Annotated in this window: 41 protein-coding genes and 1 pseudogene (1 of these 42 running past the window's edge); 31 read left to right on the forward strand and 11 right to left on the reverse strand. The window is 69.9% G+C overall.

All coding sequences use genetic code 11. From position 1 onward, the window contains the following. Positions 1-107: 107 nt before the first annotated feature. Together ACW62_RS10430 and ACW62_RS10435 are read right to left on the reverse strand one after the other, a co-directional pair. On the reverse strand, positions 108-749 hold the full coding sequence (locus ACW62_RS10430; protein WP_053204054.1) for a histidine phosphatase family protein: 642 nt from the start codon (positions 747-749) through the stop codon (positions 108-110). A 626-nt stretch (positions 750-1375) separates the two neighbouring features. Further along, the gene (locus tag ACW62_RS10435) at positions 1376-2281 is read right to left on the reverse strand and encodes an acyltransferase domain-containing protein (protein ID WP_053204055.1); all 906 of its coding nucleotides are present in this window, start codon (positions 2279-2281) and stop codon (positions 1376-1378) included. A 147-nt stretch (positions 2282-2428) separates the two neighbouring features. Here ACW62_RS10435 and ACW62_RS10440 point away from each other — a divergent pair, with 147 nt between their 5' ends. The 7 genes from ACW62_RS10440 (at position 2429) to ACW62_RS34705 (ending at position 10660) form a co-directional block, all read left to right on the forward strand. Continuing rightward, complete coding sequence (locus ACW62_RS10440; RefSeq protein ID WP_053204056.1) at positions 2429-3802, forward strand: ABC transporter substrate-binding protein; 1374 nt, start codon at positions 2429-2431, stop codon at positions 3800-3802. 76 nt (positions 3803-3878) lie between these two features. Further along, the gene (locus ACW62_RS10445) at positions 3879-5492 is read left to right on the forward strand and encodes an alkaline phosphatase D family protein (protein ID WP_053204057.1); all 1614 of its coding nucleotides are present in this window, start codon (positions 3879-3881) and stop codon (positions 5490-5492) included. A 44-nt stretch (positions 5493-5536) separates the two neighbouring features. Continuing rightward, complete coding sequence (locus tag ACW62_RS10450; RefSeq protein ID WP_053204058.1) at positions 5537-6421, forward strand: hypothetical protein; 885 nt, start codon at positions 5537-5539, stop codon at positions 6419-6421. Positions 6422-6589: 168 nt separating this feature from the next. Further along, positions 6590-7558 (forward strand): carbohydrate ABC transporter permease, encoded by a 969-nt coding sequence (locus tag ACW62_RS10455; protein WP_053204059.1) that lies wholly within the window; start codon positions 6590-6592, stop codon positions 7556-7558. Continuing rightward, positions 7551-8408 (forward strand): carbohydrate ABC transporter permease, encoded by an 858-nt coding sequence (locus tag ACW62_RS10460; RefSeq protein ID WP_083459597.1) that lies wholly within the window; start codon positions 7551-7553, stop codon positions 8406-8408. Before ACW62_RS10455 ends, ACW62_RS10460 begins: the two co-directional genes overlap by 8 nt. Positions 8409-8447: 39 nt before the next feature. Then, positions 8448-9857: a hypothetical protein gene (locus ACW62_RS34700; RefSeq protein ID WP_053204061.1), complete on the forward strand. Its 1410-nt coding sequence runs from the start codon at positions 8448-8450 to the stop codon at positions 9855-9857. Further along, complete coding sequence (locus tag ACW62_RS34705) at positions 9854-10660, forward strand: aldose epimerase family protein (protein WP_053204062.1); 807 nt, start codon at positions 9854-9856, stop codon at positions 10658-10660. The genes ACW62_RS34700 and ACW62_RS34705 overlap by 4 nt, the downstream gene beginning before the upstream one ends. A gap of 228 nt (positions 10661-10888) precedes the next feature. On the opposite strand, the pseudogene ACW62_RS10475 reads toward ACW62_RS34705, so the two are convergent. The 4 genes and pseudogenes from ACW62_RS10475 to ACW62_RS10495 all read right to left on the reverse strand — a co-directional run bounded on the left by ACW62_RS10475 (position 10889) and on the right by ACW62_RS10495 (position 16547). Next, positions 10889-12064: pseudogene (locus ACW62_RS10475) on the reverse strand (IS3 family transposase). A 796-nt stretch (positions 12065-12860) separates the two neighbouring features. Continuing rightward, entirely contained in the window at positions 12861-14573 is a 1713-nt protein-coding gene (locus ACW62_RS10485) for a family 43 glycosylhydrolase (RefSeq protein WP_053204064.1), read from the reverse strand. Between the two features lie 794 nt (positions 14574-15367). Beyond that, on the reverse strand, positions 15368-15865 hold the full coding sequence (locus tag ACW62_RS33960; protein WP_157574659.1) for a site-specific integrase: 498 nt from the start codon (positions 15863-15865) through the stop codon (positions 15368-15370). A gap of 52 nt (positions 15866-15917) precedes the next feature. Beyond that, positions 15918-16547, reverse strand: a complete 630-nt coding sequence (locus ACW62_RS10495; RefSeq protein ID WP_053204066.1) for a hypothetical protein — start codon at positions 16545-16547, stop codon at positions 15918-15920. A gap of 312 nt (positions 16548-16859) precedes the next feature. On the opposite strand from ACW62_RS10495, the gene ACW62_RS10500 reads away from it, so the two are divergent. The 7 genes from ACW62_RS10500 (at position 16860) to ACW62_RS10530 (ending at position 28439) form a co-directional block, all read left to right on the forward strand. Next, entirely contained in the window at positions 16860-17879 is a 1020-nt protein-coding gene (locus ACW62_RS10500) for a LacI family DNA-binding transcriptional regulator (RefSeq protein WP_053204067.1), read from the forward strand. Between the two features lie 147 nt (positions 17880-18026). Beyond that, positions 18027-19343, forward strand: a complete 1317-nt coding sequence (locus ACW62_RS10505; protein WP_053204068.1) for a polysaccharide pyruvyl transferase family protein — start codon at positions 18027-18029, stop codon at positions 19341-19343. Continuing rightward, the gene (locus ACW62_RS10510; RefSeq protein WP_053204069.1) at positions 19327-20322 is read left to right on the forward strand and encodes an ABC transporter permease; all 996 of its coding nucleotides are present in this window, start codon (positions 19327-19329) and stop codon (positions 20320-20322) included. Before ACW62_RS10505 ends, ACW62_RS10510 begins: the two co-directional genes overlap by 17 nt. Beyond that, positions 20319-21269 (forward strand): carbohydrate ABC transporter permease, encoded by a 951-nt coding sequence (locus tag ACW62_RS10515; protein ID WP_205629268.1) that lies wholly within the window; start codon positions 20319-20321, stop codon positions 21267-21269. Before ACW62_RS10510 ends, ACW62_RS10515 begins: the two co-directional genes overlap by 4 nt. 44 nt (positions 21270-21313) lie before the next feature. Continuing rightward, positions 21314-22951, forward strand: coding sequence for an extracellular solute-binding protein (locus ACW62_RS10520; protein ID WP_083459599.1), 1638 nt, complete (start codon positions 21314-21316; stop codon positions 22949-22951). Between the two features lie 149 nt (positions 22952-23100). Then, positions 23101-26457: an alginate lyase family protein gene (locus ACW62_RS10525; RefSeq protein WP_169792031.1), complete on the forward strand. Its 3357-nt coding sequence runs from the start codon at positions 23101-23103 to the stop codon at positions 26455-26457. Between the two features lie 86 nt (positions 26458-26543). Further along, a complete protein-coding gene (locus ACW62_RS10530) occupies positions 26544-28439 on the forward strand; it encodes a heparinase II/III domain-containing protein (protein ID WP_053204073.1) in 1896 nt (631 codons plus the stop codon). Between the two features lie 208 nt (positions 28440-28647). On the opposite strand, the gene ald is transcribed toward ACW62_RS10530, so the two are convergent. The 3 genes from ald to ACW62_RS10545 form a co-directional block, all read right to left on the reverse strand. Further along, positions 28648-29763: an alanine dehydrogenase gene (gene ald, locus ACW62_RS10535; protein WP_053204074.1), complete on the reverse strand. Its 1116-nt coding sequence runs from the start codon at positions 29761-29763 to the stop codon at positions 28648-28650. A gap of 1 nt (position 29764) precedes the next feature. Then, positions 29765-31078 carry an aspartate aminotransferase family protein gene (locus tag ACW62_RS10540; RefSeq protein WP_053204075.1) on the reverse strand — a complete coding sequence of 438 codons (1314 nt, stop codon included), beginning with the start codon at positions 31076-31078 and terminating at the stop codon, positions 29765-29767. Positions 31079-31283: 205 nt separating this feature from the next. After that, entirely contained in the window at positions 31284-33233 is a 1950-nt protein-coding gene (locus ACW62_RS10545) for an amidohydrolase family protein (RefSeq protein ID WP_053204076.1), read from the reverse strand. 150 nt (positions 33234-33383) lie between these two features. Between ACW62_RS10545 and ACW62_RS10550 the strand changes: the two genes are divergently transcribed. Together ACW62_RS10550 and ACW62_RS10555 are read left to right on the forward strand one after the other, a co-directional pair. Then, entirely contained in the window at positions 33384-34412 is a 1029-nt protein-coding gene (locus ACW62_RS10550; protein ID WP_053204077.1) for a dipeptidase, read from the forward strand. A gap of 57 nt (positions 34413-34469) precedes the next feature. Beyond that, the gene (locus ACW62_RS10555) at positions 34470-36041 is read left to right on the forward strand and encodes a gamma-glutamyltransferase family protein (protein ID WP_157574665.1); all 1572 of its coding nucleotides are present in this window, start codon (positions 34470-34472) and stop codon (positions 36039-36041) included. On the opposite strand, the gene ACW62_RS10560 is transcribed toward ACW62_RS10555, so the two are convergent. Then, complete coding sequence (locus ACW62_RS10560; protein WP_053204078.1) at positions 36026-37699, reverse strand: DUF885 domain-containing protein; 1674 nt, start codon at positions 37697-37699, stop codon at positions 36026-36028. The genes ACW62_RS10555 and ACW62_RS10560 overlap by 16 nt on opposite strands. A 322-nt stretch (positions 37700-38021) precedes the next feature. Here ACW62_RS10560 and ACW62_RS10565 point away from each other — a divergent pair, with 322 nt between their 5' ends. Genes ACW62_RS10565 through ACW62_RS10600 form a run of 8 tightly spaced genes read left to right on the forward strand, consistent with a single transcriptional unit; the run spans position 38022 to position 47148 of the window. Next, on the forward strand, positions 38022-38318 hold the full coding sequence (locus ACW62_RS10565) for a hotdog domain-containing protein (protein WP_053204079.1): 297 nt from the start codon (positions 38022-38024) through the stop codon (positions 38316-38318). Between the two features lies 1 nt (position 38319). Further along, positions 38320-39795, forward strand: a complete 1476-nt coding sequence (locus tag ACW62_RS10570; RefSeq protein WP_053204080.1) for a class I adenylate-forming enzyme family protein — start codon at positions 38320-38322, stop codon at positions 39793-39795. Continuing rightward, positions 39782-40687, forward strand: a complete 906-nt coding sequence (locus ACW62_RS10575; protein ID WP_053204081.1) for an ArgK/MeaB family GTPase — start codon at positions 39782-39784, stop codon at positions 40685-40687. Before ACW62_RS10570 ends, ACW62_RS10575 begins: the two co-directional genes overlap by 14 nt. Then, positions 40684-42363, forward strand: a complete 1680-nt coding sequence (locus ACW62_RS10580) for an acyl-CoA mutase large subunit family protein (RefSeq protein WP_053204329.1) — start codon at positions 40684-40686, stop codon at positions 42361-42363. The genes ACW62_RS10575 and ACW62_RS10580 overlap by 4 nt, the downstream gene beginning before the upstream one ends. A gap of 15 nt (positions 42364-42378) precedes the next feature. After that, on the forward strand, positions 42379-42804 hold the full coding sequence (locus ACW62_RS10585) for a cobalamin B12-binding domain-containing protein (RefSeq protein ID WP_053204082.1): 426 nt from the start codon (positions 42379-42381) through the stop codon (positions 42802-42804). Continuing rightward, on the forward strand, positions 42801-43898 hold the full coding sequence (locus ACW62_RS10590) for a DmpA family aminopeptidase (protein ID WP_053204083.1): 1098 nt from the start codon (positions 42801-42803) through the stop codon (positions 43896-43898). The genes ACW62_RS10585 and ACW62_RS10590 overlap by 4 nt, the downstream gene beginning before the upstream one ends. An 8-nt stretch (positions 43899-43906) precedes the next feature. Further along, positions 43907-45655 carry a thiamine pyrophosphate-binding protein gene (locus ACW62_RS10595; RefSeq protein WP_157574666.1) on the forward strand — a complete coding sequence of 583 codons (1749 nt, stop codon included), beginning with the start codon at positions 43907-43909 and terminating at the stop codon, positions 45653-45655. Between the two features lie 20 nt (positions 45656-45675). Further along, a complete protein-coding gene (locus ACW62_RS10600; RefSeq protein ID WP_053204085.1) occupies positions 45676-47148 on the forward strand; it encodes a class I adenylate-forming enzyme family protein in 1473 nt (490 codons plus the stop codon). Positions 47149-47153: 5 nt separating this feature from the next. On the opposite strand, the gene ACW62_RS10605 is transcribed toward ACW62_RS10600, so the two are convergent. Beyond that, complete coding sequence (locus ACW62_RS10605; RefSeq protein ID WP_053204086.1) at positions 47154-48143, reverse strand: GntR family transcriptional regulator; 990 nt, start codon at positions 48141-48143, stop codon at positions 47154-47156. A 634-nt stretch (positions 48144-48777) separates the two neighbouring features. Here ACW62_RS10605 and ACW62_RS10610 point away from each other — a divergent pair. From ACW62_RS10610 to ACW62_RS10640, 7 genes are all read left to right on the forward strand, one after another. After that, positions 48778-50433 carry an ABC transporter substrate-binding protein gene (locus ACW62_RS10610; protein ID WP_083459604.1) on the forward strand — a complete coding sequence of 552 codons (1656 nt, stop codon included), beginning with the start codon at positions 48778-48780 and terminating at the stop codon, positions 50431-50433. Between the two features lie 51 nt (positions 50434-50484). Next, complete coding sequence (locus ACW62_RS10615) at positions 50485-52152, forward strand: ABC transporter substrate-binding protein (RefSeq protein WP_157574667.1); 1668 nt, start codon at positions 50485-50487, stop codon at positions 52150-52152. A 115-nt stretch (positions 52153-52267) separates the two neighbouring features. Continuing rightward, complete coding sequence (locus ACW62_RS10620; protein WP_083459605.1) at positions 52268-53920, forward strand: ABC transporter substrate-binding protein; 1653 nt, start codon at positions 52268-52270, stop codon at positions 53918-53920. Further along, entirely contained in the window at positions 53917-54882 is a 966-nt protein-coding gene (locus ACW62_RS10625) for an ABC transporter permease (RefSeq protein ID WP_053204090.1), read from the forward strand. Before ACW62_RS10620 ends, ACW62_RS10625 begins: the two co-directional genes overlap by 4 nt. Continuing rightward, positions 54879-55745: an ABC transporter permease gene (locus tag ACW62_RS10630; protein ID WP_157574668.1), complete on the forward strand. Its 867-nt coding sequence runs from the start codon at positions 54879-54881 to the stop codon at positions 55743-55745. The genes ACW62_RS10625 and ACW62_RS10630 overlap by 4 nt, the downstream gene beginning before the upstream one ends. Further along, positions 55742-57622 (forward strand): dipeptide ABC transporter ATP-binding protein, encoded by a 1881-nt coding sequence (locus ACW62_RS10635; RefSeq protein WP_205629270.1) that lies wholly within the window; start codon positions 55742-55744, stop codon positions 57620-57622. The genes ACW62_RS10630 and ACW62_RS10635 overlap by 4 nt, the downstream gene beginning before the upstream one ends. Positions 57623-57659: 37 nt before the next feature. Further along, positions 57660-57671 carry the start of a dipeptidase gene (locus ACW62_RS10640; RefSeq protein ID WP_053204091.1) on the forward strand. It continues 987 nt past the right edge of the window, so only the first 12 of its 999 coding nucleotides appear in the window; its start codon is at positions 57660-57662; the stop codon falls past the right edge of the window.

Here is a 57671-nt window from a genome sequence, read left to right on the forward strand (position 1 = left end):
GAGGCTGACGCCGAACGTCTCGGCCAGCTGGCTCGCGGTGACCGAGCCCTCGCGCAGCACGTGATCGGCGATCTGGTCCTGGCGCGCGTTGCGTGTGGTCCGGCCGGTCATGATGCGGTCCGGAGGTAGTGGCCGCGGGTGACCGTGTGGTTGTAGTGGTCGAGCGTGACGGTGCCGCCGGCGCCGAAGGAGATGCGGATGGTGGCAGTCGGTTCCGGGCCGCGGAGCGCGGTGCGATAGGTGCGCAGCGGGATGCCGGCGAGCCGGCAGACGACTAGTTGCATGAGCGTGTTGTGGCAGATCACCAGGACATTCTGGTCCGGATGCCGATCGACGGCCTCACGCAGCGCCCGCTCCGCTCGGTCGGCGGCCGCTTCGGGGTGCTCGCCACCTGGGAGGTGATGGGCGACGGGGTCGAGCTCGAACGCGGCGACGGCATCGGGGTCGATCGCGCGCAGTTCGGCCAGGGTCCTGCCCTCGGCGGCGCCGAAGTCGAGCTCGCGCAGCCGCGGATCGGTGTGAACGGCCAGCCCGGTGACCGCGGCGACGGCGGCAGCGGTCTGGCGGGCGCGGAGCAGGTCGGACGCGTAGAGGGCGTCCGGCGCATCGGCGCCGCGCTGGGCGGCGGCGAGGACGGCGGCCTGCTGGTGTCCGACGTCGTCGAGCTTGAGGTCGCTGGAGCCGATGTAGCGGCTGCCCTCGTTCCACGTGGTGCGGCCGTGCCGGGCCAGCGTGATGGTGGTGGTCATGGGCCTACCCGTTCAGCCGAGGCGTGGCAGTCGTCGGAGCGGTGCCGACCCAGATGACGTCCGCCGGCCTCGACTCCATGGGCACTCCGCCTGCTCAATGTCCGTTCCTAGCCGCACGATATCTCATAATTAACACCATGATTCGTTAGGAAGCGTCAAGCGGTTGCGGAGAAGGCGCACGTTCGCTTCGCTTCGGGCTCGACAGTCGAGAGGGCGAGGCCGTCTCGTGGTGCGAGTGCTGTCGCCAGCGCCGGGAAACCAGATGGTCAGAGGCGTTTGAGCAACTCGGTGGCGAAAATGCTTGCCACCATCTCATTCCAGACGTTAAGTTACCGCACCAAGTGTTAGATACGCCTGTCCCGCCCATCGATCCGATGGCGACTGTCACGTCGGAGGCGCTTGTGGGGAGTCGAACGGTCATGTGGGCGCACCGCGGCTCTCCGGCCGCGGAGCCCGAGAACACCCTGGTCTTGTTCCGGCACGCCGTCGACGAGGGCGCGGACGTCGTGGCCGAGCTGGTTCTGCTCGTCCCGTCCGCGCCCGTCGGGCTGATCGCGTCGGCCGGCACCACCCACACCCCGGCGGCGCAGGCGCACCGCCGGGGCGTGATCATGACGCGGGTCCTCTCAGAGCGGGAACCACCCGGTGCGGAAATGCCAGGGGCGACCCGCACGAACATGGGTCACCAGGGCGCGCTGCAGCGAGGTGTCCTGCGCGAGCGCGTCCAGCCAGGTGGCCGGGCGCTTGAAGACGAACTCGATGACGGTGTCCGCGCAGTCCGGGCCGGTGCCCGGCGCGAGCTCGAACCGGCGCTGGAAGGTCAGGATGTTGGAGTCGTCCGCGAGGTAGGACCGCAACTGTGGATCCAGCACCCACGAGGTGCAGACGCCGAACCGGTAGTCCTCGTGCCCGAACTCACGCCGGAAGAAGGTGGTGGCGGCGGCGATGGACTCGTCGCAGGCCGCTGCGGTCAGCCGCCCTTCGGGGATGTGCAGGGCCAGCACGGGCTCGCCTCTGACGGGGCTCGTGGCGCCGCCTCCGGGAACGTCGCCTTCGAAGTAGGTCCGCTCGACGTGGAGCCTGCCGAAGTCGAAGATCGTGGCGCGGAAGTGCCGGGTCAGCCAGTTCTGCCCGCTGAGTCCGGCGGCGCCGTGCAGAGATCTGTGCGCGGCCACCTGGGCGGCGAGGTTGGCCAGGACCCGGCTGCCATCTCGTCGCGTCACGCCGTGGCGCTCGTGGAACGCGCGCACCGCGGGAAGGGCCGACAGGAACACCCAGACGTAGAGCAGGTTCCCGACCCGCTCGTGCGGCGGGCCGATATCGGGCCACGCCGGCAGCGGCCGTGGGTCGCCCAGGTGCGTGAGCAGGTCGCGGCGCCGTTCCTCGAGCACCGCCATCAGGTCCTGCGCGGCTTCCAGCTCCGGACGAGCCGCCAGCACGGCGAGGCGGTCGTCCTCGGCGACGCCGAGCTCGGCCAGCCAGGCTTCGGCCTGCTCCGCCGAGGGGAGCACCGCACCTTCGGGTTCGTGCATGGTCCCTGATCACCTTTTCTCGTCCGGTTCCTGAGCGAGGCGGTACCGCACCACTCATTTTTTTTCGCCGTCTCCGCCGCAACACTTTACGTTCCCAACTCCGAATTTATCTTCGAAATATCGAAGAACTAGACGACAGGAGTTCCAGTGCTCACTCCCACGCAGATCACCACGCAGTTGTCTCGTCGCCGGGTCCTTCAGATCGGCGGCGCCGCAGGGCTGGCGGCCTTCCTCGGGTCCTGCGGCCTCGGCGAGAACACCAGCGGCAACTCCGGCGGAGGAGGCGGCAAGCTCGACCTGTGGCTGACGCCCAACGCCTCGCCCGAGGCCATGAAGGCGTTCACCGACGAGATGGCCGCCGGCATCAGGGAGTCCTCGGGTGGCGAGATCACCGCGAGCAGCCTCGTCATCCCATGGGAGAACGCCCTGACGAAGTACACCGCGGGGTTCTCGGGCAACAACCCGCCCGACGTGAGCTACCAGATCATCCCGTGGATGAACAAGTGGCGCGAGACCGGCGTGCTCGCCGACATCCGCGAGCTCGCCGGCGACGACGATCTCGCCTCCTTCACCCAGGGACAGCCGCAGTCCTACCTGGACGCCGCTACCGGCCCGGACGGTGAGCTGTACGCCGTCCCGTTCACGCAGGGGTTCCAGCCGCTCGGCCTCAACGCCGCGATCTGGGAGAAGGCCGGGCAGCCGCCGCTGCCGACGACGTTCGAGGAGATGATCGGTTTCGCCGAGGCGCTGACCTTCGACACCAGCGGGCGCAACCTCAAGGACCCGGGCTTCGACGCCGAGAACGTCGAGCACTGGGGGATGGCGTGGTCGAGCATCCCGACCCAGGAGGACAACTGGGTCTGGCAGTACTTCTGGGGCTACGGCAGCGACTACATCAACGAGGCGCGCGACGACATCGGCTTCGACACCCCTGAGGGCCGGGAGGCCCTGGAGGTGATGAAGCGGCTCGTGGATTCCGGCGCCGTCGTTCCGCAGGGCACCTTCGCCGACGACGCGCGCTGGAGCCAGGCCACCATCTCGGGCAAGGCGGGGATGCAGTGGATGCCGCCGCTGTCGGAGGAACTGTGCACGCAGTATCCCGACGCGCAGCTGAAGGTCGTCCCGCTGCCGGGCGGGCCGGAGGGGCGCAACATCGTCGCCGGTTGCGGCTACTGGGCGGTCGCGGCGAAGAGCGACGACGTCGAAGCGGCCTACGAGTTCGCGAAGTTCCTGCTCCAGCCCGAGCAGGCCGACCGCTACATCCGCATGATCCTGGGTCAGCCGACCCGCCCGGTCGAGGGGAACTTCTACGAGGAGCCGCTCGCCGACCCGAGGATGAACACCTTTCTGAACGAGGCCACCGAGTACGGCCAGTACGCCCGGGCCACCCTGGTGCTGCCGTACCAGCCGCAGGAGTTCCTCATCGGCAAGATCAACGACTACCTGTTCAACGGCCAGCCCCTCGACGCCATGATCTCCGAGGCCTCCGCGGGCATCCGGCAGATGGCCAGCACCGCTTGACCCAGCGCCGACGGTGGCAGCCGCTGCTGTCGCACCCCTCCGTTCCCCTCCAGGACACCCGAGCCGAGGACCGACCATGACACCTGACGACACTGTCGAACCGAGACCGACACAGAGCCAGCTCCTTGCCGCACGATGGGGGCGCCGGCGGTTCCTCACCGTCTCCGGCGCCGCGGCCGCGCTGGCCCTCGGCGGCTCCCTGGCGGCGGCCGACACCTCGCCCCAGCGTGCCCGGCTGCCCTACCCGTTCACGCTGGGAGTGGCGTCCGGCGACCCCCTCGCCGACGGCGTCGTGCTCTGGACCCGCCTGGCGCCGGACCCCCTCGCCATGTTCGGCGGTATGGACGGGCGCCTCTCGGTGCCGGTCGAGTGGGAGGTCGCCGAGGACGAGGCGTTCCGGCGTGTGGTGCGCCGCGGCACCGCGCTGGCTCGGCCCGAGTTCGCCTACGCGGTCCACGTGGACGTGCGCGGGCTGCGGCCGTCGGCACACTACTTCTACCGCTTCCGGGCCGGCGACCACCTCTCGCAGCCGGGGCGGACGAAGACGGCTCCGGCGCGCGATGTCCCCGCGTCGTCCATGCGATTCGCCTTCGTGTCGTGTCAGCACCGGGTGGTCGGCTACTACACCGCCTACCAGCACCTGACCGGGGAGGACCTCGACGTCGTGCTCCACCTCGGCGACTACATCTACGAGGGTGCTGACCAGGGCAGTCTCGGACGCGGACACTTCCCGGAGCGCACGCTGCTCACGCTCGACGACTACCGGGCGCGCTATGCGCAGTACAAGACCGACCCGGACCTCCAAGCGGCGCACGCCGCGTTCCCCTGGATCGTCACCATGGACGACCACGAGGTTCTGTCCAACTGGGCGTCGGACTACTCGTACTACTACCCACAGGAGGCGCAGGACGCTTTCGTCGTCAGGCGGGCGAATGCGTTCCGCGCCTACTGGGAGCACATGCCGCTGCGCCTCGCACAGCTGCCGGCCGGACCCGATATGCCGCTCCACCGGCGGTTCGACTACGGAGGCCTGGCCCGGTTCAACGTCCTCGACACCCGCCAGTACCGCAGCGACCAGGCCAACGGCGACGGCATCAAGCCACCCAGCGACGAGAGCCGCGATCCGAACCGGACCATGCTCGGCGACACCCAGGAACAGTGGCTGCTCGACGGTCTGGCCGGCTCCGGCGCCACCTGGAACGTGCTCGCCCAGCAGGTCTTCTTCTCGCAGCTGGACCTCAACGTCGCCGATGACAAGGAGTCCTACGAGATGGACGCCTGGGACGGCTACGAGGCCAGCCGCGACCGCATCGTCGACTTCGTCCAGGACCGGGGCATCGGCAATCCCGTCGTCCTGACCGGCGACGTCCACGCGAACAACGCCTGCGAGATCAAGGCCGACTTCGACGACCCCGACTCGGCCACCATCGGGACGGAGTTCGTCGGCACCTCGATCAGCAGCTCCGGCGACGGCCGCGACACCGATCCGGGCCGGGACGCCCTCGCTTCACAGCTGCCGCACATCCCGTACTACAACGTGCAGCGCGGATACGTGCGCTGCGAGCTGACTCCGCAGCTGTGGCGCACCGACTTCAAGGTCCTCTCCTACGTGAGCCGGCCCGGTTCACCGCTGCGCACCGACGCGACGTTCTACGTCGAAAGTGGCCGCCCGGGTCTGCGGCCCGCCTGATGCCGGACCGCCCTCGCCCACCCCGCCTCACATCAGGAGCCACCATGCCCCACGTCCAGCAGAGCGGGCGCCGAACGCGCACCGTCCTCGCGTTCAGTGCCTCCGCCACCGTCATCGCGTTCGGAATCCTCGCGGTCGTCGCCCCGCGAGGCGACAGCGCTCCGGCCGGGCCGGCACCGTCGGCGCCGGTCGAGCTCACCGCCGGCCCGGAGCGGCTCGACGTCGCGCCCGGGCTCTGCGCCCCGTCGACAGCACAGATCGGCGTCCGGAGCCTGGAGGGCGAGAAGGCCTACCCGACCGTGCGGATCGATGCGCCGACTCCGGTCAGGCTCTCGCGCACCACCTTCACCACCTATGCGCCTGCCGAGTACCCGGCCCTGACCCCGGTCGACCTGGTGGTCCCCGGCGACACCCCGGCGGGGGAGTACGACCTGTCGGTGCAGTCGGGCGACGCGAGGCTGACCATTCCGGTGACCGTGACGGAGCGCGGTTCCGGGCCGGACGCCAACGTGGCCCGCGGCCAGGAGACCGTGGCGTCCACGGTCGGCAACCTCACCGCTGCCTGCGGCGTGGTGGACGGCAACCACACCTACACGCTCGAGGGCTTCAACCGGCCGCCGACGGCGTGGGCCGACGGCTCACCCGGGGTCTTCCCGGACGAGCTCGAGACGCGCTTCGCTCGCCCGGCACAGGTCAGCCGCGTGGTCGTCCACACCCATGCGGAGTCGAGGTTCGCCCTGCGCGACTGGGACGTCGCGCTGCACACGGAGGCCGGCTGGACGACGGTGGCATCGGTGCGCGGCCACACCGCCGGCGGTGCGACCTCCACCTTCCCGACCGTGCGGGCGGACGCGGTGCGGATCACCGCCCTCGCGACCAACGGCTACGCCCACGCGATCGTGACGGAGGTCGAGGCCTACGGACCCTAGTCCGCGCCCGCGCGTAGCGAGGGCCGTCGCGTTGGAGGTACGTCATTTTCCCGATATATCAAACACATCTTCGGTATATGGAAGAGATTGAGGAGGCGTGGTGAAGGTCGACAACCGAGTGGTCCGGTGCGATGTCGGCTCCAGCAGCCGTCGGACAGGAACCACGCCATGACGCCCGCGAGCGCCGGCGTGCCCGTCCTCGCCACCGCCGCGACCCGGCCGGCGGAGTCCGGCACGGGTGGGACGGACCGCGGCCGGCGGCGCCGGCGGCGTCTCGGCGAGCTGGGGCCGCCACTGCCCTTTCTGGTGGCCAAGGTGCTGCTCTTCGGAACGTTCATCGCGTTCCCCTTCGTCTACACCGTCTATCTCACCTTCCAGCGCGGTTCGCTGCTCTCCGGACTGACGTTCGCCGGGCTCGAGAACTACCGCAACGTGCTGCGCGACACCCTGTTCCACGAGACGTTGCGCAACACGGCGCTGTTCATGGTGGTGGTCATCCCGCTGACCATCGTTGTCACGTGTGCGGTCGGGCTCCTGTTGTCGAGCCGGATCCGCGGCATGGGGGTCTACCGGTCGCTGATCTACACACCGTCGCTGCTCTCGATCGTGGTCGCCGGCCTCATCTGGAAGATGCTCATCGATGGCGAGACCGGCCCGCTGGACCGCTTCACCAGCGGTGTGCTCGGCCTCGACGTGCCCTGGCTGACCGATGGCACGACCGCCATCGTGTTCCTCTCGGTGGTCACGCTGTGGACCAGCATCGGCTTCTACTCGCTCCTCTTCATGGCGGCGTTCAACAACGTCGACCTCGACGTCGTCGACGCCGCCCGCATCGACGGAGCCGGCGGCTGGCAGATCCTGATGAAGATCAAACTCCCGCTCATCAGGCCGGTGGCCCAAGTGGTGCTGGTGCTCGTCACCATCAACGCGGTGCAGCTGTTCGACCTGGTCTACGTGATGACGCAGGGCGGTCCGGGCACGGCGACCTACACGGCCATGTGGTACGTCTACCAGAACGCCTTCAACGGTGGCAGCGTCCCGTACGCCGCCACGATGAGCCTGGTGCTGCTCCTGATCACGGCGATCATCGCCGGGATCTTCATCAGCCGAAGCAGGTCGGAGGCCGACGATGTCTAGTGCCACCGCAACCGGCCGGCCCGCCGTCAGGGCACGCCGGAATACCCGGCGAGGCGCGCAGGCCGCCGCCGTCCACCTGGCGGCCATCGTGACGTCGTTCGTCTGTGCCGGCCCGGTCATGCTCCTGATCGTCGCCTCGCTGCACGACTCCGTCTTCGCCGACTTCTCCCTCACCGACCTCACGGTCGCGAACTACGAGCAGCTGCTGTCCAACGCCGTCTTCCTGCGCTGGATCGTCAACAGCCTCCTCGTGGCGCTGGCCGTCACGGCACTCACGGTCGCCGTCGATGTGCTCGCGGCGTACGCGTTCGCGAAGATGCGCTTCGCCGGCCGCGACGTCACCTTCCGGATCATGCTGGCCACGATGATGTTGCCGTTCTCGGCCACCCTGGTGCCGGTCTACCTCCTGGCCTCCGAATTCGGCATGATCGACCGCTACAGCGGGCTCATCATCCCGGCCCTCGCGGGGCCGCTGGGTGTGTACCTGCTCCGCCAGTTCATCAGGGGCATCCCCGACTCCCTGCTCGAGGCCGCCCGCATCGACGGCGCCGGCCACGGGGGCATCTTCGCCAGGATCGTCCTGCCCCTGTGTCGCCAGCCCATGGCGGTGCTGGCCATCTTCACCTTCGTGGCCAACTGGAACACGTTCCTGTGGCCGCTGCTCATGGCGCAGAGCGAGCACATGATGACCCTGCCGGTCGGCATCGCCACCACGAACACGCAGTTCGCGCAGAACATCTCGATGCTCACCGCGGGCGCGGTCATCAGCATCGTGCCGATGGCATTGCTCTTCGCCGCCTTCCAGCGCCATTTCATCGGCGGCGTCCTCGCCGGCGCCGTGAAGTCCTGACCCATCCACACCACGTCCGCCCACCTGAAAGGTAGATCCATGTCTTCGTTCCGCGGCCGGCCACGGCTTCCTGAGCAGGGCATCAAGGCCACGCTCTGCGGCGGCAACACCATCGGCGGCACCATTCGTGAACGGGAGGCCCGTGCCGACGGCTACCGGCACATCGACACCCCGGCATTGGTCCGCCGGCTGCTCGAGCTGAACGTCAACACCTACCTGTATGGCGTGTGGGACTCGCCGACCGACTGGGACGATCTGCGCGACGAGTTCCTGCCCGCGGCGGCGGAAGCCGGCATCGACGTCATCCCGTACATCGTGCCGCCCAGCGAGACCACCGAGAACGGCCGCGCCTCGCGCCCCTTCATGACCGACTACGTCGCCTGGGCGCAAGCCATCGCCGAGTTGTCCGTCCGGTATCCGAACCTGGTCTCCTGGGCGATCGACGACTTCGAGATCGGCGACAACGCTCTGCTGTTCACGCCCGACTACATGGAGCAGATCAAACGGGCTCAGGCAGAGGTCAACCCCGACCTCGGCTTCTACACGTGCGCCTACATCCGGTCGGCGACCGACTCGGCCTTCCTCGACAAGTACGGCCCCTACATCGACGGCATCATCTATCCGTACCTGGACGGGCGGAGCGAGAACACGACGATCACCAGCTCGTTGCGGGAGTGCATCGACGAGATCCGCTCCCACACGGAGCCACGCGGTCTGCAGCTCGTGCTGCTCATCTACACCGGCCGGTTCCTCGACGCGCCGCTGCCGCCGACCGAGGACTACGTGCGCGACACGGTCTCCGAGGGCGTGCGGCTGGCCGCCGAAGGCACGATCGCGGGCGTCGTGGCCTACGGCACGCAGCAGGACGGCGCGTCGGCACCGGCCACGGACAACCGCGCGATGTACGGCGCCGGGCGGCTCGCCCTCTTCGCGTCCCGGAAGCGGGTGGCGCCCGGTCAGCAGGCCCGCTGCGTCCAGACTGTCCGGGTCGACCCGAGGAGCCCGCGCTACGAGCTGTCGTTCTGGTTCCGCCGCGAGTTCGTGACGGACAATCTCAAGCCCGGCGACTACCGGCTCCAGGTGGCCGTCGACGACCACACCGTCTGGGACTTCGACGTGGTGGAACAGCCGCAGAACCTGTGGCTCCAGGGCGATGCCTATCAGGGCCCCATCGACATCACGACGGCGGTCGCGGGCAAGGAGTCGGTGCAGCTCACCTTCCGCCTCGTGTCGACGTCGCAGACCGACCACGCCTTCGTCGACGTAGGGATCGACAACATCGAGACCGTCGGTCTGCACGTCGTCGACCCCGGCTTCGAGGAGACCGGCACCTGGCAGGTGCACAGCGAGGGCTCCATGGTCGCGACCATCGACATCTTCGCGCCCGACCGCCCACAGCGGATCCTGTCGGCGCTCCGCGACGTGTTCGCGGCGGACCGGCGCCCGTGACGGAGTCCGTCCCGCCCGGCTCCGGTGCGCACCTCCTGCAACTGGAGACGCACCGGAGCTCGGCCACTGTCGATCTCCTCGACGGGGCGCGGCTGACCTCGCTGCGGTTCGACGGACGCGAGGTCCTCGTCCCGCACGAAGGTCGCGACCAGATGTGGTGGGGATCGTTCGTCATGGCGCCGTGGACCGGCGATCTGCTGGATGGGTCGTTCTCGTGGAGCGAGCGGCGGTGGCAGCTGCCGTGCGAGTCCGGCGGCCATGCCTCCCACGGCACGGCGCGGCTGGCTCGCTGGATCTCGACGGCTCCCGGCCGGGCGGTGACGCGGCTCGGCGACGACTGGCCGTTCGCCGGCTCCGTGGAGCTGACCGCTGATCTCGAGCCCGACACGCTCCGGCTCGGCCTGATCCTCCGCGCGGAGCAGGACATGCCGGCGTCGATCGGATTCCATCCCTGGTTCCCCAGATTCCTCTCCCCGGGCGGAGCCAGCGCACGAGTGGAGCTCCCGCCCGGGTCGCGGATGCTGCTGCGCCACCCCGACGGATCGCCATCGACCCGCTACATCGGGCTCGGCCCGCCGCCCTGGAACGAGACGATTCGATGTTCGGTGCCCCAGGCGGCCGTCGTGTGGCCCGGCGAAGGCACGCTCGAGTTGTCATGGACCAGCCCGTTCGCCACTGTTTTCACGGCCCACGAGCAAGGAGTGTGCGTCGAGCCGGTGACGAGTCCGTCCGGCCGGATGGACGACGACCTGGCCGCGGGGGAGACCTTGGAACTGACCTTCACGCTCAACTGGGCGCCATAGCCGGGTGGTCCCCGCGCGAAGACGCGGATTCTTGATCGCCCCATGCTGCCTGACGCCGCCGACCGCGGCCGCGCCGTCGTGCCGGTTGGCGTGTAAACGTTCCGCCAACCTTGATCGTTTGCGGAGGTGGATCGGGCCTCGGTTCGGTCGGTCTGAGCCGCGGGGTTCGGGTGCGTGAGTATGTGGCGGCGGGACTGGGTCTGCCGCACGGATAGGTGACAGCGGTTCTCAGGCGGCGAGTGCGACCTGGGTGGTGTTGATGGTCTCGTACTCGATCGGGGTGAGGCGTCCGAGGCGTGCTTGGCGGCGGCGTCGGTGGTAGGTGCGTTCGATCCAGGTGATGATCGCCAGGCGCAGTTCGTGGTGGGTGGCCCAGCGTCGACGGTCGAGGACGTTCTTCTGCAGCAGGGCGAAGAAGCTCTCCATGGCGGCGTTGTCGCCGGCGGAGGCGAGCTGGCCCATCGATCCGGCCAGGTCGTGGCGGGCCAGCTCGCGCAGGAACTTCCGGGACCGGAACTGCGACCCGCGGTCGGAGTGCACGATGCACCCGGCCACGTCACCGCCGCGGCGCGCCACGGCGCTGGCCAGGGCGTCGACGGCCAGGTCCGACTTCATCCGGTCGCTGATCGAGTAGCCCACGATCCGGTTCGAGTACACGTCCTTGATCGCGCACAGGTAGAGCTTGCCCTCACCGGTGGGGTGCTTGGTGATGTCGGTGAGCCACGGCTGGTTCGCCCGGCCGGCGGTGAAGTCCCGGCGCACGAGGTCGTCGTGCGAGGGCGGTCCGGGGCGTTTGCCGTTCGTGCCGCGTTTCTTGCCGAACACGCTCCACCAGCCACCGGCGGCGCAGATCCGCCACATCGTGCGGTCGCACGCGACGTGACCGGCGTCGCGGGCCTCGTCACCCAGCAGCCGGTGACCGAACTCCGGGTCGTCGCGGTGGGCGTCGAACAACGCGTTGGCCAGATACGCCTGCGCCAGTTCACGGGCCGTGACCGGGCTGGGCGAGCCACCGGTAGTAGGGCTGGCGGGCGAGTTTCAGGACCCGGCAGGTCACCGCGACCGGCACCCGGACAGCGGCGTCGGTGGCGGCAAGATCACGGACCAGCGGGTAGATCATTTTCCCGGCAGGTGTGCCTGGGCGAAGTAGGCGGCGGCGCGGCGCAGGACCTCGTTCTCCTGCTCCAGCAGCCGGTTACGGCGCCTCAACTCGCGCAGCTCTGCCGACTCCGACGCGGTCGTCCCTGGCCGGTGGCCGTCCTCGGCATCGGCAGCATGCAACCAGTTACGCAGATATGACTCGCTGATCCCGAAGTCCTTCGCGATCTGCGCGATCGGAGCCTCCCCGCGGCGAGCTACGGCCACGACGTCATCACGGAACTCCTTGGGATGGGGTCTGGGCACGTTCGACATCCTCTCAGCGGCACCACGCGGCACCACAGATCAGGTCCAACCGATCATGGACGGCATCGCTGTACGCGCGGCGTCGGAGGCACCCGCGGCGAGTTGCGTCAGATCGCCGGTCTCGCCCTCGCCATTCCGGGACTTCGGGCAACGGGTCGACAGGTGGTCGAGGGGGAGCGGGCCGCAGCTGAGGATGGTGCGGGATCGCGAACATGCTGCGTGTTTCCGTCACCGGGCCGATGGCGAGGATCTGGTCGAGCAGTAGCTGCTCGTACGACGCGAGGGTCGGGAACCACCGCTTCAACCAGGACGTCCGCCGCTTCGCCGGAAACCAGGTAGCAGGCGGGGATCGCGGTCAGTGCGTTCCCGCTCAGCTGCCGAGCCGTCTGTGGGTCTTGGATGGCAATGACGCCTTGTCGCCCCGCGGATGCCGTGGACCAGGCGCTGGTGAGGCTATGAGGCTCGGCAGTCCAGCATGTAGCTCGTCTGCGACGGGGTTGTGGAGCTGTAGGCGCACGGCCAGGAGGATGACGAGTGGATCCGACGGCTCGAATCGATCAGGCGGGAGCAGCGCGGTGTGGGCCGATGCGAGCAGGATCCTTGGGCGGACCGAGCACCGATGGATGCCGTGCCAGGGGCGCCACCGGCGCCCGTCGGCACTGGAGCGCGTGTATCCGGTGATGTTCATCGACGCCATTCACGTGAAGATCCGCATGGTCAGGTCACCAGCCGCCCGATCTATGTCGCCATCGGCGTCACTGCGACCTACGCGAAGGTTTTGCCGGAGCCGGCCAGGTCAGATGAAGAAGGCGCGGGCGGGGTCGGTGAAACCGTCGGCGACGATCACGGAGTTGCCGAACGGCCGTGTGGCGAAACTCCGGTCGTTGTGCCAGGCCCAGATTTCGCCGCTGGTCTGGACCACGGCGAGCTCGTCCCGGCCATCGTGATCGAGGTCGGTGAACTGCACCCTCGTGGGGTCGGTGAAACCGTCGGCGACGATCACGGAGTTGCCGAAGGGCCGTGTGGCGAAACCTCGGTCGTTGTGCCAGGTCCGGATTTCGCCGCTGGTCTGAACCGCAGCGATCTCGTCGCGGCCGTCGCCGTCGATATCGGCGAACGACGTGCGGGCAGGATCGTGGAACCCGTCGGCGATCGTGGCGGCCGCGCCGTATGGCATCCGCGCGAACGCGCCGTCGTTGTGCCAAGCGATCACGTCACCGGTGGCGTTGCCAGTGACCAGGATCAGCTCCGCCCGGCCGTCGTCGTCGAGGTCGGCGAACCTCACTCGCTCCGGATCGGTGAAGCCGGTGCCGATCAGCTCGGAGTTGCCGAACGGGTTCTCGCGGAACCCGCCCCAGTTCAGCCAGGCGTGGACCTCCCCATCCGGCCGGATCTGGATGATCTCCTTGCGGCCGTCGTCGTTCAGATCGGCAAACCTGACCCGGCGCGGTTCGGTGAACCCGTCGGCGATCTGTACCGAGTCGCCGTACGGCCGGGTGCTAAACCCGCGATCGTTGTGCCATGCGTCCACCCGGCCGGAGGCCTGCACCGCCGCGATCTCTGCCCGGCCGTCACCGTCCAGCGACGCGGCCCGGTGCCCGCCCAGGACCGGCAGCCCGTTCACCCAGCTGATGTCGACTGAAAACAACTGCCGGACGCCGCCCAGCCAGCCGTGCACGAACATCTTGTCGCCGCCGGTCAAGCCGTCTGCCGCCGTGACGACGTCGGCACCGCCCGGGCCGCAGACGCCCGAGTTGCCCTGGGTCATTAACGTCCCGGTGAACTGCCACGGTCCGGTCACGGATGACGCCGTCGCGTACGCGGTGTGGTAATTGCAGCTGTCGAAGGTGTTGACCGAGTAGAACAGGAAGAACCGGCCGCCGCGCTGCACGATGTCGGGCGCCTCGATGACGGTTCCGCTGGAGGTGAGCATCGTGACCCGGCTGCCGATCAGCCGGGCTCCGTTGTCCACAGCCTGCTGCATGTAGAGCGCGTGCGATCCATCCTTCCAGAGCAGGTAGCGGGTGCCGTCAGCGGCCACGAAGGTGTTGGCGTCGATCACGTTGCTGCCGGAACAGACCAGTGGCTGGCCGCCGTACGGCACGAACGGGCCGAGCGGCGAGTTCGCCAGCGCGACGCCAAGACACTGCCGACCGGTTGTGCCATGCCGCGCGGTGTAGGTCAGCGTGAACGTTCCGTCCGGATTGGCGACTACGTCCGGCGCCCAGGTGTAGCCGTAGACGGACCAGCCGTCCGACCAGCCGTGCGGCATCGCGTCACCGCGGATCGACCACGGCCCGTCGATCGTCGGCGCGCTGGCCACCGGGACGTGCCATGAGTTGTTCGTGGCGTAGGCGTACCAGGTGTTCCCGACCCGAAGGATGTCCGGATCGGGGAAGTCCTGGCCGATCATCACCTTCGGCACCTCGGGCACGGCGGCCATGGCCGCCGGCTGGATGAGCGTGGTCGCCAGCGCGGCGAGGAGCACCAGGAGTTTCCGATACGACATCGCCCAACCCCAAGATGATTCGCTATTTCGAATATAGTTTCGTTATTTGGGGTGAGGCTAAAACCGCCGAAGCGGTCTGTCAAGGGACCGTCCGGATCTGCACCGGCGCCCTCTCGACAGCAGCAAAGGTGCCGAGCTACGCGGCGGGCAGCGGTACGCGCCGGCCGTGAGCCCCGCCTGGCGTCGGGCTCGTTGTACGGGCCGGGTCGCGCCGGCTCTCCGCGCTCCGCTGGTGGTGGGCGATCCGCTGTGCGACGACTTCCGAGGCCGATGGAACCCCAGCCCGTGGCCGGCGAGGTACTGGTTCGTCAGAGCCGCTTGAAGGGGATCGTCGACACTGGACAAGGCCGCGAACGTCGCCCGAGGCCCTCGGCGGCTTCTTCGAGGGCGCCGCCGAGCGCTTCACCATCGTCGTCAGGGCGGACGTAGCTGACCCACCCGGTCGACCGTCCCTACGATTCGCATGCTGGTGGAGCCCGACGGGGAAGACGAACCGACAATCGACGATGGGGCCCCCAAGCACGTCCGATGGTGATCGGTGATATCTGAGCAACTACGGCCAATACTTTGGCGAATACGTGTCCAAGTTGTGTGCCTGCCGCGGAATCGGCGCATGTTTGTGCAGGTCAGAGCGTTCGGATCCGATCTCGGCGCGACGCCATCTCAAGGCGGTAGCGCGGGTTCGAATCCCGTCGGGGCTACAGAGAAGCGCCCCTCACCTGCGGAAACGCCAGGTGAGGGGCGCTTACGTCTGTCCGGCCGTCGACGGCTCCAGGCGGGCTTCTACGGTGTTCTCACGCGTCGTCGCCGTCGATGCACTTGGCGTAGATCTTGAGCAGGATGTCGACGGAGTGCCCTGCCCAGGTTGCGACCTTGGTCGGAGGAACGCCGGAGTTGAGCCATGTCGAGATGGCCGCGTGGCGCAGGTCGTAGGGGCGCAGCGCAACCAGCGCCACCACCAGGTTCTGGAACGTCTCATCGCCCAGCACGTCGAACCCCAACCCGTCGTAGACCGCCGCGAGAGCCTCGTACAGCGGCCGTGACCCCGTCGCCACAACCCGGCCAGGCCGGTCACGACCATCCCGACCAGCGCGGTCATCACGGCCCTGCTCACCACGCGAGTGCTGCCCCGCAACGTCGAACAGGACCGGCTCGCCGGGCTCGGGCACCAGTCCTGCCACCGTCGGCGTCGGCTCGACCCCCAGCGGCAGCAGCCCCTGTGACGGATCGGCCAGCAGCTCGCGGGCCCGTTCCAGCCCTACAGCCTGGCGAAACCCGACCGCGTGACCCAAGTCAGGAGGCCGCCGGGTCGCGCCCGACGGGCTCAGCGGCTCGCGGTCGGGCTCAGTCCTCCGGGAAGTACGGCGCGACAGCCTCGGCGATCGCCTGAGCGGTGTCACACATGCCCTCAGCGCCGGCGGACTCGACCGTCGCCAGTTCCACGCTGACCGAGTCGTCGCCTCGGCTGAACTCCACCAGGCAGCCAACACCGGGCGCTTCTAGGACACTGGCATCACGACCGTCGATGGTGGTTCCGTCACCACCGACCTCGGTGTCGGCCGAGAACTTCACCGAGGTGGTGATGTCCTCGTTGTCGGTGCGGTCGATCATGCATTCGACCAGCGAGGGGTCGTCGAAGGGTTTCAGTTCGTCGACCGGGACCGGCAGTTCGGCGACGGGGATCGCCCCGCAGACCTGCTCGGCAGTGACGTCGCTCTGATCAGCCGGGACCACCGTGGCCCCCGTCAACTCATTGGCGTCGCCGGAACCGTCCTCGGCGCCACCGGTCTGGTCCTCGGTCCCGTCCTCGGCCCCGGCCGACGGGCTCGACCCGTCGCCGTCCGAGCCATCCTCGGACGCACCAGCCTGGCCCTCGGTCCCGGCCGACGGGTTCGACCCGTCCGCGCCACCCGTGTCGTCACCACATGCGGACAAAGTGCACAGCGCGGCCAGCACGGCGGCCGCGATCGTCATCCTTCGTGTCATGACGCGACTATGACAGCCCCGACGACTCTGCGTCGCGCTCACCCCCGGCGGGTGCGTGAGCGTTGCGGAAGCCGGCGAAATTCGGTTGTGCCTGCCGTCGTGGATCGGCGATGGTGAACGCTCATGAGGGCGTCGCGTGATCTGCGACCCCTGGATCGACCGCCTCGACGCCGTGCTCACGGCCGTTCCCCGAGTGCTTCCAGGAGCGCGCGTGGACGGGTGTGCTGGACGAGGGCACGGACGTCTGCGTGATCGAGGGTACGCACCTGGACGTGACGTTACGTCGATACCATGACGCGTATGGGTACCCAGAAGGAGATCGCACGCCGCGCCGGGGTTTCGGTCTCCGTCGTGTCCGCCGTCATCAACGGCACCACGCACACGCGGATGAGCGACGAGACGCGTGCTCGCGTCGAGACCGTCATCGAGGAACTGGGGTACGTCCCGAACGACGCCGCACGGGCCCTGCGCCGGCAACGCTCGGGGACGATCGCCGTCGTCGTCGAGAAGATCGAGAACCCGATCTACCGCGACATGTTCCACGGTATCTACGACGCCGCGGAGGCGCGCGGGTGGGCGGTCGTGCTGGGCGACGCGCGCTGGATGCGCTCCGGCAGCCACTTCCTCGCGCGCCTGCTGGGGCAGGGTTCGATCGACGGCATCATCCTGCGGAGCGAGGGCCTCATCGACGACGAGGTGCTCGCCCACCTGCGCGCCCGCCCCGCGCCGGTGATCGTCGTCGAGGGGCGTCACGCCCCGGACGGCCGCTGGCTGGCGATCGACGACGCCGCGGCCGGCCGCGTGGCGACACAGCACCTGCTCGACCTCGGCCACCTGGACATCGAGTTCGTGGGCGGCGAGCGGTGGGTCCCGACGCTGGAACGGCACCGGGGCTACGCCGACGCGATGCTCGGCGCCGGCCTCGAGGCGCGCGATGCGATCCCGACCGGCCACGGGTCCCAGGCAGGCGCCGCGGCCCTCCAGGAGGTCATCGACTCCGGCCGCCGGCCGACGGCGCTCGTGGTCAACAACGTGCTCGCGGGCATCGGCATCAACGCGGCGGCTCACGATGCCGGCATCTCCATCCCGGACGACCTCTCCGTGATCGCGATCCACGACGCGGACGTCGCCGGTGACGTCCGCCCCGCGCTCGCGACCGTGCGCATGCCGATGGCCGAGCTCGGGGCACGCGCCGTCGACGCGATCGCGGCGATCCTGGAGGACTCACCGACGCGGTTCGGCCTCGTCGACGAGCCCGCACCCGTGCTGATCCCGCGCGCCAGCACGGCGCCGCCTCCGGTGTCGCCTCACCTCTGGTGAGTCGCTGACGCGTCGTCGCGTCATGAAGTGGGTCACAGCCTTGACGTGACGATGTGTCCTCGACTACGTTGACGCGACGATACGTCAGCGTCCTCCGTCAAGGGCGACGCCGGACCGCACACGGACGCCGCACTCGGAAGGACACCGTTGACCTCCAGCACCGCCACGCCCCGCTCCGTGCTCCTGCGCTCGTCGTGGGCGAACGTGAACATCGGCGACGTCGCACACTCGCCCGGCCTCATCACCGCCCTGCTCGACGCCGAGCCCGATGCCCGCATCACGCTGTGGCCGCTGCGCCTCGGCGAGCGCGAGGAGGCGATGATCCGCCGGGCGATCCCGACGGTCACGATCGTGCGGGGCGCCCTTGACGAGGCCGGGGTGCCGACGACGCCGGAGCTCGCCGCGGCGTGGGACAGCGCGGACGTCTTCGTGCACGGCTCGGCGGCGAGCGCCTCGCTCGTGCCGGAGCTGGCAGCCTGGCGTGAGCGGTCCGACCGCCCGTACGGGTATGGCGGCGTGACGGTCGACCCGCTCTGCCCGCCCGCCTGGGGCTCGCTCGAACGGTTGCGCGTCATGACGCAGGACCTGCCGGCTACGTTCCTCGAGGACGATGCCCGCGCGATCATCGACGGCGCCGAGTTCCTGTTCGCGCGGGACTCGATCAGCCTCGAGTACCTGCGCTCCCAGGGGGCTCGCCCAGGGGTGCTCGAGTTCGGACCGGACGGCACGTTCGCCTATCGCTACCGCGACGACGCTGCGGCTGACGCCTTCCTGGTCGCGCTGGGTCTCACGGCCGGGGAGTTCGGGTGCTTCGTGCCCCGGCTGCGCTACACGCCGTACCCGGACATCTACGGAACGGAGCGCACCCAGGAGTTCGACCGCCGGTACGCGATCAACGCCGGCACCGTCGGCCTCGACCTCGACACTCTCGCCGCCGCGATCGCCACCTGGGTCCGCTCCACGGGCCAGCGGGCCGTCGTCGTGCCCGAGATGAGTTACGCGGTGGAGCTGGCACAGGACGAACTGCTGCCACGCGTCTCGGACGACGTCGTCGACCAGGTCACCGTCCTCGACCGGTACTGGTCGCTCGAGGAGGCGACCGCCGTCTACGCCCGCGCCCGCGCCGTCGTCAGCATGGAGTGCCACTCGCCGATCCTCGCGTCCGTCCATGGCACGCCCACGCTCTACGTGCGTCAGCCCACCGACACCGTCAAGGGTGAGATGTACGCCGACCTCGGAGGGGCGGACGTCGTCGTCGAGATCGAGCCGGACGGCCCGGAGGCCGCGGCCGCGGCCGTCGAAGCGCTTCTGGAGGACGAGGCTGCGTCCCGGGCGACGTCGTCGGCTATGAACGCCGCGGCCGTCGGTCGCTTGCGGGAGGTCGCCCGCACCATCCTGTTCGGCGAGGGGGCATCCGAGTTCACCCGAGGGGCCCGGGAGGCAGACCTTGTCTCAACTCGCTGAACGGCCGCCTCGGAAGTCCGTGCGGAAGGGCTCGTCGCCGGCGGCGACCACCCGCCGGGCGCGACGCCCCGGCCAGGCCCTCGCCCGCTGGCGGCGGGACCGGCTTCTGCTGCTGCTGGCCGCCCCGGGCGTGCTGGTGGTGCTGTTGTTCCACTACCTCCCCTTGCTGGGCAACGTGATCGCGTTCAAGGGGTATCTGCCGTTCTTGACGATCGCGGAGAGTCCCTGGGTCGGCTGGGACAACTTCCAGGTGATCTTCTCTGGCGACCCACTGTTCGTGAACGCGTTGACGAACACGTTGATCATCACGCTGATCCAGGTTCTGTTCGTGTTCCCGCTGCCGCTCGCGCTCGCCCTTCTCCTCAACGAAGTCATCTCCGAGCGGCTCAAGCGGATCGTGCAGTCGGTCCTCTACATGCCGCACTTCATGTCCTGGGTGATCGTGGTCGCGTTGTTCCAGCAGATCGTCGGGAACGCGGGCATGGTGAACACGCTCCTGCGAGAGCACGACATGGCGACCTTCTCCATCATCGGCGTGCCGGAGCTGTTCGAGGTCCTGATCACCAGCCAGGTGATCTGGAAGGACACCGGGTGGGGCACGATCATCTTCCTGGCTGCCATCTCGCGGGTCGACACCTCGCTGTACGAGGCGGCGGCGATGGACGGCGCCGGCGCACTGCGGCGCATCTGGCACGTCACGCTGCCGGCGATCCGGTCGGTGTTCGTCCTGCTGCTGATCCTGCGGCTCGGGGACGCCCTCACCGTCGGCTTCGAGCAGATCATCCTGCAGCAGGGCGCGGTCGGCGCGACGGCGAGCGAGGTCCTCGACACGTACGTCTACAACCACGGAATCGTCGGCGGCAACTGGGGCCAGGCGGCCGCCGTCGGCCTCACGAAGGGCGTCATCTCAGTGCTCTTGGTGCTGGGCGCGAACAAGCTCGCGCACAAGTTCGGTGAGCGAGGGGTGTACCACAAGTGACCACGACCTCTCCTCTGGGCCTCACGGCCAAGCCACGAAAGGCCAGGCCGCCGACATCCACCGGGCGCCCGGTCTGGATGGGGCCTCCGAACCGGGTGCTGACGGCCTTGCGCGGCCTCATCCTGACGATCGGTTGTGCCGCCGTCATCCTCCCTTTCCTCGCCGTCGTCTCGACCTCGCTCGCCACGCAGGAGGAGGTGACCGCGAACGGCGGTTTCGTGCTGCTCGTCCGGGAACCGACCCTCGCCTCCTACCAGGCGATCCTGTCCGGCGGCGTGGTGACCCGCGCTCTGGTCATCAGCATCATCGTGACCGTCGCCGGCACGCTGCTGTCGTTGGCATGCACGATCGGGCTCGCATACTCGCTGTCCCGGCCCGGATCGCTCGGCTCGCGCCCGATCCTGCTGGCCGTGCTTTTCACGATGCTGTTCAGCCCCGGCATGATCCCGATGTATCTCGTGGTCAAGCAGCTCGGCCTGCTCGACAACCTGCTCGCACTGATCCTCCCGGTGCTCATCAACGCCTTCAACGTCATCGTCATGCGGGAGTTCTTTCTCGACATCCCGGGCGAGCTCATGGAGAGCGCCCGCATCGACGGCGCGAATGACCTCACGATCCTCGCGCGCATCGTGTTGCCGCTGTCCAAGGCCGTGATCTCCGTCATCGGGCTGTTCTACGCCGTCGGCTACTGGAATGCGTTCTTCAACGCCATGTTGTACATCAGCTCGCCCGAGAAGTGGCCCCTGCAGCTGGTCCTGCGGACCTACGTCGTCAACGAGACCCCGATGGGTGTCGATCAGGTCTCCGCCGGCTCCGACAGCCTGCCCCCGCAACTGTCCATCCAGATGGCGATCCTCGTCATCTCGATCATCCCCATCCTTCTCGTCTACCCGTTCCTCCAGAAGCACTTCACCAAGGGGCTCATGATCGGCGCCGTCAAGGGCTGATCACCTGTTCTTCATCCTGTCCTCGATGTAGCGGAAGGAATCCCATGTCCGGCACGATCTCTCGTCGTAGGTTCCTGGGCGTCACCGGCGCATTCGCGGCGATGGGCCTGTTGGGGGCCTGCTCACGCTCGCCGGGTAGTCAGTCGCCGAATGCGGGATCCACCGGTGGTGGTGCCAGTGCCGGGCTGCTGCCGACGTACCGGCCATTCGACACGTTCCCGCCCGACCTCGCCTCGAGCAACCCGGATGTGGCCCCCGGCTATTTCACCTACCCGGATCCGCCCACGGCGATGACCAGCGGGGTTCCGGCGTCCGGTGATCCGATTCGGGCGCTGACCTTCACCTATGATCCGGTCGCTCCCGAGCTTGCCAACAACGCGCTGTGGCAGAGCATCAACGAGGCGCTCGGCACCGAGCTGGACCTGGAGTACACCCCCGCGGCGGAGTACAGTGCCCGGTTCGCGACCACGATCGCCGGCAACGACCTGCCGGACCTCATGGCGATCAAGGGTCAGCAGCAGCAGATGCCGGCGATGCTGGCGGCGAAGTTCACCGACCTCACCGAGTACCTCTCCGGTGACGCCGTGCTGGACTACCCGAACCTCGCGGCGCTACCGACGCCGTCCTGGCTGAGCACCGTCTACGACGGCAAGCTCTGGGGCGTCCCGGTGCCCCGCTCGCTGATCGGCAACGTGCTGTACACACGTGCGGACATCCTCGAGCGGGCGGGCCTGTCCCTGCAGCCGGAGTCGCTCGAGGAGTTCACCGAGATGGCGCAGGCCCTCACCAACGATCGGGAGGGTCGCTGGGCCTTCGGGCAGACGCCCCTGTCGGTGCTGCTCGAGACGAACGGCATCGCGAACCTCTGGTCGGTCGACGACAGCGGCGTCTTCGCCTTCAATGGCACGCTGCCGGAATACGAGCAGGCCCTGGCCGACTCGGTCGCCCTCAACGACCTGGGGGTCGTGCACCCGGACGGCAATGCCGTTCAGAACACCCAGCGCAACGAATGGATGATTGCGGGCACGACCGCGTTCCAGATCGGTCTCTACGCAGGATGGCCCAAGTTCTACGTGCAGGGAGCCGACATCGAGGGCTTCCGCCTGACGGGCATGCTCTCCCCCGCACGGGAGAGGGGCGGGACGATGGTACGCACCGCCGGCCCGTCAGTCTCGCACTTCTCGGCCATCGACAAGCAGGACGACCCGGAGCGCCTCGCCGAGATCCTGCGGGTGCTCGACTGGCTGGCCGCGCCTTTCGGCAGCACCGAGTACATCACCCGTCGGTTCGGCAAGGAGGGTGAGACCTTCACCTTCGACGGTCCGGATCCGGTGCTCACCTCACAGGGTGTCAACCAGGCGACGCTGCCGATGCGGTACATCACGGAGAACTCGCCGGTCATCTTCGAGTCGCGCAACGAGCAAGCCGTCCGGGATCAGTTCGACCACCAAGAGGCGGGTCTGCAGTACACCGTGCCCAACCCGACGGAGGGGCTCTACTCCGAGACCGCCGTCAGCGAAGGGGCGAGCGCGCAGCAGGCGCTGACCGCGACCGAGCTCGAGATCGTCCTGGGAAACCGGCCGGTCGCAGACTGGGCCGCCGCGGTCGAGAGCTACATGTCTGCCGTCGGCAACAAGATCCAGGCCGAGTACGAGGAGGCGTGGGCTCAGCTCAACGGCTGACGCCACGGATGGTTCGGCTGCCAGTCGCGTGGCACCGGGTGGACACCTTCACAGCAAAGGAGTCACGGGAGATGCAACGAAGCACTTCTCGGCGGAGCATTCGCCGTCGTGTCCATGCGATCACCGGCGCGGCAGTCACGCTGGCCGTGGTGGGGACGGGTCTGTCGTCGGTACCGGCCGCTGCGTCCGACATGTCGGATCTCGGCGAGCTGCTCGACCTGACGCGTCCGGAGCTCGCCGAAGTCGCGGCGGAGCTCGCGGCCGGCGATGAGGCGGGCGCCGCCGACGAGCTCAAGGTCTACTACGCGGGCCGCACGGGGATCGGGTTCCCGACGCCGGGAGCGGCGGGAGTCGGCGACGCGACCGCCGACGAGCTTGCGGCCGGGATCTTCCGGTTCGGCGCCGAGACCCGCGACTTCTACGACGACGCCGAGCAGAGGATCGACGTCGACTGGCAGGACACCTGGGGTGGGACGGAGACCGCCCCCGGCGGCGCACAGGTCCTGATGAGCGACTTCGCGTTCATGCCGACGCTGGCGAGCGCCTACCTGAACGAGAGCGACCCGCAGCAGCGTGCGGCGTATGCGAAGGCGTGGATGGAGATCTCACTGGACTTCTTCGCCGACAACCCGAGCTGGCCGCAGGTCCGCAATCTGTCGGCCGGCAAGCGGCTGACCCAGCTCGTCAGCGCGTTCTCCGTGTTCCGGACGGAGCCGACCATCGCCGCGGGCGACCTGGTGACGTACCTGTCCGGCGTGCACGAGACGACCGACTTTCTCACGCAGGTTCTGCAGGTACATGTCGGGAACAACTGGTACGTGTCGATGGCTCGCTCGATCTACTTCGCGGCGGTGTACCTGCCCGAGTTCACGGCATCCGTCGGCTGGGAGTCGTTCGCCGTGCGGTCCGTCGAGCGGTTCCTGCGCGCGTACATGCAGAGCGACGGCGTGTACCGCGAGCCAACATTCAACTACCAGGCCTACGTGGCGGACCTGATCAACACCATGATCGGCGTCGCGGATGCCAACGGGCGGAAACTGCCCGATGCGATCATCCAGTCGGCGGACTGGATCGCGGACGTGCTGTTCGCGACCCGGCAGCCGAATCTCGAGCCCGCGCTGATCGGCGACACACCGAACACCGATGCGGGCAGGAGCGCCATTCGGGCGACCGGTGAACGCAACTCGTGGTCCGATTTCACCTGGGTCGCCTCCGGTCGAACCGAGGGGACGACCCCGACACTGGGGTCCACGCTGTATCCGATCAGCTTCGCGGTGCAGCGCTCGGGGTGGGACGCCGATGCGCAGTACCTGCTGATCAACAACCACAACTCCAGTTACACCGCCTCGCACCGGCATCCGGACGACCTCAGCCTGGTGATGTCGGCGTACGGGCGTCCGCTGATCGTCGACCCCGGAGTGGGCGACTACAGCGCGACCCCGACGAACGACTGGATGCGCCGCACGACCGAGGCGCACAACACGATCGAGGTCGACGGAAAGCCGCAGGCCGCCGGCGTCACCCGCGCGATGTCGCTGTGGCGGTCGAGCGCGGGTCTCGACGTCTACCGCGGCCAGGCGATGGGCTACCAGCCGGTCGCGCACGATCGGGTCGTCTACTTCGTCAAGCCCGGCTTCTGGGTCGTCTCCGACGACCTCACCGGTGACACCGCCGCGCACGACTACCGGCAGCTCTGGCACTTCCCCGGTGATCCGGTCACCGTCGACCCGGCCACGAACGTCGCCACGGTCGGGTTCGACACCGTGCCCGGCGCCGCACCGGTTGCCGGGGTGCAACTCGTTCCCGTGACGCCGGCCGGCGTCGAGGTCGCGCCGAGCGTCCACGAGGACGGCGCCGTGCGCGTGGGCGAGGACGTGCTCACGGACGTCGACTACCTGTCCTACGACTGGTCCGCCACCGGCGCCACGGGACTGGACACCATCGTGTTTCCCGGCGAGGCCGGCCCGGCGCCCTCGGTGACGGCAACCCGCATCGAGCTACCCGGGGTGGATCACTCCGTGGCGACCGCGATGGAGATCGACCTGCCGCACGCGACCGGCCGCTTCTACCTCTCGCGCGAGGCGACGCCTTCGTCGCGGGAGTTCGGGAACGCCGCGACCGACGCCGAGACCGCGTATCTCGAACGTGCCGGGCACGACAGGCTCACGCGGTACGCGCTGACCCGAGGGTCGTCGCTGGTCGACGACGGGGACACCGTGATCGACGCGTCCGCAGTGGTGTCCGACGTCAGTGTGGAGCTGCGGGGCGCGACCGCCCGGATCTCGCTCGGGGACCCGTTCACCGGCACACTCACGATCAACGCGCCGACGGCGAGAGTGGTGAAGGTGAACGGCACCCCGACCGCATTCACTCGTGCCGGTGACCTCGTCACCGTGACGGTCGAGCCGGCCTTCGCGCCGGCGCCGGTGCTCGACGAGGAGTTCGAGGACGCGAGCCTGGACCGCACCGTCTATGGCTTCGACGGCGGATTGGAGGGCTGGACGCCGGTGCAGGGCACCTGGGAGCTGGGCGGCGATCCATCGAACACCAAGCTGGCACAGACCTCGAGCGCGGACATGCAGGCGTTCGCGATGCTGCAGGACGTGCCGGACGACGTGATCGTGTCCGCGGACATCGATCCCGGCACCGCTAACCGGACGACCGCCCGGACCGGCCTGGCGTTCCGCTACCAGGATTCCCGCAACTACTACCGGGCCAACGTTCTCACCACACCGGCGGGCGCGACGCTGCAGCTCGTGAAGGTCTACAACGGGACGTCCACGCTCCTTGCGGAGACCGACGTGGAGCTGAACGCCGACGACCGGCACACGTTGACCGTCTCCGCGGTCGGGCGCCACCTGGTCGCCACCGTCGGCGACACGTCGATCTCCGCAAACGACAGCCAACTGCCGACCGGCGGGGCTGCGGCCTACACGCATCGGCGGGCCGCGACCTTCGACGACATCACGATCACCGAGGCACTCGATCAGGCGAATTGGCGCGGAATCGGGGGCCAGGTGTCCGTTGGCTCTGGTCAGCTGACCCTCACGCCGGTCGATGGCCGAGCGCACGTGCTCGCCGAGTCGACGCTGCCGGCGCGGTTCTCCCAACAGTGCGACTATGTCGCGGAGACCACTGTCACGATCAACGGCGTCGGCAATGCCGGCATTTCGTTGCGCGACAGCACGGACTCCTACGGGTATCGCATCCAGGTCGGCAGGACGAGCAGCGGTACCCGGTACGCGAGCATCATCCGCGAGGCCCACCGGTCGGGCCCGGTCACGGTGGACACGGTCTCCCTCAGCGACCCGCTGAACGGTCCCGTTCGACTGGGCGCGGCCGTTCACGGCGACCGCATCACCGCGACGTTGAACGGGGTGCAGATCCTGGAGGGTCGCGACACGGTGGTGCGAAGCGGCGGCGTCGGGCTCTACGCATCCACGCAGAGCACGTTCGACGACTTCACGGTCGCCCAGTCCTGCGAGAAGGCGCCGGAGGACGGATGATCTCGCGTGACCGTGATCGTTCCCGTGCCCATCCGACACCGCCTGCGGACATAGCGGCGCTCATCACGCCGGGCCACCCGCGCCTGATGGTTGACGACGCGGCGCTCGCCGGGATCGCCGAGCGCATCGCGTGCGACGACCTCACCGCGCAGCTGTACGACGACCTGATCGCGCAGGCAGACGCGCTGCTCACCACGCCGGCATCCGAGTATGAGTTCCCCGACGGGCGCACGCTGCTCATCGTCACCCGCGAGGTCCAGAGCCGCCTCTACGCGCTGGCGATGGCGTACCGGCTCACGCAGGACGAGCGGTACGCGGCGCGCGCGTACGAGGAGATGGCGGCCGTCGCCGTGTTCCCGGACTGGAATCCGGAGAGCTTCCTGTCCGTCGCGGAACTCATGCACGCGTTCGCGGTGGGCTACGACTGGCTGTACGGGTACCTCGACGAGACGCAGCGCCAGGTCGTGCGCGACGCGATCGTCACGTTCGGGCTGGAGCCCGCGATCGCACAGCACGAGTCCGGGGCGTCGTGGACCACCAGGACGAACAACTGGAACATCGTGTGCAACGGCGGGACGATCATGGCCGGGCTCGCCATCGGCGTCGAGGAGCCGGAGCTCGCGAACGAGGCGATGCACCTCGCGTTCGACGCGCTGCCCGTGGCGCTCGCGGAGTACGGGCCTGACGGCGGGTACCCCGAGGGCGTCACGTATTGGGGCTACGCCACGCGATTCCTCGTGCCGATCATGGCGTCGCTCGAGACGGCGGTCGGTGACGACTTCGGCATCACGGAGACCGCGGGGCTCGACCGCACGGTCGACTTCGGGATCCACATGACCGGTCCGGCGGGCCAGCCGTTCAACTACTACGACGCCCCCAGCAGCGGCCACCCCGGGAGGACTGCCGCGCACTGGCTCGCCGCGCACTACGGCGAGCCGGTCTACGCGTGGTGGGCCGAGCAAGGAGCCGTGCGGCAGTCGCGTCCGCTTCCCCCGCTGCACCTGATGTGGCAGGGGCTGATCGATGCCGTGCCGCCGAACGAGGCCGGCCTGCCGCTGGACCGCGAGTTCGACGCCATCTCCACCTTCCTCTCGCGCAGCGCGTGGAACAGCACGACCGCGAACTTCTTCGGGTTCAAGGCGGGGGACAACGCGTCCAGCCACGCCGACCTCGATCTGGGCACGTTCGTGCTCGACGCGCTCGGTACACGGTGGGCCACGGAACTCGGGCCGGAGAGCTACGACCTGCCCGGGTACTGGTCGGCCGGTCCCGAGGGTCGACGCTGGACCTACTACCGCAAGCGTCCCGAGGGACAGAACACGCTCGTCATCAACCCCGACGCGACGCCCGGTCAGGCCGTCGACGCGAGGGGGACGCTCGTGGCGACCGGCTCGAGCCCGGACGCGAGCTTCGCCGTCGCCGACCTGTCGGAGGCGTACACGGCCCAAGGCGTGACGAGCTGGCAACGCGGCATGGCGCTGATCGACGGCCGGAGCCGCTTCGTCGTGCAGGACGAGGTCACGGCGTCCTCCCCGGTCGAGGCGTGGTGGTTCATGCACACGTCCGCCGACATCGACGTCGCGCCTGACGGCCGGTCCGCCACGCTCACCCTCGACGGCCGGCAGCTGCGAGCCGTCCTGCTCGATGCGCCCGACGGCGCCCGGTTCTCGGTCATGGACGCCGTGCCGCTGCCGACGTCGCCGAACCCGGACGGCCAGACGCCGAACGCCGGCGTCCGCAAGCTCGTCATCACGGGGCCGGAGTCGGCGCAGTTCCGCCTCAGCGTGCTCCTCGAGCCGCTGCCCACGGGCGTGCACGGGCCGGAGCCCGCCGTGACGGACCTCGCGGACTGGGCGGTGGCGCCCGCCCCCGATGTCGCCCCGGCGGACCTGCGCGTCGACGGCGAGCCGGTGGCCGGCCGCTCCGCCACGAGCCACAGCTACGTCGTCGACCGGCCGCCAGCGCCGCGCTCCCGGTCGTGACCGCGGACGGGGCCGACGGCGCGCGCGTCACGGTGGAGCAGGCCACTGCGCTGCCCGGCACAGCCGTCGCGACGTGGTCACCCGCGAGCCGCTGACCTGCTGGCGCTGGGCAACGGCAACCGGGGTGCACCTCGTGCCGCCGCTCACCACGACGGCCGACGAGGCACGCGGGCCTGCGGATCCTGGACGAGGCCCTGACTGAGGTCGGTCAGACGAGCGCCGCGTCGAGTTCCGCGGTCTCGATGCCGTGAGCCGCGCCGACCGGACCGTAGACGAGCCGGCCGGCGTGGGTGTTGAGTCCCAGGCATAGCGCGCCGTCGTCTGCCACTGCCTGACGCCAGCCCTTGGTCGCCAGCGCGACGATGTAGGGGATCGTCGCGTTGGCCAGGGCGTAGGTCGCGGTGTTCGGCACCGCGCCCGGCATGTTCGCCACGCAGTAGAACGTCGATCCGTGCACCTGGAACACGGGGTCGGTGTGCGTGGTGGGCCGGGAGTCCTCGAAGCAGCCGCCCTGGTCGATCGCGATGTCGACGAGCACCGAACCGGGCTTCATCCGGGCGACGAGGTCGTTGGTGACCAGCTTTGGCGCAGCGGTGCCGGGAACGAGGACGCTACCGATGACGAGATCGGCCTGCTCGACCTGCTCCTCGATCACGAGCTGGCTCGACGCCAGGCCGCGGACCCGGTTGTCGTGGCGCCAGAACGACATCCGCAGCTTGTCCAGGTCGACGTCCAGCAGCGTGACGTCGGCGCCCATGCCGAGCGCGATGTTCGCGGCGTTCTGGCCGCTGACCCCGGCCCCGATGATGACGACCTTGGCGGTGGCCACCCCGCCGACGCCGCCCATGAGCGTGCCGAGCCCGCCCTGCTGGCGCATCAGGTGGTAGGCGCCGACCTGTGGCGCGAGGCATCCGGCTACCTCCGACATCGGGTACAGCAGCGGCAGCGCGCCCGAGGGCCGCTGCACCGTCTCGTAGGCGATGGCGGTGACGCCGGCGGCGAGCAACCGCTCGGTCAGCGGCTTGTCCGCGGCGAGGTGCAGGTAGGTGAAGAGGACGAGGCCCTCGCGCAGGCGGTGGTACTCGGCAGCGACCGGCTCCTTCACCTTGAGCACCAGGTCGGCGGCGCCCCAGACCTCGTCGGCGCTGTCGAGGATCTTCGCGCCGGCCGCGGCGTAGGCGTCGTTCCCGATCGACGAGCCGGTCCCGGCGTCGCGCTCGACGAACACGTCATGGCCGAGCCGGGTCAGCTGGTCGACGCCGGACGGCGTGATCGCCACCCGGAACTCGTTGTCCTTGACTTCCTTCGGGATGCCGATGCGCATGTCACCCGACTCCGTTCTGCTCGATGACGGCCACGATCGCCTCGTCGAGGATGTCGATGCCGGCGTGCAGCTCGTCCTCGCTGATGGTGAGCGGCGGAGCGATGCGGAAGATCCCGCCCATGCCGGGCAGCTGCACGATGTTCATGTGCAGGCCCCGCTCCAGGCAGGCCGCGGTGACGGCCGCGCCGAGCGTGTCCGCCGGCGCCTTGCTCGCCCTGTCGCTCACGAGCTCGATGCCCTGGAGCAGGCCCCGGCCCCGGATGTCGCCCACGACCTCATGGACGTCGCGAAGGCCCTCGAGGCGGTCGGTGAGCTGCTGGCCCAGCTTGGCGGCGCGTTCGACGAGGCCGTCGCGCTCGATGACGTCGAGGACCGTCAGGGCGACAACGGCAGCGAGCGGATCGGAGGCGTGCGTCGTGTAGAAGAGGAACCTGCGTTCGGAGCAGACCTGCTCGATCTCGGCGCTCGTCAGCACCGCGGCGACGGGCAGCCCGGCGCCGAGCGTCTTCGACAGCGTCAGGATGTCGGGGGCGACGCCGTCGCGCTCGAACGCGTACATGTGGCCGGTGCGCCCGAGGCCGGTCTGCGCTTCGTCGAGGATCAGCAGCATCCCGCGTGCCTCGCACAGCTCCTTGAGGCGGGCGAGATAGCCCTCGGGCAGCTCGATGACGCCACCCGAGGACAGGATCGGTTCGACGAGGCAGGCCGCCAGCGATCCGTTGGACTGGGTGTCGACCATGTCGAATCCGTACTCCAGCTCGGACTCCCAATCGTGGGACCCGTCCGGGTGGCGGAAGGGGGAGCGGTAGGCGTTCGGCGTCGGCAGGACGAAATTGCCGGGCATCGTGGGCCCGTAGCCGCGCCGGCCCGCGGAGAATGTCGCCGCCGACGCGCCTGACGTCATGCCGTGCCACGAGCGGTCGAACGAGACGATCTCGTACCGGCCGGTGTACAGCTTGGCCATCTTGAGCGCGGCCTCGTTCGACTCGGCTCCCGTCGACAGCAGCAGCATCTTGGTGAGGTTCGGAGGCAGCGTGTGCGCCAGCCGCTTCGCCAGGTCCACGACCGGCCGGCTGAGCATCCCGCTGAACAGATGGGCCAGCGATCCGACGGACTCCGAGACCGCCCTCACGATCTCCGGGTGCGAGTGACCCAGCACCGCACTCATCTGGCCCGAGGTGAAGTCGAGGATCGCGGCGTCGTCGCTGTCGTAGACGTATGATCCGGCCGCGCGCTCGATGACTCGCGGCGTGAACGCCGGGATGTATCGGACCAGGTGATCCTGCGCGTCGGTCCAGAACGTGTCCGTGCTCACGGCGGCCTCCCGAGTAGACGTGGGCTCGTCGGCCGGAGCGGTCCAGCTCCGCGACGCTATGGCCTATTCAACTAGGCCAATATTGCCCAGGCAAGACATGAGGAGAGTGGCCGTGGACACATCCGGGTCCGAGCTGAGGTGATGCGAGGGCATCGATGTGATCATCAACGATCAGCGACAGCATGACGTTGCCAACGGTTGACGATCATGGTCGAAAGGCGCGGCGGTGCACCAGCTGGGTCATGGGCGCCTGCACCGTGTACTCGCCGGCGACGTCGCCGGCGATCCGGACGATGGCGTCGGTCGTGCGCTGCACCAGCTCGTCGCCGTCGCGCTCCAGCGTTCCCGGGACGGGCGGCAGCGCGTTGGCCAGGCCGGCGCCCAGCGACAGTACCGGCCACCGGCCCTGGTCCGGGGCCAGCCGGGCGGCCGCCAGCAGGGCCGCCACCCCGAGGTCGACGCCGGGCAGCAGGGGTGCGGGCACCTCGGCGTCGAGCTCAGCGCCATCGAGGGTGGACCAATGGACGGCGTAGCGGTCGCCGTCGCGTCGCACCGTCGCGACGTCGGCGCCCTCGGCGCGGCGCCGCTCGATGTCGGCCGACACCAGGTATCCGGACGCGTCGATGACCGTCGTGCGGGTCTCGACGCCGTGCCGGGTCGCGATCTGCTCGCGCCAGGTGGTCGCGCCGCCGTCGGAGTGCGAGGAGATCCTCGTGGCGGCGTCGGTCCGGCCGAAGCTGGTCCGCTCGTACTCGCCGACCAGCCGTTCGCCGGACGGCACCGGGCGCAGCCGGGCGCGGTCCGGCTCGGCGTGGACCAGCGTCTCGACCTCGTCGAGCAGGGCGTCCAGCCGCGGGCGCTCCAGCACCGTCCCGCCCACGACGACGGCGGCCGGGTCCTTCAGGGCGGTGACCGACGCCAGGGGGTCGCCGGTCACGGCCACCAGGTCGGCGACGAACCCGGCGTCGACGCGGCCGCGGTCGGTCAGGCCGAAGTAGTCCGCCGCGCCCCTCGTCGCCAGCCGCACGAGTTCGGCGCTCGTGTACCCGGCGCCGGTCATCAGCTCCAGCTCCTCGACCAGCGAGGACCCGTGGAAGACGAACGCGTTGTGGGTGTCGGTGCCGACCAGGACCGGCGCGCCGGCGTCGCGGAGCGCGGCAAGGACGCGCCGGCTGCGCTCATGGAAGAGATCGGCGGTGCCCTGCAGTTCGTCGGGCGTCAGCGCCATGATGCGGAAGTCGTTCTCCGACCGCCACGTGCGGGCGAGCACGGGATCGGTGAGGCGCAGCCGAGGGTCGGAGAAGTCGCGGTGCCCGAGCAGGCGGTCGAGGACGATCAGCGTGGGGCAGGAGGTGATGTTCTCGGCGGCCATCCGCTGGGCCAGGGCCGCGATCTTGTGTTCGTCGATGTCCGACGCCGCCTTGGCGGCCTCGGGCGAGAACCGGTTCCGGCCACGTCCGTAGCTGAACCCCTGCGCGAAGAAGGCGTCGAGGCGCTCCTGCGCGGCCGGGCGCAGCGAGCCGTATTCGTAGTTGTTCAGGTGCTCGAACCCGGTCTGGCCGCGGTCGATCGCCTGGTGCACGGTGAGCTCCTGCGGGCAGTGCCCGACCAGCGGGAGGCCGGTGTCCCGGCACGCCTCGCCGAGGCCCTCGAGCGCCTCGGCGGACAGCCACTGGTACGCCTTGACCTGCTGGTACCCGAGCCCGGCCCACCGGTGCACCGCCGCGTGCGCGGACGCGCGATCGGTGATCTGCGCCGAGTCCGGCCACACTGTCGTTCCCGGCGCGCCGCGTCCGTCGGCCATGGCGGTGCTGGTGACGAGGTAGGGCCCGAGCTCGGCGCCCTCGGCGACGCGCCGGCGCCAGTCCAGGTGCCACGGCTTGCCACGCATGTTGCGCACCAGGGTGACGCCGTGCGCCAGGTAGCCGAGCATGTCCGCCCGGTCCTCGACGTGCACGTGGCAGTCGGCGAGACCGGGCAGGATGGTCCGGTCTCGCCAGTCGACGACCGGGCCGGTGATCTCGTGCTCGGCGCGGGGCGCGACCCGGGTGATCCGGCCGTCGGCCACCGTGATCGCCTGATCTCGGAGCACCCCGCGATCGGTCATCGAGAGCACGGTTCCCGCGAGGATCGTCGTCGGCGTGGCGTCGTTCACGTGGTCCTCCAGACCGGCGCGGGCACTGGGCGGTCGCCACGCTAGCAGCAATTTAGGCCTATGGACATGGGGCGAACTCTTGCGCCCGGTGGTGGATTGCCTCAAGAATCGACCCATGATGACGCGACGTTGTTTGCCTGGAGCTGACCGATGACGGCGCCGGACGAGGCCCTGGTCGTCGACCTGCACAACGACCTGATCCTGCTGGTCGACCACTTCGACCAGCGCGGCCGGCCGGAGCATTTCGCCGAGTTCTGGCTGCCCGAGCTGCGGTCGGGCGGCGTGAACGTCCAGGTGCTGCCCGTGTTCATCGAGGCCCAGTACCAGTCCGAGGGCGCCCTGCGGCGGACGCTGCTGCTGATCGAGCGGATCCACGCGCTGGCGGCGCGGCACCCGGAGGTGGCGATCTGCCTGACCGGTGCGGACGTCACCGCGGCCGTGGCCGCCGGCCGGATCGCGTTCGTCATCGGGCTGGAGGGCGCGCACGCCCTGGGCCAGGACCCGGAGCTGATCGGGACGATGTACCGCGTCGGCGCGCGGGTGGTCTCCCTCGCCCACCTGGGCCGGACGCACCTGGCCGACGGCAGCGGGTTCGACGACAGCTCGCGCGGCGGGCTGACCCCGCAGGGGTTCGAGGTGCTCGCCGAGATGGAACGGCTCGGGATCGTCTTCGACATCAGCCACCTCGGCGTGGCCGGCGTCGACGACGTGCTGGCCCGGGCGACCCGCCCGCTGCTCGCGACCCACTCGGGCTGCCGGGCCATCACCGACATGCACCGCAACCTCAGCGACGACCAGATCAAGGGCATCGCCGGCCTCGGCGGCGTGATCGGGGTCGCGGCGGCGATCGCGCCGTTCATCGACCCGGCCCGGCCGACCGCCGCCCGCGTCGTCGACCACGTCGAGCACATCGCGTCGGTCGCCTCGATCGACGCGGTGGCGCTGGGGCCGGACTTCATCGACGACTACTACGCGGAGGTCTACGGCGGCCGCATGGAGATCATGGGCGTGGACGAGGTCGAGTTCGTGGCGGCCGAGGTGCGGCGGCCGTCGGACCTCCCGAAGCTCACCGCCGAGATGGTCGCCCGCGGCTTCTCCCAGGCCGACATCGCCAAGGTGCTGGGCGGCAACGCCAAGCGCGTCCTCGACGAGGTGATGGGCGTCGGTACGGGTGGCTGACCGCCGGCAGGGGATGATCGTCGCCGCCCAGCCGGGGCCGTCGAGGCGGGCGCCGCGGTGCTCGAGGCGGGCGGGAACGCGGTCGACGCCGCGATCGCCTGCGCGTTCGTGCAGACCGTGGTCGACCCGCTGATGTGCGGCGTCGCCGGGTTCGGCAGCATGGCCGCGTACCTCCCGCGGCGGGACTTCCACGGCTACTACGACTTCCACGCGCCGGCGCCGCGCGCGGCCCGGCCGGACATGTGGGAGTCGCTGGTCGAGGGTGAGGCCCGCGACGGCTTCGGGTTCATCGTGACCGGCCACGTCAACGAGATCGGCTACGAGTCGATCTGCGCGCCGGCGTCGCTGCGCGCGTTCCACACCGCTCACCGGGAGCACGGGACGCTGCCGTGGCGCGAGGTCATGGCGCCGGCGATCGGCTACGCCCGCGACGGGTGGACGGTGCGCCCGGACGTGCACGCCTTCTGGTCCGACCCGGGCGCGTTCGGGCACGTGGCCAACAGCGACCGCGCGTCGTTCACCCCCGCCGCCGCGGCGCTCTACCTGCGCCCGGACGGGTCAGCGAAGCGGATCGGCGACGTCGTGGTGAACCGCGACTACGCCGACGTCCTGGCGACGATCGCCCGGCACGGCCCGGCCCCGTTCTATACCGGCGATCTGGCCCGGGCGATGGTCGACGACATCGCCGCCAACGGCGGTCACCTGAGCCTCGACGACCTCGCCGGCGTCACCGTCCGCCGCAACGAGCCGCTCTGGACGACCTACCGGGCCTGGTCGCTCGCCACGAACCGCCCGCCCGGCGGCGGCGTGCAGCTCGTCCAGATGCTCAACGTCCTGGAGAACTTCGACCTGGCGGCGCTGGGACACAACAGCCCGGAGTACGTGCGCGTCGTCAGCGAGGCCATGAAGCTGGCGACGGCCGACAAGGACCGCCACGTCGGCGACCCCGTCTTCGTCGACGTGCCGCTGGACCGGCTGACGTCGAAGGGCTACGCGCGGGAGGCCGCGGAGCGGATCGGGGCCGGCGAGCGGTTCTCCGTGCCACGGCACCAGGGACCGGCCGAAGGCGCCGACACCACCCATCTCTCGGTGATCGACGCCGACGGGAACTGCGTCGCGATGACGCACTCGCTGGGCCTGCCGTCGGGCGTGGTCAGCCCCGGGCTGGGGTTCATGTACAACGGCTGCATGTCCAGCTTCGACCCCCGGCCCGGCCGGGCGGCGTCGATCGCCCCGGGCAAGGCGCGGTTCAGCTCCGTGTGCCCGTCGATGGTGTTCGACGAGGAGGGCCCGATGCTGGTGATCGGGGCTCCGGGCGGCACCCAGATCGCCATGGGCGTCCTCCAGGCGACGTTGAACGTACTGGACTTCGGCGTTCCCGTCGGCGAGGCGGTCGCGTTGCCGCGGTTCTCGGCCACCAGCGACGTCATCGACGTCGTCAACCGCGTCCCGCGCGCCGTCCAGACCGCCCTCGAGGCGCGCGGGTACGAGGTGGTGCGCAGCCCGCGCAGCCACGCCTTCGGCCTCGTCCACGGGCTGGCCCGGCAGGACGGACGGTGGCGCGGCGGCGCCGATCCCGGCGGCGACGGCATGGCCCTGGAGGTGGCGGCCCCTCAGACGGGCACCTGAGCGATCCAGCGTTCCACGGCGCCGGACAGCACCGTCATGGGCACCGATCCGTTGCCGAGGACGGTGTCGTGGAAGGCGCGGACGTCGAAGGCGGCGCCGAGGCGTTCCTGGGCCGCCTGCCGCAGCCGTTCGATCTCGAGACGGCCGGTCATGTAGGCCAGGGCCTGGCCGGGCCAGGCGATGTAGCGGTCGACCTCGTTGGCGACGTTCTCGGGGGTGAGGGCGCTGTTGCTGAGCATGAAGTCGATGGCTTGCTGACGCGTCCAGCCGTGGTGGTGCAGGCCGGTGTCGACGACGAGGCGGCAGGCCCGCCAGGAGTCGAACGAGAGCATCCCCAACCGGAACAGGTCGCCGGAGTAGAGACCCATCTCGTCGGCGAGACGCTCGGCGTAGAGGCCCCACCCCTCACCGAAGGCCGGAACGTACAGGTAGCGGCGGAACGCCGGCAGCTCGGTGAGCTCCTGCGCGAGCCCGAACTGCAGGTGGTGGCCGGGCACGCCCTCGTGGAACGCCAGCGTCTCGTACTCGAACCGGGTCCGCGTGCGTGGCGCGTAGGTGTTGACGTTGAAGCGGCCCGGCCGGCTGCCGTCACCCGACGAGGGCAGATACTCGCCGAGCACCGCGGCCGGCGCCAGCACCTCGTTCATGGGCACCACCGCGCACGAGTCCGACGGGGTGCGGCCGAACCAGTCCGGCAGCGCCGCTTCGGCCCTGGCCACCGCCGTCCGCGCGTCGGCCAGGATGTCCTCGGCGGACGAGTAGCGCAGCTCCGGGTCGTGTCGCAGCCGGTCGACGATCGCGTCGAAGGCGCTGATGCCGAACACCTTCTGCCCCAGCACGGCGTACTCGTCGCGCAACGCCTCGCACAGGTCCAGGCCGAGCCGGTGGATCTCGTCCGGCGAGCGCGTCGTGGTCGTGTGCGCCGCGACGGCGCGCGCGTACATCTCACTGCCGCCGGGCACGTGCAGCAGCCCGCTGCGCTCGTCCGGGCGGGCCGCCGCCAGCACCGGTCCCGAGAGCGTCTCCAGCAGCGCCGCCAGGGCCGGCCGGATGGACTCCGCCACCAGGCCGCGGACCTCGTCCTCGACGGCGGCGCCGGTCACCATGCCGGCGATGAGGTCGTCCTCGGCGCGGCCGCGCAGGTAGGCGTCCAGCCGTTCGGTGGTCTGCTCGACGCCGCGGCGGGTCGGTACCCGGCCGGCAGTCACGCCGTCCAGCGCCCGCTCCCGGGCCTGGCCGAGGTAGCCGGGCACACCGCGCAGCCGGCGCAGGTAGCTCTGCTGTTCGTCCGGCGTGGCGACCGAGACGGTGGTCAGCGCGGTGAACAGCAGTGCGCTGGGGGAGGCGTAGCCGGAAACGGCGAACTCCGCATGCCGGTCCTCGTACGGCACGGCCTCGGACCGCGCGACGTGGATCAGCACGTCCCGCGTCACCCGGTCGTGGTCGTCGAGCCCGTCCGCCGGGATCCGCTCGGCGCGCGCCGCCAGGTCCAGGAGGCGCTCGGCCGACGCGAGCTGGGCGGACTCGTCGAGATCTGGCACTTCGCCGTCGAGCCCGGGGATGCCGTGGATGAGCGTTGCCACGAACGGATCGGCCGCCGCCAAGGCCGCGTACAGGTCGTCGGACAGCTCAGCGAGGGGTCGGGACGACGTATCCATGTGGCTCCTCCGTCGGACGGCCGGGTCGCTGGTGGCCTACACATTAGCGCCTTGTTCTATCTAGTGACATGGGGTGATGGTGCCCAGCTCAAGCTGGCGCAGTCGGTAGTGGCGAACGGCATGGTTGAAACCGGTGGGCAGTCTGACCTACTTGTTTAGGCCTAAGTGCTCTACTCTGTCTGCGACAAGGATCCCCCAGCTGGCACGGAGGAGTCTGATGTTGGAGCCGAGGTCTGTTGGCGACGACCGAGCGATGATCCGACTTCGCTTGTCGCCCGGCGATGCGCGGTATGCGGGGAACCTGGTCCCCGGGTCGAAGGCGATGGAGATCTTCGCCGACCTCGAGACCGAGCTCGCCCTCAAGGAAGGGGGCGACGAGGGCCTCTGCGCGGCCTACGATTCGGTCGAGTTCCTTGCGCCTCTGCGGGTGGGCGACTACGTCGAGGGCATCGCGCGGGTGACCCGGCGCGGGAACCGCAGCCGCACCATCGAGGCCCGGATCTTCAAGGTCCTCGGCGTCGACGAGAAGGGCGCGCTCGCCACCACCGACCCGGTGCTGGCGGCCACCGCCGTGGCGACGATCGTCGTGGGCACGAACTCCGGCGCGGGCGTTGCCTGACGTGATCGCCCACCCTGACACGGTCGTCGCGTGGATCGAGGCGGTGGTGCGTGCCCACGCCGGCCGCCCGGCGCTGATCCACGACGGCGCCACCTGGAGCTACCGGGACCTGTGGTCGCGCGCGGAGGACACCGCGCGGCGCCTGCTGGCCGGCGGCCTGCGGCCCGGCGACACGGTCGGTCTCCTGGGCGCCAACGAGCCGGCGTACATCGTCAACTACCTCGGGATCGCCCGGGCGGGCGGTACCGCGGTTCCGGTCAACGACCGGCTCGACGGCGCGACGGTGCGCAGCCTGCTCGCCTCGGTCGACGCCACGCGAGTGTTCGTCGGCCGGGTCGACGCGGCTGTCCGCGACGAGCTCGCCGAGACGTTCCAGATCCTCCCCATGGACGCCGGCGACCCGGTGCAGCGCCGCGGCCGGCTGCCGGTCGCGGCACCGGGAACGCCGGCCGCGATCATGCTGACCAGCGGCTCGACCGGGCGGCCGAAGGGGGTCGTGCACACCCAGGGCACCATGTTGCACGCGGCTCAGCAACTGACCTCGGCGTTCCCGTTCCGCTCCGACGACCGGTCGGTGGTCTTCCTCCCGCTCTATGCGTGCATCCCGGAGCAGGTGCTGCCGGTGCTGTGCACCGGCGGCGCGCTGGAGATCCTGCCGCGGTTCGACATCGAGCGCGTCGCCGACGCCTGCACCAGGGCAACGACGTTCGACGCGGTGCCGACGATCCTGAGCCGGCTGATCGAGCACGCGCCCCCGGAGAAGCTCGCCCACCTGCGGTGGGTGCTGTTCGCGTCGGAGCACATGCCTGTCACGCTCCTGCACCGCTGGTGGGACGAGCTGCCCGGTGTCGAGACGCACCAGCTCTACGGGATGACGGAGGTGCTGCCGCTGTCGGCGGCGCCGCACTGGCTGCTGCGCCGGGAGCCGTCCACCATCGGACGGGCGTTCCCGACGACGCGGCTGAGCGTCGACGACGTCTCCTCCGACGGCGGCGAGCTGATCGGCACCAGCCCGGCCCAGATGGTGGGGTACTACAAGGACGAGGTCGCCACGAAGGCTGCGCTGGGCCCGGACGGCGCCATGCGGACGGGCGACCTCGGCCGCATCGACGAGCGCGGGCTGGTGTTCCTGACCGGCCGAAGCAAGGACATCATCATCTCCGGCGGCATCAACATCGCGCCCGCCGAGATCGAGGCCGTCGCGGCCCGGCATCCGTCGGTCGAGCGGGCGGTCGTCGTGGGCGTGCCGAGCGAGCGCTGGGGCGAGACCCCCGTCGTCGTCGCCGTGCCCCGCCCGGGCCGGGCGCTCACAGCGGACGATCTGCTGAGCCACTGCCGGTCGCTGCTGTCCAGCTACAAGCGACCCACCGGCGCCGGGCTGATCGACGCCCTCCCGACCACCGGTATCGGCAAGACGGCCAAGGACACGGTGAGGAAGATGATCGTGGATGGGAAGATCAACGTTGTTCGAATCTGACCAGATCGAGACCCTGGTGGCCAAGGGCCGGGAGGGCCACTGGGCGCCGCTCGCACGGGCGGTGACCGTGGTCGAGAACAGCCCGCCCTGGGAGGTCTCCATCCCGCGGGCGTCCCGGCCCTGCCACATCGTGGGCATTACCGGCCCGCCCGGTGCCGGCAAGAGCACCCTCACCGGCCGCCTGATCGAGTCCTTCGCCGACGACGGCCAGCGGGTCGCCGTCCTGGCGATCGACCCTTCCAGCCCGCTCAGCGGCGGTGCCGTCCTCGGCGACCGGGTACGGATGGAGACCTACCTGAACGGCCGGCCCGGCGTGTTCGTGCGCAGCCTGGCCAGCCGTGGATCGCACGGCGCCGTGGCCGGGTCCACCCGGAACATCGCCCGGCTCCTGGAGCTGTCCGGCCTGTTCGACATCGTGCTGATCGAGACGGTGGGTGCGGGTCAGACGGAGGTCGCCATCGTCGAGGTCGCCGACACCGTGCTGCTGGTCACCGTGCCCGGGCTCGGCGACGCCGTGCAGACGATCAAAGCGGGCCTCATGGAGGTCGCCGACGCCTTCATCGTCAACATGGCCGACCGGCCCGGCGCCGCGGAGACGGCGCGGCACCTGCGCCTGGCCGCCGGCCGGGTGGATGCCGTGTACAAGACGGTGGCCATCGAGGGCACCGGAGTGGACCAGGTGCGCGACGGCATGTACGCGCGGTGGCGCTCGCTGCTGGAAGACGGGCAGCTGGAGGCGCGGCGCCTGGACAAGTGGGGCTCGGACGCGGCGCTGGTGGCCGAGGCCTGGGTCGCCGACTGCGCAGGCGCGATCGCCCTGGACCCGCACGCGACGATGCAGGACTCCGTGGACAAGATCTTGAAGGAGGCGTCACGCCGATGGAGCCGATGAACGAGGACGACAAGCGCTGGGACGAGCGCGTCGAGGAATGGAAGACCGGACGGGTCGTCGCCGACTACCAGCGGGTCCCGCCGCGGCGCTCGGAGTACACGACCCTGTCCGGTGCGCCGGTCAAGGACGTCTACACTCATGCCGACATCCGGCACCTTGACCCGGCCGAGGACATCGGGCTCCCCGGCGAGTACCCGTACACCCGTGGCGTGCACGCCACGATGTACCGCGGCCGGCCGTGGACGATCCGGCAGGTGGCCGGCTTCGGCCAGGCCGAGGACACCAACAACCGGTACAAATACCTGCTCAAGACCGGCCAGACCGGTCTCTCGACCGACTTCGACCTGCCGACGCTGCTGGGCTACGACTCCGATCACGAGGTGTACCGGCGCGAGGTCGGTCGCATCGGCGTCGCCGTCGACACCGTCGTCGACATGCACGCGCTGTTCGACGGCATCCCGCTCGACCAGATCTCCACGTCGATGACGATCAACCCGTCGGCCGCCGTCGTGCTGGCCATGTACCGGGTGGTGGCCGACGAGCGGGGCATCCCGGGCCACGTGCTCACCGGGACCACCCAGAACGACATCCTCAAGGAGTACATCGCCCAGAACGAGTTCATCTTCCCGCCGCTGCCCTCGGTGCAGCTGGTGGTCGACACGATGGAGTACGGCGCGGACGTGATGCCGCGGTTCAACCCACTCAACGTGTGCGGCTACCACATCAGGGACGCCGGCTCGACGGCCGTCGAAGAGGTCGGCCTCACCATCAGCAACGCGCTGTGCTACCTCGAGCACGCGGTCGAGCGCGGCATCGACATCGACCGGTTGGCGCCGCGGGTGTCGTTCTTCTGGGACGTGCACAACAACTTCTTCGAGGAGGCGGCCAAGCTGCGTGCGGCCCGCCGATTGTGGGCGCGGCTCATGCGGGAGCGGCTGGGCGCCAAGGATCCCCGGTCGTGGCTGATGCGGGCGCACTGCCAGACCGCCGGCGTCTCCCTCACCGCGCAGCAGCCGTACAACAACGTCGCCCGGACCGCGATCCAGGCCATGGCCGCCATCCTGGGCGGCACCCAGTCGCTGCACACGAACTCCCTCGACGAGGCCCTGTCCATCCCGTCGGAGAGCGCGATCAAGATCGCCGTCCGCACCCAGGCGATCATCCTGCACGAGACCGGCGTCGCCGACGTCGTCGATCCGCTCGCCGGGTCGTACTACGTGGAGTCCCTCACCTCCCAGATCGAGGAGGACGCGCTTGCGCTGATCGAGCGCATCGACGCGCTGGGCGGCATGATCGAGGCGGTCCAGTCCGGCTACGCGGTCCAGCTGATCTCCGACTCCGCCTGGGAGCAGCAGGTCAAGGTCGAGAGCAACGACACCATCACCGTCGGCGTGAACGACTACGTCGACGAGGACGAGACCCAGGACATCGAGATCGACCGTCCGGTGCCCGGCGTCATGGAACGCCAGATGGCGCGACTCGCCGAGGTGAAGCGGTCCCGCGAGGACCGGCAGGTGACCGCGACACTGCGGGCGATCGAGAAGGCCGCCCCTGACCTGCACCACAACCTGATGCCGCTGATCGAGGACGCCGTGCGCGCGCGAGCCACGGTCGGCGAGATCTGTGACGTGTTACGCGACGTATGGGGCCACCACCAGCCGTCGACCGTGTTCTAGAGGAGGGACGAGACAATGACATCCGCCACTGCTGGTCTGCCGCCGCTCAAGGTGGTGATCGCCAAGCCCGGGCTCGACGGGCACGACCGCGGCGCCAAGGTCGTGGCGCGGGCGTTGCGCGACTCCGGTATGGAAGTCGTCTACACCGGCATCTACCAGAGCCCGGAATCGATCCTGCGCGCGGTCGTCCAGGAGGACGCCGACGTCCTCGGCCTGTCCAGCCTGTCCGGCGCTCATCTCGAGTACGCCAGGGACCTGTGCGCGCTGCTGAAGGAGAACGACCGCCGGGACGTCCTGTTCGTCGTCGGCGGCACCATCCCGCCCGAGGACGCCGACACGCTCAAGGGCTACGGCGTCCACGAGGTCTTCGGGCCCGGGACGCCGACGGCGGAGCTGGTCGCGTACATCTCCCGCAACGCCCGACAGGCGCGGCTGGCGTGACGGGCAGGTCGCGCGATCTCGGCATCGTGGTCGGTGACCTCCCGACCGGCCGGCACAACGCGATCACCGACGTCCCCGGCGTGCGGGTGGGACACCACACGGTGCATGCGGGCGACGGGCCGCTGGTCGTCGGCGAGGGTCCGGTGCGCACCGGGGTGACCGTCGTGGAGCCGCGGCCGCAGGTCTGGCGCTCGCCGGTCTTCGCCGGCTTCCACCGGCTCAACGGCAACGGCGAGATGACCGGTCTGCACTGGATCCGGGAGAACGGGCAGCTCACCACCGCCATCGGGCTAACCAACACCCACTCCGTCGGCGTGGTCCGCGACGCGATCGTCGCTCGGCTGCACCGGGAGCGGGGCGACGACGAGCTCTACTTCCACCTGCCGGTGGTGGCGGAGACCTACGACGGCCTCCTGAGCGACATCAACGGCCAGCACGTCACGGCCGCCCACGTCGACGCGGCCTTCGACGCGCTGTCCGGCGGACCGGTGCCCGAGGGCTCGGTCGGCAGCGGCACGGGCATGATCTGCCACGAGTTCAAGGGTGGCATCGGCACGTCGTCGCGGGTCGTCGGCGGCTCCACCGTTGGCGTCCTCGTGCAGGCCAATCACGGCCGGCGCGGGCGGCTGCGGGTGAACGGCGTGCCGATCGGCGAGCGGATCCCCACCGACGACGTTCCGTCGCCGTTCGACGCGGTGGTGCGCTCGGCCCGGGGCAGCGGGTCGATCATCGTGTTGATCGCGACGGACGCGCCGCTGCTGCCGCACCAGTGCGAACGGCTGGCCCAGCGCGGTGCGCTGGCCATCGGGCGGACCGGCGGGTCCGGCGAGAACGGCAGCGGCGACCTGCTCCTGGCGTTCTCCACCGGGAACGACAGCCTGCCGCGGGTCGGCCTGGTGGAGCCGGGCCCGGACGAGATTCCGCTGCGCATGGCCGGCAACACCGTGATCAACATCCTGTTCGACGCGGTCATCGACGCCACCGAGGAGGCGATCCTCAACGCCGTAGTGGCCGCGGAGACCAGTGTCGGACGCGACGGGATCACCGCGCACGCGCTGGACCACGACCGCCTGCGCGCGGCCTACGCCGGGTGACGCGCCCGATGCCACCCGCCGAAGCACACGACGCCGCGCCGGCCACCGTGGCCGCGGCGATCGCCGAGTACCTGAGCGGTCAGGGGATCGAACGGGTGTTCAGCCTGCCCGGATCGCACATGAAGCCGATCTGGGCGGAGCTGGCCGCGCGGGGCGTCCGGGTCGTGACGGCGCGGCACGAGGTGGCCGCCGTGCACATGGCCCAGGCGGAGGCCGATCTGCGTCACGGGCTCGCCGTCGCGATCGTCACGACCGGGCCCGGGCTGACCAACGCGGTCACCGGGATCGGATGCGCCTTCCTCGCCGGTTCACCGGTGCTCGTCATCTCGACCCGCCCGCCGGACGAGCAGGCGGGCATGGGTGCCCTGGAGGAGATCGACCAAGCGGCGATCGTCCGGCCGGTCTGCCGGGCAGTGGAGGTGGTCCGATCGCGCCGGCACGTCGTCGACCGGCTCGACCGCGCCGTGAGCGCGGCACTCGGCGACGACGGCCCCGGCGGCCCGGTGTACGTCGAGTTCGGCACCGAGCTGCTGCGCCAGGATGCCGCGCCGCTCTACACGGCCTATCCGCGCCGCACGAGGGTGCGCCGGCCACCGGAGGCCGCCGCCGTCGACCGGGCCGTCGACGCGATCGCGGCCAGCACCCGGCCGCTGGTGCTCGCCGGTCGCGAGGCGCTCACCGTGCCCGGCCCGCTGGCCGAGTTCGTGCGCACGACCGGCGCCCTGTACCTCGACACCCGGGCGAGCCGGGGCGCCCTGTCCGAGAGCATCCCCTCGTTCGTGCCGGCGGCGCGGGCCCGGGCGATGGCCGAGGCCGACCTGGTGATCACCGTCGGCCGGCGGCTGGACTTCGAGACGGCGTACGGGTCGCCCGCGGTGTTCACCGCGGCCGAGCGGTTCCTGCGGATCGGCCGGAACTCCGAGGAGGTCCAGGCCAACCGCCGCGGCGACGTGGAGCTGCGCGCCGATCCGCACTCAGCGCTGGAGGCCCTGGTGACGGCCGGCGCGCGACCGGCCGCTCCGGATCTCGGGTGGCGAGACGACGTCATGAGCAGCAACGCCGGCAAGCGGCGCCGGCTCGGCGAGACGATGCGGGCCCAACCCGCCGCCGCGGACGGCGGGCTCCACCCGCTGCAGGTCATCCGCGCGCTCAACGAGCACATCGACGACACCGCGATCGTGATCGTCGACGGCGGGGACATCCTGTCGTGGTCGCGATCGAGCCTGAACACGCCCACCTATCTGGACCTGGGGGCGTTCGGATGCCTCGGGGTGGGCGTCCCGTTCGCTGTCTCGGCGTCGCTCAACCATCCAGACCGCACGGTGGTCGTGCTCGCCGGGGACGGCGCCCTGGGCTTCAACGTCATGGAGCTGGAGACCGCGGTCCGCGAAGGCGCACGCTTCGTCGTCGTCGTGGCCGACAACAACGCGTGGAACATCGAGCGCGCCGACCAGGTCCGCAACTACGAGGGGCGGATCATGGGCACCGAGCTCGGGCCCTGCGCCTGGGACCGGCTCGCGGACAGCCTCGGCGTCGCCGGCTACCGCGCCGGCAGTGTGGACGACCTGGACACGGTCCTCAGCGAGGCCTTCGCGCACGCACCCGCGCTGGTCGCCGTCCGGACCTCCCGCGAACCGATCTCGCCGGACACCAGGAGCGGCCTCGCCCTGGTGCCGGAGTACCACGCGCTCGCCGCATGGGACGCGGCCGAGCGGGCGTGGCTGTCGGGTCCGCGTCATGGGGACGTCGAGTCGTGAACCGGTGAGGTGGTCAGCGCATGGTCAGCACCCTGATATCCCACATCGGCGCCGTCGCGAGGGCCCACCCGAACGATCCGGCGCTGATCTACGACGGCGAGACCTGGACGTACGCGCAGTTCTGGTCCCGCACCGAGGAGATGGCCCGCGGACTGCTCAGCCTCGGGCTGAGACCGGGGGAGCCGGTCGGGATCATCGGGCAGAACGAGCCGGCCTACATCGCCGCCTACCTGGGCGTCATGCGGGCCGGGCAGGTCGCGGTCCCCATCAACACGATGCTCGACCTCGCGTCGATCCGCGACCAGCTCGACCTCGTCGGCGTGCGGACGATCCTGGCCGGACGGATTCCCGCCGAGCTCCGGGAGGGGCTCGAGGACTCCCACCGGCTCCTGGAGCTGTCCGCGCCACCACGCGGGCCGGCCGGCCCGGCGCTGCCGCGGATCGCGCCGGACGCCACCTGCAAGATCATGCTCACCAGCGGCTCGACCGGACGGCCGAAAGGGGTCGAGCACACGCACGGATCGATCTTCCACACGGCGCTGCAGATGGCCGCTGCCCTGCCATTCGACCGCGGCGACCGCGGCCTCGTGTTCCTGCCCCTCTACACCTGCATCCCCGAGCACGTCCTGCCCACCCTGTGCGCCGGCGGCTCGCTTGAGGTCCTGCCAGGCTTCGACGTCGAGCGGGTCGCCGACGCCTGCACCCGGGCGACGACGTTCGACGCCGTGCCGACGATCCTCAGCCGGCTGATCGAACACGCACCGCTGGAGAAGCTCGCGGGGCTCCGGTGGATCCTGTTCGCCTCCGAGCCGATGCCGGTCCACCTGCTCCGGACGTGGTGGGAGCTGCTGCCAGGGGTGGAGACGCACCAGTTCTACGGACTGACCGAGCTGGTGCCCGTCACCATCGCGACGCACGCCATGCTGCGGGCCGAGCCGACGACCGTCGGGCGCGCCTTCCCGACGACCGAAGTGGCGCTCGACCCGCTGGAGGGCCACGGCGGCGGCGGGGAGATCCTGGCGGCCGCCCCCAGCCGCATGCGCGGGTACTTCGGCGACGCCGCGGCGACGAACGGCGCGCTGACGGCGACGGGCGCGCTTCGCACGGGGGATATCGGCCGGGTGGACGACCGTGGGCTGGTCTTCCTGACCGGACGGCTCAAGGACATCATCATCTCGGGCGGCCTCAACGTCGCTCCGGCCGAGATCGAGGCCGCGGCGTTCGGCCACGGAGGCGTCCAGGAGGCCATCGTCGTGGGGATCCCGAGCGATCGGTGGGGCGAGACCCCGGTGGTCGTCGCCGTGCCGAAGGCGGGCAGCGGCCTCACCGCTGAGGCCCTGCTCCGGCACTGCCGTGAGGCGCTGCCGAGCTTCAAGCGTCCGTCGGCGGCCGCGCTGGTGCCGAGCCTGCCGGTCACCGGGATCGGCAAGGGCGACAAAGCGGCGGTGAAGCGGCTGATCGCGGACGGGAGGATCGACCTCGTGGGCGCGTGACGACGTCAGCCCGCGCGGACGGGCGTCGCCGGCGCGGGCGACGCCTGGCCGAGCGACGGCGCCGTGCCACGCTTGAGGTCCTGCATGTCGCGGACGACGTCGCTGACCATGCGGATGGACGCGGCGTCGAGCACGTTGCCGAACTCCATGACCTTGACCCGGCCCTCGAGCTGCTCGCGCAGCTCGCCCATGCCGTCCGGGATCACGACGAGGTCGACGCCCTCGAGGTCCTTGTCCTCGATGGCGTCGAGCACCTCGATGTTCTTGATGCCGGAGTCGCGCAGGGAGTCGCGGACGGTGACGGCCTGCTCGTCGGTGCGGTACCAGATGCCGACCGTGCCGTTCTTCGCCACGGACGCGATCTGCACCAGCGTCTGGACGTGCGGCGCGACGACGATGGCGACGATCTCGGTGTTGGGGCGGCGCATGAGCCCGCGCACCTCGGCGAGGTGGAAGAACGTCGTGAGGACGAGGTCGGCGCGCTCCTCCTCGGGCTCGAAGGTGCCGAGCACCAGCGGCTTCACCTTGACGCCGATGTTGGCCTCGAGCTCGCTTGCGAAGTACTTGGCGCGGTCGACGTTGCACTCGACGAACGAGACCTTCAGGAGGTCGTCCTCGGCGCGCAGCGCCAGGCTCATGACGAGCGACTGGATCTCGGCCGCTGACAGCCCGAGCTCGATGCATTCCCGGGTGGCCGACTCGAGCAGCTGTCTGGCCTGGTCGCGCGCCAGCGACCCCTCGCGCTCGGGACCGGGTCCCACGACGATGGTCCCGCTGCGTCCGCGCCCCTCGACCACGCCGGTCTCGCCGAGCTCGGCATAGGCCCGGGCGACGGTGTTGCGGTTGATGTGGAGGTTGTTGGCGAGGAGGCGGGCACTGGGAAGGGCTTGGCCGGGCGCGAGGTCGCCGGTCTCGATCATGAACGACAACTGCGTGACGATCTGCCGGTAGATGGGCACATCGGAGTGCAGGCTCACCTGAATCTTGTCGACCACTGCTCGCTCTCCCTCTGCGGAAGACGTATCCGCCCAGCACAAGTACACCACTGTCCGCTGTGTGGAGTCGACCTAGCCGGATGAGCTGAAGCAGCTGAGCGGGTTCCGTCACCCCTTTTGGCATAGATCATAGGGCGAATCGGCCGCGCCGGCGCGTTCGCGATGGGTGAGAGATGGCTGTCGTCTCGGCACCACCAGGCGCTCGTCCATCTCCAGCGCCGGATGCACGTCGCCGCGCCGGTGGACCGTACCTGGTGCGCGTGCCGCCGGTCCGCCTCGCCCGGGTCCTGTGCCATTTCACCCTAAGGCCATAGATCCGTATCGGCCCGAGAGATCAACCCTCTGTGTCGCGCGGGTTGCGGGCGTGGTGGCCGGACGGCGCTGGCCACCTGCAGGTGGCGCGGGCGGTATCGGTCCGAAGTCGGGCGTGTTGCCCGGATATCGACTACCTCCCTCAGGCTTGGGTTGGACCACTTAACTAGGTCTTGACAGGCATAAGCAATCAGACAATGCTGTGCTCCACGTTACGACATGGGCCAGCTAGACACAGGCCGGAGCGACGAGAAACCAGGCTCTTCGCGGAGTCCCGTGAAGGGACGCGGATTCTCTGCCACGACAACCGAATGGTGTTGAGATGTCCGAGACGAACCGTGTTCCGAACCGCGGACGACGACGAGCGCAGATCATGTCGTGCGTCCTCGGCGTCGCGCTGCTCGCGGCGTGTGCCGGCGGCGGTGGCGACGACCAGGATCCGGCCAGCGACGGGGCCGGGCCGGCCTCGACGGCCAGGACGGTGGATCCGGGCGCACCGGTCTCGGACCAGCCGATCCCGCACCTGAACGTGGGTCTGGCCGGCAAGGTGACGCTCGTCGACCCGGCGGAGAACATGGAGTCGGGTCTCTTCGTCAACCAGCTCGGCCTGGAGCCGCTGCTGCGGATCGACCCGGAGGGTCGGCTGCAGCCGTGGCTGGCCACTGGGTGGGAGCAGGTCAGCGACACCGTCTACGAGTACACGTTGCGCGAGGGTGTGACGTTCTGGGACGGCACCGAGCTGACCGCCGAGGACGTCAAGTACTCCTGGGACCACCTGCGGGCGCCGGAGAGCCGGCGGGCCAACTACTTCGCCACGGTGGACACCATCGAGGTCGTGGATCCGTACACGGTGCGGGTCACGCTGACGCAGCCGGACGCGTCATGGCAGTACACGCCGGCCATGTGGTACTCGGTGATCTTCCAGAAGAAGTTCGCCGAGCAGGCCGGCGACGCCTTCGGCCAGCCGGGCACCCTGCTGGTGGCGACCGGCCCGTGGAAGTTCGACAGCGTCAACCCGGCGACCGGCATGGAGCTGTCGGCGCACGAGGGCTACTGGGGCGGCAAGCCCCCGGTCGACCGGATCTCGATCAAGGCCTTCGCCGACGACAACAGCATGGCGCTGGCGCTGCGGGCCGGTGAGATCGACATCACCCCGACGGTGGCCGGCCCCACCGGCTTCGACGCCGCCGCCGGCGGCAACACGGTCACGACGGTGGAGACCTGTGCCAACACGCTGCTCAGCATTCCCACGCAGAGCGAGCCGTGGAACGACGTGCACGTGCGCCGGGCGGTCGCGTACGCGATCAACCAGGACGACATCATCGCGGCGGCCCAGGGCGCCGCGGCCGGACCGGCCGAGCACCTGATCTCGCGGCGGCTGCTGCAGCCACTCGGCTCCGACGAGGAGATCGACGCGGCGCTGGACGGGGTGCAGACCTATCCGTTCGACCTGGAGGCCGCCGAGGCCGAGCTGGCGCAGTCGTCGGTCCCGGACGGGTTCGGCTACGACCTCACGGTCACGGCGGCCTCGGCCGCGATGGCCGAGGTGATCGCCGCCCAGCTGGGCGAGATCGGCATCGACATCACCGTCGCGGTACTCCCGGACACCGCGTACTACGCCGCCCTCGGCGAGGACGAGAAGCCGTTCACGTTCTTCCAGACCGGTCCCTGCTCGCCGGACCCGAGTTGGGCCTCCCTGTTCATGGACACCGACGAGGCCGGGCAACCGGTCGGACTGAACTTCGCCGAGTACGCGCCGCCGGAGGTGACACAGCTGCTCGCCGACGGGTTGCTCGAGCAGGACCCGAAGGAACGGCTGGGGATCTACGCGGAGGTTCTCACCCACCTGGGCGAGGACGTTCCCTACGTGCCGCTCTACGCCGAGGGCAACACGTACGGCTCGACCGACTACGACCTGGTCGAGTTCAGCAGCTTCTGGTCGAACCTGCCGTGGGTGCTGAACCTCGTCCCCGAGTAGTGGGTCCGTTGCCGGTCGAACGCCTGTGGTCGCGAGACGAGGAGTGAGCGCATGTCCGAAACGACGAGAACCAGGGGATGGCGCGGACGCCGGGCGCGGATCGTGTCCTGTCTGCTCACCACGGCGCTGCTCGCGGCATGTGCCGGGAACGGCCCCGCGGGTGAGGACGGCGACGGTGCGGCCGGGAACGGTGAGCGGCCGGCGGACACCGCGCGGACGGTGGATCCGGGCGCACCGGTCTCGGACGAGCACATCGCGCAGCTCGACGTCGGCATCCCCGGCAAGGTGACGCTCGTCGACCCGGCCGACAACATGGAAGCGGGTCTCAACGTCAACCAGCTCGGCCTGGAGCCGCTGCTGCGGATCGACCCGGACGGCGAGCTCCAGCCGTGGCTCGCGACCGAGTGGGAGCAGGTCAGCGACACCGTCTACGAGTACACGCTGCGCGAGGGCGTCACGTTCTGGGACGGCACCGAGCTGACCGCGGAGGACGTCAAGTACTCCTGGGACCACCTGCGGGCGCCGGAGAGCCGGCGAGCGACGTACTTCGCGGCGGTCGACACCGTCGAGGCCGTCGACGCCGGCACGGTGCGGGTCACGCTGACGCAGCCGGACGCGTCGTGGCAGTACACGCCGGCCATGTGGTACTCGGTGATCTTCCAGAAGAAGTTCGCCGAAGAGACCGGCGACGCCTTCGGCCAGCCGGGCACCCTGCTGGTGGCGACCGGCCCGTGGAAGTTCGACAGCGTCAACCCGGCCAGCGGGATGGAGCTGTCGGCCTACGAGGGCTACTGGGGCGGCAAGCCGCCGATCGACCGGATCTCGGTGAAGTCGTTCGCCGACGACAACAGCATGGCGCTGGCGCTGCGGGCCGGTGAGATCGACATCGCGCCGGTCGTCAGCGGGCCGACCGGCTTCGACGCCGCCGCCGGCGGCAACACCGTCACGACGGTGGAGACCTGCGGCACCGCCAGGATGAGCCTGCCGATGCGGCGCGCCCCGTGGGACGACGTGCACGTGCGCCGCGCGGTCGCACACGCGATCAACCGGGACGACATCGTCGCCGCCGCCCAGGGGGCCGCGGCCGGACCCGCGGTGTACGCGATCTCCCCGCGGCTGCTCCAGACGCTCGGCACCGAGGAGGAGGTCCAGACCGCGCTGGAGGAGATCGAGACGTACCCGTACGACCTGGAGGCCGCCGAGGCCGAGCTGGCCCAGTCGTCGGTCCCGGACGGGTTCGACTTCGACCTCACCGTTCCGCCCTCGTCTGCCGCCATCGCCGAGGTGATCGCCGCTCAGCTGGGCGAGATCGGCATCGACATCGCCGTCGAGGTCCTCCCGGACACGGCCTGGTACGCCGCCCTCCGCGAGGACGTCCGGCCGCTGACGTTCTCCGCGACCGGCGCCTGCACGCCGGACCCGGACTGGGACTCGATCTTCTTCGACACCGACGAGTCCGGTGAGCCGATCGGGCTGAACATGGCCCAGTACTCCTCGCCGGAGGTCAGCGCCCTGTGGGCCGAGGGCCTGCTGGAGCAGGACCCGGCGCAGCGGTTGCGGATCTACACGGACCTGCAGAAGCAGGTCGCCGAGGACGTTCCCTACATCTCCCTGTTCGCCGAGGGGACGACGTATGCCTCCACCACGTACGACATCGCCGAATACAACAGCTACTTCTGGATGAACCTGCCCTGGGCGCTGAACCTGGTGCCGAAATGACGGCGCCGTCCGGAGCTCCGGACGCGCGGTCCGTCCCCGAAGCAGACGAAGGCTCTGCTGGATCCGAACCCGTTGCTGTTCACGCGTGGCGTGGTCACAGACGAGGAGTGAGCGTATGTCCGGATCGACCAGGAACAGGGGGTGGCGCCGGGCGCGGGTCGTGTCGTGTCTGCTCGGCGCGGCCGTGCTGGCAGCGTGTGCCGGCAACGGGCCGGCCGACGACGACCCGGCCAGCGGCGACGGCGAGCACCCCGGCGCGACGGCCAGGGACGTGAACGCCGGGAAGCCGGTGTCGGGCGAGCACGTCGCGCACCTCACCGTCGGCATCTCGGGCCAGGTGCCGCTGGTCGACCCGGCGCAGAACATCATGTCGGGGATGTCCGTCAACATCAACGCGCTGGAGCTGCTGCTGCAGGTCGACGCCGAGGGGAACCTCGAGCCGTGGCTCGCGTCGGAGTGGAAGCAGGTCAGCGACACCGTCTACGAGTACACGCTGCGCGAGGGCGTGACGTTCTGGGACGGCACCGAGCTGACGTCGGAGGACGTGAAGTACTCCTGGGACCGGATGGCGCCGTCGTCCGGCGGGACCAGCACGATCTTCGCCGCTGTCGCCGGCATCGAGGCGCCCGACAAGTACACGGTCCGGGTGACGCTGCACCAGCCGGACGCGTCGTGGCAGTACGTGCCCGCGATGTTCTACGCGGCCGTCTACCAGAAGGCGCACGCCGAGCAGGCCGGAGAGGAGTTCGGGCACCCGGCCACCCTGGCGGTGGGGACCGGCCCGTGGAAGCTCGACAGCCTCAACCCCACCAGCGGGATGGAGCTGTCGGCCTACGAGGGCTACTGGGGCGGGAAGCCGCCGATCGACCGGGTCTCGGTCAAGTTCTTCACCGACAACAACAGCATGGCCCTGGCGATGCGGGCCGGTGAGATCGACATCGCTCCAGGAATCGCTGAGCCCGAGGGCTTCGTGGCCGCCGCCGGCACGGCGAGCACCTACACGACGGCCACCTGCGCGACGGCGCTGGTGAGCATGCCGACGCAGACCGAGCCATGGGACGACATCCACGTCCGCCGGGCGGTGGCGCACGCGATCAACCGCGACGACATCATCGCCGCCACCCAGGGACAGGCAGGGGCGCCGCTGCACACGCTGATCTCCCCGCAGCTCTTCGAGTCGCTCGGGTCCTCCGACGAGGTCGAGGCGGCGCTGGAGGAGGTCGAGACCTATCCGTTCGACGTCGAGGCCGCCAAGGCCGAGCTGGCGCAGTCGTCGGTCCCGGACGGGTTCAGCTATGACCTCACCATCCCCGGCGCCTCCTCCGCCGTCGCCCAGGTGATCTCGGCCCAGCTGGCCCAGATCGGTATCGACGCCCCGGTCAAGGTCGTCCCGGACACCGCGTGGTTCGGGATGATCTCCGAGGACGAGCCGATGCTCACCTTCACCGAGACGGGCGCCTGTACGCCCGACCCGGACTGGGACTCGCTCTTCCTGGACACCGACGACGCGGGTGAGCCGATCGGGCTGAACCTGGCCCACTACACGCCGCCGGAGGTCAAGGAGCTGCTCAACGAGGGACTGCTGGAACAGGACCCGGCCGAGCGGTTGCGGATCTACACGGAGCTGTCGAAGCGGGTCGCCGAGGACGTCCCCTACGTGCCGGTGTACGCGGAGGGCAACACCTACGCGTCGGCCGACTACGACATCGTCGAGTACGACAGCTTCTGGATGAACTTCCCCTGGCTGCTGAACGTGGTGCCGCGATGACCGGCCGCGCCATCCTGCTGATGATCGGCAAACGCCTGGTCGCGTTGGTGGTCCTGGTCGCGATCCTGTCGTTCCTCGTCTTCTCCCTGGTTCACATCGCCCCGGGCACCGCGGTCGACGCCTATCTGGGCGGCAAGCCGGCCACACCGGAGCTGGTGCAACTGCTGACGGAGCGGTACCACCTCGACGAACCGTTCTTCACCCAGTACTGGCTGTGGCTGAAGGACGCGCTGGTGTTCGACTTCGGCGAATCAACGCTGACGACGCTGCCGGTCACCGACGAGATCGGGATCAGGCTGGGACCGTCGGCGTTCCTCGCCGTCTACGCCTACGTCCTGACGGTGCTCCTCGGCGTCGTCCCCGGGATCATCGCCGCCCTGCGCCAGCGGAAGCTGCTCGACCGCGGCCTCGTGGCGGGAGCGGTCGTGGCGCTGAGCACGCCGCCGTTCGTGATGGGGATCCTGCTCCTGTACCTGTTCGCCGTCCTGGTGCCGATCTTCCCGGCCGCCGGTCGCGGCGAGGGGTTCTTCGACCAGTTGTGGCACCTGACCCTGCCGGCGCTGGCCCTCGCCCTGTGCGTCGCGGCGTTCCTCCTGCGGCACACCCGCGCCTCGATGATCAACGTGCTGGATCAGGACTACATCATGTTCGCCCGGGCCCGGGGTCTGAGCTGGGGACACGTGCTGTTCCGGTACGCGTTCCGGAACGCGCTGATCCCCGTGGTGACGGTCTCCGGGGCCCTGCTCGCGTTCTTCTTCGCCGGGGCCGTGTTCGTGGAGGCGACCTTCTCCCTGGGCGGCATCGGTGAGCTTCTGGTGCAGTCCGCCCAGAGCAGTGACATGCCGATGATCCAGGCCCTGGCGATCCTCATCGCGGTGCTGATCGTGCTGGCCAACCTGCTCGCGGACCTCGCCTACGTGGCGATCGACCCGCGGATCCGCTTCGAAGGGAGGTCGGCATGACCGAAGCAGCCGTCACGGCGCCGCGGCAGCTGACCAGGCGCCGGATGAAGAGCCGTCCGCCGCTCCTGATCGGCCTGTGCCTCGGATTCATGGCGCTGGTCCTGCTCGTGGCGGTCTTCGGCGAGGCCCTGGCGCCCCAGGACCCGTCCCAGCAGGACGTGCTCGGCAGCCTGGCGCCGCCGAGCGCCGAGCACTGGCTCGGCACCGACGGCCTGGGACGTGACGTGTTCTCCCGGATGCTGGCCGGAGCGCGGTCCGCGATCATGGGGCCGCTGGTCATCGCCGTCGTCGCCATGGTGTGCGGCAACCTGCTCGGACTCCTGGCCGGCTACCGCGCCGGGCTCGTCGACTCGTTGCTGATGCGCTGGGTCGACCTGATGGTGGCCATCCCGTCGCTGCTGATCATCATCGTCGTGGCCGGTGCGCTGGGCGGAGGCTACTGGCTGGCCGTCGCGCTGCTGACCATCCTCACGATTCCCACCGACGCTCGCGTCATGCGCGCCGCCACGCTCGAGCAGGTGCCGCGTCCGTACGTCGAGGCGGCGAAGACCCTGGGCGTGTCGAACGGCCGGATCATGGTGCGGCACATCTGGCCGAACATCGCCGCGACGGCCGTCGCGAACTCGGTCATCATCTTCGCCGGGTCGCTCGTGGCCATCGCCGGCCTGTCCTTCCTCGGCCTCGGCGCCGCGCCGGGCACCCCCGACTGGGGCCAGATGCTGTCGGAGAACCAGCCACTGCTGTTCACCAACCCGGTCGCGAGCATCGCGCCCGGCATCGCCATCGCCCTCACCGCCACGGCGGTGAACCTGATCGGCGACTGGGTGTACGAGAAGATGTCGAGGCGAGGAGCAGCCCGTTGAGCCCCCACACCGAGCCCACGCTCACCGCCGGCCGTCCCGTCCTCGAGGTCGAAGGGATGCGGATCGAGCGCACCGACATCGGTGCCCCGATCGTCACCTCGCTGGACCTGCAGCTGGCCGCGGGGGAGAGCATCGGCATCGTCGGCGAGTCCGGCAGCGGGAAGTCGATGAGCGCGAAGGCCCTGATCGGCCTCCTGCCCGAGGGGGTCGTCGCGAGCGGAACCGCCCGCTTCGACGGCCAGAACCTGCTCGGGCTGTCCGAACGGCAGTGGCGCAGCATCCGGGGCCGCCAGATCGGCATGATCATGCAGGACCCGTTCACGATGCTGAACCCGGTCATGCGCTGCGGCCGGATCCTGGAGGAGTCGCTGCTCCCCGAGCGGCGGCTGAGCCGCGCCGAGCGGCGCGCCGAGGCGATACGGCGGCTCGCCGAGGTGGGCATCACCGATGAGTCGGTCGTCGAGCGGTACCCGTTCCAGCTCTCCGGCGGCATGCGCCAGCGCGTCGCGATCGCCGCCGCGCTGGCCCGGGACCCGAAGGTCCTGATCGCGGACGAACCCTCCACGGCGCTGGACGTGGTGACGCAGCGCGAGGTCCTGGCCCTGATCAAGAGGATCCAAGCGGCGCGAGGCATGGCCCTGATCCTCATCACCCACGACCTGCGGGTCGCGTTCGCCACCTGTGACCGGATCCAGGTCCTCTACGCGGGATCGCTGGTCGAGACGGGCCGGGCGGACGACGTGCGCGAGCGACCTCTGCATCCGTACACGCAGGGACTGCTGCTGTCCGAACCCCCGGCCGACCGCCGGGTGCGCCAGCTCGTCGCCATCCCGGGCTCGGTCCCGTCGGCCGCCGACGTGCAGGACCGCTGCTCGTTCTCTTCCCGGTGCCGCTGGGCCGAGGACGCCTGCCGGGACGGTGTGCCGGCACTGGCCGAGGTGGGCGAGGACCGCCACTCCCGCTGTATCCGGCTGCCGGAGATCGGGGCCGAGATGGCCGCGCTGCTCAGCAAGAGCGAGGAACGTGCGGTGGTGCCGGCCGAGGGCCGCTCCGACGGTGCGCTGATCGACATCGTGAACATCGAGAAGGTCTTCGAGAGCGGTGGCCGCACTGTCACCGCCGTCGACGACGTGTCGATCTCGGTCCGCGAGGGCGAGAGCGTCGGGATCGTCGGGGAATCCGGGTCGGGCAAGACCACGATCGCCCGGATGCTGGTCGGGCTCGAGTCGCCGTCCGGCGGCGAGATCGTGATCGACGGCATTCCGGTCCGCAGCTGGAGCGCATTGACCCCGCGCGACCGCCGCAAGCTCCGGCAGACCGTGCAGACCGTGTTCCAGGATCCCTATTCCAGCCTCAACCCGATGCGGACCATCGGCTGGGCGCTCAAGGAGGCGATCACCACCCACGACCGCGGCGGCGGGAACGTCGAGGGCCGGGTCGCCGAGCTCCTGGAGTCCGTCGGCCTCTCGGCGAGCTACGCCCAGCGGCGTCCGTCGTCGCTGTCCGGCGGCGAGCGGCAACGCGTCGCGATCGCGCGGGCGCTGGCGGTGGAGCCCCGGGTGCTGATCTGCGACGAGCCGGTGTCGGCGCTGGACATGTCGGTCCAGGCGCAGATCCTGAACCTGCTGCAGGAGGTCCGCACCGAACGCGGGATCAGCTGCCTGTTCATCACCCACGACCTGTCCATCGTGCGGCAGGCCTCGGAGTACCTCTACGTCATGCACCACGGCAAGGTCGTCGAGTCCGGGCCGACCGAGTCGGTGCTCGACAACCCGAGCGTCGAGTACACCGCCCAACTGCTCAACTCCGTCCCGCGCCCGGATGGCCAGTGGCTCGTCACCGGCGACGCCGACGAGATGGCAGCGACGCGCGGCTAGGGGACACCCCCTAGGCCGATCGAATGGAGGAAACACCGTGATCAACAGC

Origin of the sequence: Jiangella muralis (assembly GCF_001270745.1) — a bacterium.
Taxonomy (GTDB): Bacteria; Actinomycetota; Actinomycetes; order Jiangellales; family Jiangellaceae; genus Jiangella; species Jiangella muralis.

Coding starts and splice junctions, on each gene's coding strand:
- ACW62_RS10595 (WP_157574666.1), top strand. CDS start 43,907: ATGCCACCCGCCGAAGCACACGACGCCGCGCCGGCCACCGTGGCCGCG.
- ACW62_RS10485 (WP_053204064.1), bottom strand. CDS start 14,573: ATGTCGTATCGGAAACTCCTGGTGCTCCTCGCCGCGCTGGCGACCACG.
- ald (WP_053204074.1), bottom strand. CDS start 29,763: ATGCGCATCGGCATCCCGAAGGAAGTCAAGGACAACGAGTTCCGGGTG.
- ACW62_RS10495 (WP_053204066.1), bottom strand. CDS start 16,547: ATGACGATCGCGGCCGCCGTGCTGGCCGCGCTGTGCACTTTGTCCGCA.
- ACW62_RS10530 (WP_053204073.1), top strand. CDS start 26,544: ATGGTTGACGACGCGGCGCTCGCCGGGATCGCCGAGCGCATCGCGTGC.
- ACW62_RS10450 (WP_053204058.1), top strand. CDS start 5,537: ATGCCCCACGTCCAGCAGAGCGGGCGCCGAACGCGCACCGTCCTCGCG.
- ACW62_RS10560 (WP_053204078.1), bottom strand. CDS start 37,699: ATGGATACGTCGTCCCGACCCCTCGCTGAGCTGTCCGACGACCTGTAC.
- ACW62_RS10430 (WP_053204054.1), bottom strand. CDS start 749: ATGACCACCACCATCACGCTGGCCCGGCACGGCCGCACCACGTGGAAC.
- ACW62_RS10615 (WP_157574667.1), top strand. CDS start 50,485: ATGTCCGAAACGACGAGAACCAGGGGATGGCGCGGACGCCGGGCGCGG.
- ACW62_RS34700 (WP_053204061.1), top strand. CDS start 8,448: ATGTCTTCGTTCCGCGGCCGGCCACGGCTTCCTGAGCAGGGCATCAAG.
- ACW62_RS10610 (WP_083459604.1), top strand. CDS start 48,778: ATGTCCGAGACGAACCGTGTTCCGAACCGCGGACGACGACGAGCGCAG.
- ACW62_RS10455 (WP_053204059.1), top strand. CDS start 6,590: ATGACGCCCGCGAGCGCCGGCGTGCCCGTCCTCGCCACCGCCGCGACC.
- ACW62_RS10625 (WP_053204090.1), top strand. CDS start 53,917: ATGACCGGCCGCGCCATCCTGCTGATGATCGGCAAACGCCTGGTCGCG.
- ACW62_RS10565 (WP_053204079.1), top strand. CDS start 38,022: ATGGAGATCTTCGCCGACCTCGAGACCGAGCTCGCCCTCAAGGAAGGG.
- ACW62_RS10445 (WP_053204057.1), top strand. CDS start 3,879: ATGACACCTGACGACACTGTCGAACCGAGACCGACACAGAGCCAGCTC.
- ACW62_RS10580 (WP_053204329.1), top strand. CDS start 40,684: ATGAACGAGGACGACAAGCGCTGGGACGAGCGCGTCGAGGAATGGAAG.
- ACW62_RS10520 (WP_083459599.1), top strand. CDS start 21,314: ATGTCCGGCACGATCTCTCGTCGTAGGTTCCTGGGCGTCACCGGCGCA.
- ACW62_RS10620 (WP_083459605.1), top strand. CDS start 52,268: ATGTCCGGATCGACCAGGAACAGGGGGTGGCGCCGGGCGCGGGTCGTG.
- ACW62_RS10460 (WP_083459597.1), top strand. CDS start 7,551: ATGTCTAGTGCCACCGCAACCGGCCGGCCCGCCGTCAGGGCACGCCGG.
- ACW62_RS10585 (WP_053204082.1), top strand. CDS start 42,379: ATGACATCCGCCACTGCTGGTCTGCCGCCGCTCAAGGTGGTGATCGCC.
- ACW62_RS10550 (WP_053204077.1), top strand. CDS start 33,384: ATGACGGCGCCGGACGAGGCCCTGGTCGTCGACCTGCACAACGACCTG.
- ACW62_RS10600 (WP_053204085.1), top strand. CDS start 45,676: ATGGTCAGCACCCTGATATCCCACATCGGCGCCGTCGCGAGGGCCCAC.
- ACW62_RS10630 (WP_157574668.1), top strand. CDS start 54,879: ATGACCGAAGCAGCCGTCACGGCGCCGCGGCAGCTGACCAGGCGCCGG.
- ACW62_RS10500 (WP_053204067.1), top strand. CDS start 16,860: ATGGGTACCCAGAAGGAGATCGCACGCCGCGCCGGGGTTTCGGTCTCC.
- ACW62_RS10435 (WP_053204055.1), bottom strand. CDS start 2,281: ATGCACGAACCCGAAGGTGCGGTGCTCCCCTCGGCGGAGCAGGCCGAA.